We start from the raw sequence: 57,671 nt of genomic DNA, 5'->3' as shown, positions 1-57,671 counted from the left end.
GCATCGAGCAGGGCCTCGACCGCGGCACGGTCCTCTTGCTCGAGCACCCGCCGGTGTACACCGCCGGTCGCCGCGCCGAGCCGGATGAGTACCCGTCGGACGGCAGTCCCGTCGTCGCCGTCGACCGGGGCGGACGAGTCACCTGGCACGGTCCGGGCCAACTGGTGTGCTATCCGGTCGTCCGGCTGCGGTCCGGCGCCGGGGTCGTCGACTTCGTACGCGCCCTCGAGACGGCGATCATCGACACCGTGGCCGCATTCGGCGTATCGGGCACACGCGTGGAAGGCCGCTCGGGAGTATGGGTGACCCATCCTGATCATCCGCCGACGAAGCTCGCACAGATCGGCTTGCACGCCCGCGCCGGCATCATCACCCATGGAATTGCGATCAACTGCTGCAACGACCTCGAGCCGTTCTCCCGGATCGTGCCATGCGGGATTCCAGACGCCGGCGTGACCACGCTGAGCGCACTCGCCGGTCGGAGAATCCCGCCCGAGATCGTGGCACCCGACCTCCAGGTGCACCTCGCCCATGTGATCGCGGAGTTCACCGCATGAGCGCGCGTCGCCTGCCTTCGACCGGCACCCGCCCCGAGCCGGAGGGCCGACCGCTCCTCCGCGTCGAGGCCCGCAACGCCGAGACTCCGATCGAGCGGAAACCGGAGTGGATCAAGACGCGCGCCCGGCTCGGCCCGGAGTACCGCCAGGTGCGCGACCTGGTCGCAGGCGAAGGGCTCCACACGGTCTGCCAGGAGGCCGGCTGCCCCAACGTCTTCGAGTGTTGGGAGGATCGCGAAGCAACGTTTCTCATCGGAGGTTCGATCTGCACCCGGAGGTGCGACTTCTGCATGATCACGAGCGGAAAGCCGCTCCCGCTCGACCGCGACGAGCCGCGCCGGGTCGCAGAATCGGTGCGCACCATGGGCCTGAGGTACGCCACCATCACCGGCGTGACACGCGATGACCTGCCCGACACCGGCGCTTGGCTCTTCGCTGAGACCATTCGGCAGGTGCGCGCCATGAATCCCGGCGCCGGCGTCGAGGTGCTCGTCGACGATCTCGGCGGCCGACCTGAGGATCTCGAGCAGGTGTTCGAGGCGGCTCCGCAGGTGTTCGCCCACAATCTCGAAACCGTGCCCCGCATCTTCCGCCGCATTCGGCCCGGCTTCCGATACGAACGCTCACTGGGGGTCATCACGAGGGCGCACCATGCGGGAATGGTGACCAAATCGAACCTCATCCTCGGAATGGGCGAAACGCGTGCGGAGATCTCCGAGACGATGACCGAACTCAGAGCCGCAGGGTGCGAGATCCTCACCCTGACCCAGTACCTCCGCCCCTCGGCACGGCATCACCCGATCGCTCGTTGGGTGCCGCCAGAGGAATTCGTCGACCTGCACGACGAAGCGGAGTCGCTCGGCTTCTCCGGCGTGCTTGCCGGCCCGCTCGTGAGGTCCTCGTACCGCGCTGGTCGCCTCTGGGCGCGAACGATGCTGGCGTCCGGCAGAACCGTGCCCGCGGCACTGCTGCACCTCGCGGAGCGCACCGCGGGCTCGTATCCTCAAGCACTTGCGGGCCTGCCGCCCACCGAGACAGGGACTGGACCGGGCGGCGCTCGATCCGCGTGACGGTGAGGGCCTAGTCGACCGGGTTCGGAGTCAGCAGACCCAGCTCTCGGAGCACGGCGAGCACCTGCTCGTGCCGATTGAACGTGTAGAGATGCACGGACGGGGCCCCTCCCGCGAGCAGCTCTCGCGCCAAGGCGACGGTGTGCTCGACGCCGAGTTCGGGTGCGTAGCCGCCCTCTGCGTCCAGTTCACGCGCGAGTTCGATCGGGGCCGGCTGCCCGGCGAGCGATGCGACCTTGCGCAGCTGCGCACTCGTCGCGACGGGCATGAGGCCGGGAAGCACGGGAATGCGAAGTCCGGCCGCGCGTGCGTCCTCGACGAACGACAGGTAATCGTCTGCGCGGAAGAAGAGCTGCGTGATCGCGAGATCAGCACCGCTCTCCTGCTTCGCGACGAGCCAATCGATATCCTCTGCCCGTGAGCGGGAGAGCGGGTGGCCGTTCGGGTAGGCCGCGACCGCGGTACGACCGACGCTGGTCAGCGCCGGTCGCTCCGCTCGGGCCTCTGAGATCAACCGCACGAGTTCGAGCGAGCTCAACGACTCCGAGACCTCCGCGTCGCTCTCCGTCAACCCGCGCGGTGGATCCCCGCGCAGCGCCAGGAAGTCGTGCACTCCCGCATCCATGATCGCGTGTATCGCAGCGCTCACCGCCTCGCGCTGCTCCCCCACCGTCGTGAGGTGGGCGAGCGGCAGCGCACTCGTGTGATCGCGCAGGTAGGTCACGAGGTCGAGCGACGCATCACGGTTCGACCCGTTCGCCCCGTACGTCACCGAGATGAAATCGGGATCCGCGGCGGAGAGGTGCTGCACGGCGTGACCGAGCGCGAGCGCAGCCGCTCCTGAACGCGCGGGAAACACTTCGAACGAGAATCGCGCGCGAGCTGCGCCACGACTCGGAAGCAGGAACGAGTTCACCGGCGCCCCTCCTGCCGCTCCACGCCGGGTGCGGCGTCTGCGGAACGGTGCGCGGGACGCGCGGCCGCAACGCCGGTGCGACCGAATCCGGCATACGACGCCGGAGCAGGTTCGGCGCCGGAGAACTCCTGCTGCGCGAGCTCGGTGCCGCGCACTCGCGCCGCGATCTTGGCGAACGCGACCTCACGGGCGAAGTCAGGTGTGCCGTGCTTGGGCTTCTCATCGATGAGATACGGCGAGAACCCGCAGTCATCGGTCGAGCCGAGCAACTCGGCGGGAATGAAGCGGGACGCCCGCACCAGCTGGTCGCGCACCTCGGCTGCCGTCTCGAGTTTCGGATTCATCGGATCGGTGACGCCGATGAGAACCCGCGGCGCCGTCCCCGCCGCGCGCGAGCGCTGCCGCAGCTGACGGCCGACCAGGCGCGCCACACGATCAGGATCTTTCTCGCTCGCAGCCTGGATGAGGAAGTACCCCGCTTCGATCTGGAACAGTTCGGGAATGAGAGCGGCGTAGTCGACGTCGGCACTATGGGCGGAATCGTGATCGTTGCCCGGGCAGGTGTGCACGCCCACGGCCCCGCGTTGTTCGGGAGTGAGGTCGGCGAGCACTCGGTTGATGAGATCGATGAAGCCTCCGAGCGCTTCCGGTCCCGCCCACGGGGCACGAAGATCCCGTCGCAGGGCGAGTCTCCCCTCCGTGAAGTCGATGGTGATGCGCGACGCGCCCGCGGCGAAGCTCCGACGGATGTCTTCGACGCAGCCGCTGACCACGTCTTCGAGGAACTGTTCCCGCGAGTACTCGCCGAGACCGTCGGGCGGCACCATCAACGACAGCATCGACGGTGAGATCACCGCTTGCTTCAGCGGCAGGTGCGTCAGGGGCCGCGCCGCGGCGACGTCGTCCGCTGCCCAGGATCGGAACCGGAACGGGCCGCGCGCGAGACTGGGGATCACGCGATGATGCCCGTCGGCGAACACCGCGAACACCGGGCCTGCCCTGACGTCGCCGTCGTCGAACGACGTGCCGAGCGGGTAACTGGCGAAACTCTGACGGCGCTGCTCGCCGTCGCCCACGAGGGGCGAACCGGTCTCCGCGAAGCGGTCGAGGGTATCGCGCACCGCGCGGTCCTGTTCGCGCAGCAGTTCCTCGGAATCGATCAGCCCGGTTTCGGCGTCGAGCACCGCCCGCTGCAGGCTCGCCGGTCGCGGCAGGCTTCCCACCGCTTCCGTCGGAAGCTCGTCGGCGATCCAGCCAGAGGTGGGAGCGACGTGCCGCGCTGCCTCCGCCTCGATCCCGCCCGACGCGCTCACGCGCCCGCGCGCACCGCGCGAGCCGCGTGAACCAGGTTCGTCAGGCTCGCCACGGTCTCTTCGTAACCGCGCGTCTTCAGCCCGCAGTCCGGGTTCACCCAGAGCTGCTCGCCGGGAATGCGCGCGGCCGCGATACGGATCAGCTCCTGCTGCTCAGCGACGCTCGGCACCCGCGGCGAGTGGATGTCGTAGACGCCGGGCCCGATCCCGCGAGAGTACCCGTGCTCCCCCAGCGGCTCCACGACGTCCATCCGGCTGCGAGCCGCCTCGATGCTCGTGACGTCGGCGTCGAGCCCATCGACCGCGTCGATGATCTCCCCGAACTCCGAATAGCAGAGGTGAGTGTGGATCTGCACATCGGCCGCGGCTCCACTCGTCGCGAGACGGAACGCTCCCACCGACCAGTCGAGATACGCCGCCTGACGGTCCGCATCGAGCGGCAGCAGCTCGCGCAGTGCCGGCTCATCGACCTGCACGATGCGGATCCCGGCATCGACCAGATCGTCGATCTCGTCGCGCAGCGCGAGCGCCACCTGCGACGCCGTGTCCGCGAGGGGCTGATCATCGCGCACGAAGGACCATGCGAGGATCGTGACGGGACCCGTGAGCATGCCCTTGACCGGTCGGTCGGTGAGCGACTGCGCGTACGCCGACCAGGAGACCGTCATCGGCGCCGGCCGGGATACATCGCCCCACAGGATGGACGGGCGCGTGGCGCGGGTGCCGTACGACTGCACCCAGCCGTGCTCCGTGACTGCGAACCCGTCGAGCAGCTCCGCGAAGTACTGCACCATGTCATTGCGCTCGGCCTCGCCGTGCACGAGAACGTCGAGACCGATCTCCTCCTGCAAGCGGATCACGCGTGCGATCTCATCGCGCAGGAAGCCGTCGTACTCCTCCTGGCCGATCTCCCCCCTGCCGAACGCGGCTCGAGCCTTGCGGATCTCGACCGTCTGCGGGAACGACCCGATGGTGGTGGTCGCGAGCTCGGGAATGCCGAGCCCCTGCTGCGCAGCGCGGCGCTCACCCTCGTGATCGCGCTCGCGATCCGCGACGGTGACGGCATCGACGCGGCCCCGTACCCCATCGACCCGTACACCTGAGGCCTGCGCTCGCGCAGCGAGGATCGCGTCAACCGCTGCGAGCTCCGCTTCGATCGCCGCGCCCCCGTCGGCGAGCCCCCGAGCGAGAATGACGACCTGCTCGATCTTCTGGTCTGCGAAGGCGAGCCAGGAGGCGAGTTCGACGTCGAGCCGGGTCTCATCGCGCACGTCGTGCGGCACGTGCTGCAGGCTGTTCGACGTGCCGGCGACGACGTCGATGCCGGCTCGCTGGAGTCGCTCCAGTGCGCCGAATGCTGCGCGTAGATCCGTCTTCCAGATGTTGCGCCCATCGACGACACCCGCGACGAGCTGCGTCTCGGCGAACGCGGACGTGAGCGCACCCGATGCGAGGTCGGCTTCTGGCAGGCTGCCGCGCACGAGGTCTGCGTGCACGGCCTCGACCGGGAGCGACCCGAGTCGCGCGAGCGCGTCCGCCGCGTCGCCGTAGGGCGCCGTGAGCAGGATGCTCGGTCGTGCGGCGGCGCCGCCCAGGATCGAGTACGCCCGCTCCACGAGCGCGATCGTCTCGGATCGGGGCACCGGAAGAGAATCCGACACGAGCGCGGGTTCATCGAGCTGCACCCAGCCGGCGCCCGCCTCGTTCAGCGCCGCGAGCAGTTCGGCATAGACCCCGACGACCTCGTCGAGACGATCGATCGGGCGGAAGCCTTCGCCGGCGCCGTCCGAAGCCTTCGCGAGCAGCAGATAGGTGACGGGGCCGACGATCACCGGGCGCGACTCGATGCCCTGCTCCGCAGCCTCCGCCAGCTGCGCGACGAGCTGCGCCGGGTTCGCCGCGAGCGGGGTGGACTCATCGATCTCGGGAACGCTGTAGTGGTAGTTCGTGTCGAACCACTTCGTCATCTCGAGCGGCTGATGGTCTCGGTCACCCCGCGTGAGCGCGAAGTACGTGATGAGGTCGCTGCCCGCGATATCGGCGAATCGCTGAGGAATCGCGCCGAGGGCGAGGGTCGCGTCGAGCACCTGATCGTAGAAGCTGAAGCTCTCCGGTACTGCGCCGCCCTCGGCCGGGAGCCCCAGCTCGACGAGGCGTGCGCGCGTCGCGGCGCGCAGTTCGCCTGCCGTCTCCTGGAGCGCCGCTTCGTCGGTGTGCCCCTTCCAGAAGGACTCGATCGCCCGCTTCAGCTCGCGGCGGCGTCCGAGCCGGGGGTATCCGAGGATCGTCGCGGTGGGCAGGTGCGTCGTTGCGGTCATAGCCGTCCTTTTCGTGGGAACTCAAGGATCACAGCTGCTGCTGCTCCCCGTGGAACTCCCCCAAGGTATCCAGCTGACGCCCGAACGACGAGCGATGTTGCTCCCTGTTACCCGAACCCAAGGTGGGCTTATGGAACGTATTGCTCCAGCTTCGACGCCATTTCCGCGGTCACGTACGCGCGCACTCGCGTGCCCGTCTCGACGTACTCCGTCTCGAGCACCCGATTGCGCTCGTGCAATTCGGCCACGAGCTCCCCGCGATCGTAGGGAACCACGACGGTGATCTCGCGTTCCGGCACCGGCAGCGCAGCATCGATGCGCCGCTTGAGCTCTTCGATGCCCTCGCCGGTGCGCGCAGACACGAATACCGCATCGGGAACGAGGCCGTGCAGCACGAGCCGCTGCGATTCGTCGAGCAAGTCGGCCTTGTTGAAGGCGACGAGTTCGGTGATGTCTTGCGCGTCGACCTCGGAGATCACGTCTCGCACGGTGCGCAGCTGCGCCTCAGGGTCGGGGTGCGAACCGTCGACGACGTGCAGGATCACCGAGGCCTCGCCGACCTCCTCGAACGTGGAGCGGAACGCCTCGACGAGCTGGTGCGGCAAGTTGCGCACGAAGCCGACCGTGTCGGCGTACGTGAAGCGGCGGCCGTCATCCGTCTCGCCATGCCTGATGGCGGTGTCGAGCGTCGCGAACAGCTGGTTCTGCACGAGTTCCTGCGTGCCGGTCAACCGGTTCAGCAGACTCGATTTGCCCGCGTTCGTGTACCCGGCGATCGCGACCGACGGCACCTCGCCGCGCTTGCGATTCGCGCGCTTCGCCTCTCGCGCCGGAGCGAAGCCGGCGATCTGCTTGCGCAGCTTCGACATGCGGGTGTGGATCTTGCGTCGATCGAGCTCCATCTTGGTCTCGCCGGGGCCTCGCGATCCCATCCCAGCCCCTGCGGATCCCACCTGGCCGCCCGCCTGGCGCGACATCGACTCGCCCCACCCGCGCAATCGCGGCAGCAGGTACTGGAGCTGGGCGAGCTCGACCTGGGCCTTGCCCTCGCGGCTCTTCGCGTGCTGGCTGAAGATGTCGAGGATGACGGCCGTGCGGTCGATCACCTTCACCTTCACGACGTCCTCGAGCGCGCGGCGCTGACTCGGGGCCAGTTCGGTGTCGGCGATCACGGTATCGGCCCCCACGGCCGCCACCAGCTCGGCGAGCTCTTGCGCTTTGCCCTTGCCGAGGTATGTCGCAGGGTCGGGGTGCGCGCGGCGCTGGAGCAGCCCGTCGAGCACGCGGGCGCCCGCCGTCTCGGCGAGCGCCGAGAGTTCGCGGAGCGAGTTCTCCGCGTCTTCCGCAGTCCGCTGGGAGTACACGCCGATCAGCACGACGTTCTCGAGCCGCAGCTGACGGTATTCGACCTCGGTCACGTCCTCGAGCTCCGTGGAGAGCCCGACGACGCGCTTGAGGGACGCGCGGTCCTCGCGCTCCATCCGGATCGCGTCGAAGCCTCCCTCGAGACGATCGTGGTCGGCGTCGCCGAGCGCCTGCGCTCCGCTGGTGAGGTCGCGGATCACGGTGGCCGATCCGGCTCCGGCCGCGCGCGCGAGCACGCGGTCGAGGGGATCAGCGTGCGCAGCGGCTCCGGTCGCCGGGGCGTCGCTCACGACGGCGTTCTCGTCTGCGAGCACTGCATCATCTGCGTTACGTTTCATCATCTGGCTTCCAGTGTACGTGGGGTGCGCCCGGGCGCGTCGGCCGTTCGCCCTGGGCGCAGTGCGCGCTCGGAATCGCCGTCGGCGTCGGCCTGGGATACTGGGAGGCGTGACCCAGCACTACTTCTCCGAATCCCCCGACGGCGAACTGCGACCCCGCGAGATCGAGGTCGCGCTCGGGGGCGCACCTCGCACGGTCGTGACGGCCGGAGGGGTCTTCAGCCCGGAGCAGCTGGACCGCGGCACTGCGATCCTGCTGCGAGAGCTCCCCGAACGCGACGCGCTCGGCGCCGTTTCTTCCGGTCCGCTCCTCGACCTGGGGTGCGGCTGGGGCGCGATCGCGCTCGACGCCGCTCTCGACCAGCCGGAGCGCGAGGTCTGGGCCATCGATGTGAACGAGCGCTCGCGCGAGCTGACGCGCATGAATGCGGATCGCCTCGGCCTCCGCCATCTTCGGGTTGCCTCCCCCGATGAGGTGCCCGAGGACGTGCGTTTCGGGGAGATCCGCTCGAACCCCCCGATCCGCGTCGGGAAAGAGTCGCTGCACGGGATCCTGCGCCAATGGCTCCCGCGGTTGGCCGACGGGGGCGTCGCGCACCTGGTCGTGGCGAAGCACCTCGGCGCCGACTCCCTGCAACGCTGGATCGCGTCGGAGTTCACCGACCTCGACGTCGATCGCCCTGCGCGCGACAAGGGGTTCCACATCATCCGCGCGCGGCGCGCGTAGTCGCTCCTGCGCCGGATCAGGCGTCGGGGAGTTCGATCTCGCCCGAGTACACGAGCTCAGCGGGTCCGTTGAGCGAAACGTGCTCACCCTCCTCCGTCGGGAACATGCGCACCGCGAGGCGCCCGCCGGGAACATCGACTCTCCAGTGGTTCGGCATCCCCCCGCCGCCCCAGTGGCGGAAGGCGAGCGCGGCAGCAGCCGTGCCCGTGCCGCACGACAGCGTCTCCCCCGAACCGCGCTCGTGCACGCGCATGCGGATGCGAGCGACTCCGTCTTTGATGAGCGGGTCCTCCGGAACGACGAACTCGACGTTCGCCCCGCCCTCGGCGACCGGTTCGAGGGCGGGCTCCCGATGCAGGTCGAGCCCGTCGAGCTCCGCCGGATCCGCCAGAGCCGCCACGACGTGCGGATTGCCGAGGTCGATCCCGAGCCCCGGGCGCGCGACGTCGAGACCCTGCGCTGCGACGAGGCGCTCGCCGGCGAGTCGCCAGCGCCCCAGGTCGACCGTGTAGCCGGCGACGCCCGCGAGCACATCCTTCACCCCGGCGCGCGTGCCGATCGGCAGCGTGTCGCGCCGCTCGGGCGAGACGAGCCCCTGGGTGATCAGGTAGTGCGCGTATACGCGCGCGCCGTTGCCGCACATCTCGGCGGGGGTTCCGTCGGCGTTCCAGTAGTCCATGAACCACTCGGCGTCGGGCTCCTCCGCGAGGCACGCGGCCCCCTCTGGGATGGATCGCGAACGCACCGCACGGATCACCCCGTCGGCGCCGACGCCGAACCGGCGGTCGCAGAGGAAGCGGATCTGCTCGGGAGTCAGGGTGCGCTCACCGTCGGGGTCGGAGAACAGCACGAAGTCGTTGCCCGTGCCATGGCCCTTGGAGAACGCGAGCGTCGTCATACGCCCAGTTTACGCGGGCATCTCCCCGGGATTCAGCCATTCGACCTCGGCGTACCGTTTGAACCAGCTCACCTGTCGCCGAGCGTATCGACGGGTCAGCACCCGCGTCTCCTCGATCGCCTCGACCTGCGTGAGGCGACCGTCGAGATGCCCGAGCGCCTGCGCGTAGCCGATCGCGCGGGACGCTGTCGGGCCGTCGCCGATCCCCTCCGGTATCAGGGCGCGCACCTCGTCGAGGAGACCGGCGCTCCACATCTGCTCGACACGTCGATCGAGTCGCTGCACCAGAGTGGTGCGGTCGACCTGCACGCCGAGGATGCGGGTTCCGCCGGTCTCATCGCCCTGCCAGAGCCGGGGCTCCGTCGGCAGCGTCACCTGCGCGTCGCCCCCCAGAAGCGCCACCTCGAGTGCACGCACGACCCGCCGGGGATTGCGTGCGTCGACGGCCGCGGCGGTCTGGGCGTCCAGGGCGCGCAACCGTTCGAGCAGCGCGTCGACGCCGTCGCGTTCCGCTGCTGCTTCGAGCTCTGCGCGGAGCGCGTCGTCGCGCGGGGGGAATTGGAAGTCGAACAGCACGCTCGATACGTAGAGACCGGATCCCCCGACCAGGATCGCGTCGGCGTCTCGCACGTGAATCCGCCGGATCGCGGCTCGCGCCTCGGCCTGGTACCACGCGACGGTGGCCTCCTCCCTCGGGGCGAGCACGTCGAAGAGGTGGTGCGGTACTCCTCGGCGCTCGCGCTCCGGCACTTTGGCCGTGCCGATGTCCATGCCCCGGTACACCTGCATGGCGTCGGCGTTCACGATCTCAGCCGCGCGTCCGCTTTCGGCCAACCGCTGCGCGAGATCGAGCGACAGCTCTGATTTGCCGGTGCCCGTCGCTCCGACGACGGCCCAGAGCCTCGGGGGGCGCTGCTCGAGCGTTGACGTGCGTGCGCGGGCGGTCGCGCGCTCGCGCTGGGCCGGGGTTCCGCGGTCAGCGGTCATCGGGGCCGGATCGCCGGGAGTCCGAGACTCACGACGCGCGGGGCGGTGTCCGCTGCTGCTGGGGTTGCCGGCACGCCGCAGCTCTCAGCCTGCCTTCGGTCCCATGCGTCACCGGCTCTCGTGCGTCGCACTGCGAAGAGGGGCGCACGGTCGAGGGCGAGCGCCGAGTCGGCGATGAGGAAGTGCGGGGCGGCGGCGGTGACGGCGACCGTGACGACGTCGCCGGGCCGAGGCTCGGCACCGCCTTCTGGCACGGCGAAGTGCACCAGCCGATTGTCCTCGCTGCGTCCGGAGAACCGCCGCGTGGCGGCATCCTTCTTCCCCTCGCCCGCTGAGACGAGCACCTCGACCGTACGCCCGATCTGCGCGTGGTTCTCTTCCAGTGAGATGCGCTCCTGCAGCGCTTGGAGGCGCTCGTAGCGCTCTTGCACGACTGCCTTCGGCAGCTGACCATCCATCTCGGCCGCCGGCGTGCCGGGCCGGATGGAGTACTGGAATGTGAATGCGCTCGCGAATCTCGATTCCTCGACGACGCGAAGCGTGTCTTCGAAGTCTGCGTCGGTCTCACCCGGGAACCCGACGATGATGTCGGTCGTGATCGCGGCGTTCGGAATGCGCTCGCGCACGGCGTCGAGGATGCCGAGGAACTTCTTCGACCGGTACGAACGGCGCATCGCCTTCAGCACGGCGTCGGAACCGGACTGCAGCGGCATGTGCAGCACGGGCATGACGTTCGGCGTCTCTGCCATTGCAGCGATGACGTCTCCGGTGAACGCCGCCGGGTGCGGGCTCGTGAAGCGCACGCGCTCGAGCCCCTCCACTCCTCCCATGGCGCGCAGCAGTTTGCCGAACGCCTGCCGGTCGCCGAACTCGACGCCGTATGTGTTGACGTTCTGCCCGAGGAGCGTGACTTCGATCGCGCCGTCGTCGACGAGCGCCTGCACTTCGGCGAGGATGTCGCCCGGGCGACGGTCCTTCTCCTTGCCGCGGAGGGACGGCACGATGCAGAAGGTGCAGGTGTTGTTGCAGCCGACCGAAATGGAGACCCAGCCGCTGGAAGCGGAATCGCGTTTCGTGGGCAGGGTCGACGGGAAGACTTCGAGCGATTCGAGGATCTCGATCTGAGCTTCAGCGTTGTGTCTGGCCCGTTCGAGGAGGGCCGGGAGCGACCCCATGTTGTGCGTGCCGAACACGACGTCGACCCAGGGCGCCTTCTCGACGATGGCGCCCTGGTCCTTCTGCGCGAGGCAGCCGCCGACGGCGATCTGCATTCCGTCTCGCTCTCGTTTCACACCGGCGAGGTATCCGAGGTTGCCGTAGAGCTTGTTCGCGGCGTTCTCGCGCACGGCGCACGTGTTGATGACGATGACGTCAGCAGACTCCGGCGCCTCCGCTGCGATGTAGCCGGCGGCTTCCAATGAGCCGGAGAGCCGTTCCGAATCGTGCACGTTCATCTGGCATCCGAGTGTGCGGATGGAGTAGCTGCGCGGCGTCCCGTCGTGCCGCATCGCAGCGGGTGAGAGCGCGATCTCAGTGGGTTCGACAGCAGTGAGACTCATGAATTCAGTCTATCGATGAGCGCCGTGAGCAACGCGCGATGGTGCGCGGCGCCACCGCGTCTGCGCGTCACGCGCCGCGGCGGCCCTCGCGCTGCAACGCTTCCACTACTGGAATCGCACGCCGGAACCGCCGCGGGGCCCTCGGGGACCCTTGGCCGCCCCGTCGAGGGCGTCTTTCACTGCACGAGTGGCGGGCTCGCCCGACCAACCGCGGCGGGCGAGGAAGCCGAGCAGCCGGCGTTCCGCCACATGGCGTTCGAGCCCGCCGAGCTTCGCCGCGCGCTCCCGTGCGGTCTGCCGCAGCAGCTCGAACTCTTCATCGGAGTCGAGTTCGCCGAGGGCGGCTTCGATCACGTCGTCGGGGAGCTTGCGCGACCTCAGCTTCACTCGGATCTGCGACCGACTCGCCCGTTTCGACTCGCGGAGCTTCTCCGTCAGTGCACGCGCGAGACCGAGGTCGTCGAGGTACAGCCCGGCGGTGAACTCCTCGATGACGCCTTCGATGTCGTCGGCTCCGTGGTCGAGCCGCGCGAGCTCCTCTCGGAGTTCACCGCTCGAGCGGGCTCGACGCGCGAGCAGACGCACACCGTCTTCGTGCACCGAGCGCTCAGCCGCCGCCGCGTCGTCTTCGGTCGCAGCAGCGTCCTCCGCTGCAGCATCCGGTGCTCCGGTCTCGGCCTGCTCGACGACGTCGCTCCCAGCGCGGGAGCCGGAAGCGTGGTCGGCGAAGTTCGCATGCACGACCGGACGCACACGGCTATCGATCACTGAGGCGATGCCGGAGTCGATGAGCCTCGCCAACTCCTCGCGCGTCGCTTCACGCGGTTCGCCTTCGACAGGGTTCACGCCATCGCGATCGTTCGCTTCAGTGCGTTCGTCACTCCCTGAATCGGCGCCCGGACCGCGGCGACCCAATTGAGAGCGGAGCTGGATGACCTCGGCCAGGTCGCCCCGGTCCTCCGACCGCGACGCAGAACCTTCTTCGGGCGGAGGGAGGAACCGGACGGCCATATCAGGCGCTCGCGCGCTTCTCGGGCTCGACCGCAGTCGCTGTCTTGGTCACAGGCGCCGCAGCCTTCGCTGCCGCACCAGATTTCGCCGGTGCAGTCTCGGCGGCCCCTTCGGGCTCCGCTTCCTTCCGACCGTTGACGCCGAGCTTCGTCAGAATCTTCTCTTCGATCTCGAGCGCCACATCCGGATGATTGATCAGGAATCGGCGGGCATTCTCCATGCCCTGGCCGAGCTGGTCGCCGTCGTAGGTGAACCAGGCGCCGCTCTTCTTGATCAGTCCCTGCTCCACGCCGTAATCGATGAGCGACCCCTCGCGCGAGATGCCGATGCCGTAGAGGATGTCGAACTCCGCCTGCTTGAAGGGCGGCGCCATCTTGTTCTTGACGACCTTCACACGGGTCCGGTTTCCGACCGCGTCGGTGCCGTCCTTCAACGTCTGAATGCGACGGATGTCGAGTCGCACTGACGCGTAGAACTTCAACGCCTTTCCACCGGAGGTCGTCTCCGGGCTCCCGAAGAAGACCCCGATCTTCTCACGCAGCTGGTTGATGAAGATGGCGGTCGTCTTGGTGGAGTTCAGGCTCCCCGTGATCTTGCGCAACGCCTGAGACATGAGGCGCGCCTGGAGTCCGACGTGGCTGTCGCCCATCTCTCCTTCGATCTCCGCCTTCGGCACCAGCGCCGCAACGGAATCGATGACGACGAGATCGACGGAGCCGGAACGAATCAGCATGTCGGCGATCTCCAGAGCCTGCTCACCCGTGTCGGGCTGGGCGACGAGCAACGCGTCGATGTCGACACCCAGCTTCTGCGCATAATCGGGATCGAGCGCGTGCTCGGCGTCGACGAAGGCGGCGATACCGCCGGCGCGCTGCGCATTCGCGATCGCGTGCAGCGTGAGCGTCGTCTTCCCCGAGGATTCCGGGCCGTAGATCTCGATGATGCGACCACGGGGAAGGCCACCGATGCCCAGCGCGACGTCCAACGCGACGGAGCCGGTCGGAATCACTTCGACGGGAGCGCGCTCCTGGCTGCCCATGCGCATGATCGCGCCCTTGCCGAAGTTCCGGTCGATCTGCGCGAGTGCGGCTTCGAGTGCCTTTTCGCGGTCTTTCGGTGCTGCCATGGTCTTGCTCCTCATCACGTGCGCGGCGTGCCGCTGGGTGTGCTGCCTGCATACTGTCTCGACCCCGGTCGGGGCAGACAAGGCATCGGTGGTCGTGCACTGTTCACCCTAGAATCAGCCTCCGACATTCATGGCCGGAGGTACTGAACTGTGGATGGATCGAGCGCTGCACCACCTGTAGACGAAGATAACACCATTCGAACACAGTTTCGAATATCGCTGCGGCGTGTTCGCGCAGATCCCCTCGGGCGCGGCGCGGCCGAGAGGATCTGCTCCCGTCAGTCGCGCGGGTCGGGAAGACCGCGGCCGTGACGCCGAGCGACCGGCACCCCGAGATCGACGCAGAGCGCCTCCCAGACCTGGCGCGGCGCCACACCGCGCTCGATGGCGTCATTCGCCGTACCGGCCAGAGGCGCGAGCCAGTGATCGCGCAGGAGCACGGGCGCGTAATCCTCACCGAACTCCGAGACGCATGCGCGCCGAAACTCACTCAACCGCATCGCTCATACTCATTTCGTATCATCGCCGACAGAACGGCGAAGCGCCCGAACCGGAACCGGTCGGGCGCTGTCATGCCGATCAAACGGCGCAAGTCGGGAGACGCTTACGAGACCAGCTCGGGCGTGAACCCCGACACCAGTTCCGCCGGGACCGTGTCCGGAACCCGATGAGCCATCGGAAGCGACAGGCCTTCGACGACCGACAGACGCTCGCTCACCTCGCCCATGATGACCGAGAGCGGAGTGTCCAGTGCGTCAGCGACTGCTGCGAGGATCTCACTCGATGCTTCCTTCTGGCCGCGCTCGACCTCGCTCAGGTACCCGAGCGCAACGCTCGCCTCCCCGGCGACCTGCCGCAGCGTGCGACCCTTCTGCAACCGGAAGTCACGCAGTACATCGCCGATCTCTTGACGCATGAGCACCATGTGAACCCTCCTCCACGTGCACAACCCGAGTCGTGCTTTCCACCATACCCGCTCGTCGACAGGGTGTCGCTGCGGGAACGCCGACCGTTTTCCGATCGTCGTACTGGGAACAACTGAGAGCATAGCCGCTGTATTCCTGAAATCTCACTGAACTTGAGCCGGGCTGACTCAAGTTCAGCGAAGTTTCAGGATGTGCGCCGGAACGCCGTCACAAGACCTTCGACAGGAACTCCTGCGTACGGGCATGACTGGGGCTTCCGAAGACCTGATGCGGAGCACCCTCTTCGATGACGGTGCCCTCGTCCATGAAGACCACGCGATCGCACACCTCGCGAGCGAAACCCATTTCGTGGGTGACGAGCACCATGGTCATCCCCGACGCGGCCAGATCGCGGATCACCTGGAGCACCTCCCCCACCATCTCAGGGTCAAGCGCCGACGTCGCCTCGTCGAACAGCATGATCTTGGGCTCCATGGCGAGCGCACGAGCGATCGCAACGCGCTGCTTCTGCCCGCCCGACAGCGACGCGGGCCGCGCGTCCGCTTTCTCGGACAGACCCACGCGCTCCAGCAGCGCGAGGGCGGCCGCCCGAGCCTCGCTCTTCGACTTCTTCTTGAGGTCCACCGGCGCGAGCATGATGTTCTCGAGCACCGTCATGTTGGGGAACAGATTGAAGTGCTGGAACACCATGCCGATGTTCTGCCGGACGACATTGATATCGGCCTGCGCAGACGTCAGCTCCATGCCGCTGACGATGACGGATCCCCCGCTCGGCTCTTCCAGGCGGTTGAGGCAGCGCAGGAGCGTCGACTTGCCCGATCCCGACGGGCCGATCACGGAGACGACCTCGCCCTCCGCGACCACCAGGTCGATGCCGTTGAGCACCTCGTTGCTGCCGAAAGACTTGCGCAGGCCCGCGACCTCGATCGCGGGAGTGGCCGTCTGCGATGCCGTGTTCTCGGTCACTTGTTCACCTTCTTATCAACGATGTTCGCGAGCCAGGTCAGCAGCGTGATGACGATGAAGTACATCACACCGACGATGATGAGCATCTCGGTCGTACGGAAGTTGGCCGCGTAGATCTGCTGCGCCTGGTAGAGGAGCTCGGCGAAGCCAATGGTCAGCAGCAACGAGGAGTCCTTCAGCGTGATCACGAGCTGGTTGATGATGGACGGCATCGAGATCTTGACCGCCTGCGGCATCACGACGCGCTGCATCGACCGGCCCCACCCGAGACCCAATGATCGAGCGGCTTCCATCTGCCCCGGATCGACCGACTGGAGACCGCCGCGGACGATCTCGGTGAGATACGCCCCGGCGTTCAGCGCGAGTGTCGCGACGCCCGCGAGGAAGACGTTGCCGGGAGCGCCGGTGAGCTGCGGCAGACCGAAGTAGAAGAGGAATGCCCACACCAGGATCGGAGTGCCCCGGAAGATGGAGACGTACACCGTCGCGATTCCGCGCACGATGCGGGACGAGGAGATCTTCATGAACCCGAATACGAACCCGAGCACCAGGGCGATCACGAACGAGACCACGGTGATCGATACGGTGTTCCACAACCCCTTCGAGAGAGCAGGCCAGCTCTGGCCGACCAGCTCGAAGATGTTGCCGTTGGCGCTCTTCGCTTCCGAGTCTCCGAGATAGGTGTTGAGAATCTCGTCGTAGGTGCCGTCGGCCTTGAGCTTTGCCAGCCCATCGTTGAAGGCGGCGAGGAGCTCGGAGTTCTGCCCCTTCGCCACCGCGAAGCCGTATTCGCCGCCCGGAATCTTCTCCGTGACGACCTTCAATCCGTTGCCCTGATCGATGCCGTAGGCGAGCACGGGGTAGTCGTCGAAGACCGCCACCGCGGATTGGTTCTTCACCGACTCGTACATGGTCGCGGACTGGTCGAGCGCCTTGACCGTGAACCCGTACTCCTCTGCGAGCTTCTCGGCCTCCGCGAGTCCCTCCGAACCCGACTTCGCGACGACCGTCTCGCCCGCGAGGTCCTCGTATCCGGTGATCGAATCGTCGTTCGCGGCGACCGCCATCTGCACGCCGGACTCGAAGTACGGTTCTGAGAAGTCGAAGATCTCCTTGCGCTCGTCGGTGATCGACATGCCGGCGATGACCCCGTCGGCCTGACCCGACTGCACCGCGGAGAGCGCGGCCTGGAAGCCGAGCGACCGAATGTCGACGCTGAAGCCCTCCTCCTCCGCGATGGTATTCATCAGGTCCATGTCGATGCCGACGAGGTCGCCCGTGGAAGGATCACGGAACTCGAACGGGGCGAACGTCGTGTCCGTCGCGATGACGAATGACTCTCCCTCGGCCTGGGCGGGCACCACGGCCGCCGCCGCAGCAGTTCCCAGCAGCAACGTCGCTGCGAACCCTGCCGCGAGACCCGCGCGCACGCGGGTCCAACGTCTGTTCTTCTGCACTCTCTATTCCCCTTTGCGGAGCAAGATCGCCGCGATCTGCGATGATCGATCGGCCTCCAGCGTACCGAGGTCAGCGAGGCTCCGACGCACGCTCGCTTTCGAGGCACTCCCACAGCAGCTGGATCGCCGCGGCGACGGCATCCGCACGAATGCTCGAGCGGTCGCCGTCGAGGGAGAGCAGCCGCGACTGCGTGCGTTCGCCAGAGCTCACGGCGATCCAGACCGTTCCGGCCGGCTGACCGGTCTGCGCGTCGGGGTCCGGCCCAGCGACCCCCGTGGTCGCGACGCCGACATCAGCCGGGACAACGGGTCCACTCCCCCTCGGCGTCGCACAGGCCCGCCGCACGCCCTCCGCCATCTGGCGCACCACCTCGTCATCGACCGGGCCCCGTTCGCGCAGCAGCTCGGCGTCCACGCCGAGCAGTGCATGCTTGAGCGCGGTGTCATAGGCCACCACGCCGCCGCTGAACACGCGGGAGGCTCCTGGCACCGAGACCACGGCATCTGCGAGGAGCCCGCCGGTCAAGGACTCCGCCACGGCGAGCCGGAGTCCGCGCGACGCTGCGCGCTCGATGATGCGGGCGACGAGGTCGCGGTCAGCACCGGACTTCACCGCGCCGACCTCCGCGCGCGGAGGTACCCGACCACGTAATCGATGCCGCTGTACATCGTGAGCACGAAGGCGACCGCCATCGTGATGATGTTCACCCAGACGACGACGGGCGCTGCCGGTCCGACGACGGCGGCGAGCGGGAGCAGGGCGAGCGTGATGGCGACGGACTGCGCGACGGTCTTCAGTTTGCCGGCCCATGCGGCCGCGAGCACCACATCGTGCGCCACGAGCAGACGGTGCACGGTGATCCCGATCTCCCTGACCAGAATCAGGATCGTGACCCACCACGGCAGCTCCGCGAGGATCGAGAGACCGACCAGTGCGGCACCGGTGAGGAACTTGTCCGCGATCGGGTCGAGCAGTTTTCCGAGGTCCGTGATGAGGCCTCGCGATCGTGCGATGTGGCCATCCCAGGCATCGGTCGCGATCGCGAGCACGAAGAACACCGCCGACGCCCAGCGCCATGGCCCGTCTGCGCCGCCGTCGGCCAGCAGCATCCAGAGGAAGAAGGGGGTGGCAATGATGCGCGCGCCCGTGATGATGTTCGGAGCGTTCCAGTTGCTGGGCGCCGCGGAGGCGGGTGCGTTGCCGGTCATGCCAGCAGCCTACTTGAGTGGCCGTAGCGGGGTTCTAGTACGGGTAGATCGCCACGTCGAGCCCATCTGCTGTGGGGGTCACCTCGACGTCGGCCGAGGATGCCTGGAGATCGATCTTCTCGGTGATCTCATCACCACTGGCGTCTCGTCCGGTGTAGGTGGCCCGGAACGAGCCTCGATCTTCGATCTCCATCCACGTGGACAGCTCATCACGGGCGCTGACCGTCGGAGCTTCCGTCATCTCGACGGATACGTCTACCGCGGGGCTCGAAGAGAATTTGGCGCTCGGCTCCGCGGCGGCGATGCCGCAGGACTGCAATTCCCACACATCCGTCTGCTCGGCGCACTCCTCGTAGGCGATACCGACCTGCCGTCGCACCTCCGCCGCGTAGTCGGCACCGGGAACGATCCATTCGGACGCGAAGAGCGAGTCAGCGTTCGATGTCACGGCGACGCGCGCGTCATCCGTGGTTTCGAAGAACGGGTTGTGCGAGATGAGCGCGTACTCGCCCGCGTACACAGTGATCGACGGGGCGTCGGACGGGAGCGGATCGTCCGCGCCCCGGAGTCCGAGCGCACCTCCGCCCGACGCGTCGATCGCGACTTCGTACTTCAGGCCGGATGTGACGCGCCACTCGTCGTCAGCGGTGCGGCGCAGCTCGAGCTGATCGGAGTACGAGGAGCCGCCGAGTTCGTATGAGACTTGCCCGGAGGCGCGGCCGGCCTCGAAGTCGACGCGGATGCGCCCGAGCTCACTGTCGCTGATGTGCTCAGCTGACGCGAACGCAGCCGGATCCAGGGCTGCGTTCGGACGCGGCGATTCGGTGTCGCTGGAAAGCCGCTCCGCGCCGTTCGCGTCGCCAGCGGCGACGGCCTCCACGTACTCCGCTGCGACGGCGCGCACTGCTGCGCTGTTGTTCGATTGGGCGTCGACGGCGACCACTGCTCCAGCGGCCCCGAGCACGACCACCGCGAGAGCACCGGTCATTCCCCAGATCCAGGTCTGGCGCTGCGGACGACGGCCTGCCGTCTGCCCGTTCGCGTCATACGGAGAGGTTCCGTCCGGGTGCGTCATGCTCGTCTCCTCTGTCGTACGTCTCAGGGTTCACATCGTGTGGTGCGCACGCGCGGCACCTGGAGGGCTTTCGCGGCTCAGTCGCGCCCCGTGAGCCGCCACGCGTCTTCGTCGCCGTCGTCTTCGACTTCTTCGAGCGTCGACTGATGCTGCGCGATCGGATCGTCGTATCGCGAGTCGCCGAACCCCAGTGCCGGGTCGAGCGGGTCGATGACATCCGTCACGGCATCCTCGCGAGCGGAGGCGGACGGGGCGGCGCTCACTGCGGAGGCGCCGACCGCAGCAGCGGCGACGCCCGGTGTCGCAGCAGCCGGGGGCCGCGGCGGTTCGAACGCTGGAGCCGGGGCCGACGGGCCACCGGTCACACGCGCCAGCACCTCCGCGAGCTGCTCCGGGCTGACCAGCACGTCACGCGCTTTCGACCCCTCAGAGGGGCCGACGATGTCGCGCGACTCCATGAGGTCCATCAGTCGCCCGGCTTTCGCGAACCCGACGCGAAGCTTGCGCTGCAGCATCGACGTCGAACCGAACTGCGAGGAGACGACCAGCTCGATCGCGGCGACGAGCACTTCGAGGTCGTCGCCGATGTCCTCGTCGATCTCCTTCTTCTCGACCACCTGAGCGACGTCAGCGCGGTATTCGGGCTGCGCCTGCGCCTTCACGTGCGCGACGACCTGCGCGATCTCTGCCTCGCCGACCCACGCGCCCTGCACGCGGACCGGCGACGATTCGCCGTTGAGCAGGAGGAGGCCGTCTCCCTGACCGATGAGTCGCTCAGCGCCGACCTCGTCGAGGATGACGCGCGAATCGGTGCCGGAGGCGACGGCGAAGGCGTACCGGCTCGGCACGTTCGACTTGATGACGCCGGTGACGACGTTCACGGAGGGACGCTGCGTCGCCAGCACCAGGTGGATCCCGGCGGCGCGCGCCAGCTGCGTGATGCGCTGGATCGAGTCCTCGACGTCGCGCGGGGCGACGAGCATGAGGTCGGCGAGCTCGTCGACGACGACGAGCAGGTACGGGTACGGCTTGAGTACGCGCTGGCTTCCCTCGGGAAGCACGATGCCGCCCGAGCGCACGGCTTCGTTGAAGTCGTCGATGTGGCGGAAGCCGAAGCTCGCCAGATCGTCGTACCGCATGTCCATCTCCTTCACGACCCACTGCAGCGCTTCCGCCGCTTTCTTGGGGTTCGTGATGATGGGCGTGATGAGGTGCGGCACGCCCTGGTACACGGTGAGCTCGACGCGCTTCGGGTCCACGAGCACCATGCGGACGTCGGACGGCGTAGCGCGCATCAGAATGCTGGTGATCATCGAGTTGATGAAGCTCGACTTGCCGGAGCCGGTGGCTCCGGCGACGAGCAGGTGGGGCATCTTCGCGAGGTTGGCGACGACGAAGCCTCCCTTGACGTCCTTGCCGACGCCGATCGTCATCGGGTGCACGCTGCGCTGCGCCTTGCTCGATCGCAGCACGTCGCCGAGTGCGACGTTCTCGCGGTCCTGATTCGGGATCTCGATGCCGATCGCGCTGCGGCCGGGGATCGGAGACAGAATGCGCACCTCGTTCGACGCGACCGCGTACGACAGATTCTTCGAGAGCGCTGTGACCTTCTCCACTTTCACACCGGGGCCGAGCTCGACCTCGTACTGCGTGACCGTCGGCCCGCGCGAGAAGCCGGAGACCCGCGCATCGACCTTGAACTCCTCGAAGACCCGCGCGATGGCCGCGGTGATCAAGTCGTTGGCTTCCGTGTGGGTCTTGGGCGCGTCGCCAGTCGCGAGCGCATGCTGATCCGGAAGCTGGTAGGCCGCCTGATCGGCGGGACTGTGCGGGGGCGCGACGACGAACGGCTCGGATGCGGGCGCGGCTGCGGGCTGGTCAGCGGCCGTCTCCGGCGCTGACGGCGCGAAGTCGTCCCAGGAATCATCTCCGAGACCCGAGGCCGGAGTCGGCGCGGCAGCCTGCACCGCTGCTTCTGCCTGCTCGAGGTCGTCGAAGAGATCGGAGGGGAAGACGCCGGTCTCCGGTTCGGGTGCCAGCGCGGACTCGAAGGCGCCGCTCCGTTCGGGCTCGGGAGCGGGCCCGCCGAGGGCGGAGTCGAGCGCCGAACGATCGGCTGCGTACTCCGGGTCCTCCTCACGGCCCGACGCGTTGCGACGCCACCAGGGCATCGCGTCTCCGTCGCCTTCCTGCGCCTCGAGATCGAACAGCGCCTGCTCATCGGCGCGCGCCTGCTTGCGACTGCGCTTGGGGGCCGGCGGCTCCGCGGGCGCTTCGGGGTCGCCGCTGACGCCGAACAGGAACACGTAGGCCTCCCGCATGCGCTGCGCGATGCGGGATGGCGGCGTCTTGAGAACGATGAGCAGAGACATCAGAATCAGGATCGACAGCACCGGGACGGCGACCCACATCGTCAGATAGCCGAGTGTTCCCCCGACGAGCCAGCCGAAGACACCGCCTGCGGCGCTGAGGCGCTCCGGGTTCTCCCACGGGTTGGGCATGCCGCCGTACAGGTGGCAGATGCCGGCGATGGAGAGCACCGCGAGCGTGAGCCCGGTGGCGATGCGGCGGTTGTCGTGCACGCTCGAGGGATGGTTGAAGAGCCAGAGCGCGAACCCCGCCATGATGATCGGCAGGCCGAAGGCGACACGACCGAACAGGCCTCCGAACGACCACGCGTCGAGTGCGACCGCGAAGGTCTGACCGATGAAGAACCACTCGATCACCGCCCCGACGATCGCGAGCAGCACGAGCAGGAAGGGGACCCCGTCTCGGCGGTCCTCAGGAGCGAGCGGTTCGACCCGGAAGGCGCGCGCAGCGGCCCCGAAGGCGTGCGCCAAGCCGTTCCAGGCGCGGACGATCACGCCGTCGGTCGGCTCAGGCTCGGCGAGCACCTTCGTTTTCGCGGTCGCCCGGGTCTCCGCGGTACGGGCACCCCGTGTCGCGGTCTTGCCCGCGTTCTGGCGCGACGAAGCTTTACTGGCCATGGTACGAGGGTACGTTCGACCGCCGACATTGGCGAGTTGACGCTCCGGGCCCACCCGAATCACCCGGAGAGCGAAGCCCGCGCTCCCCGGCTGCGCCGGACCTCAGCGGCGCTTGAGCGCCCGCACCGCTCGCTTCGCGAGCGGCAGCCCCTTGGTCCACAGCGCATAGCCAGCGCCCGGGCGATCCCAGCTGCCCGCGAGCAGGTTCTCGTGCGACGCGAACCCGGTCTTGAACGTCGTCACTCCGTCGTTGATGAGCCCGCCGAAGTCGTAGCGCTCGATGCCGAGCGACTTCATGTGCCTGATGACGTGCCATTTGAGCGCGTAGTTCGCCCGCAGGCGCTGACCCGTCTCGTCCATCCCGCCGTAGAGCTCGAAGGCGGTGCGGCCCGATTTCGCCATGAACAGGAATGCGACCGGCCGATCCTCGACGTAAGCAGCCCAGACGGGTGCGTCGTCGCCCAGCATCGTGAACACGTCATGGTAGTAAGAATCTTCATGCAGGCCGAAGTCCGCGCGCTCGCTCGTCTCCCGGTAGACCTCCAGGCAGACGTCGAGCTGCTCGAGCGATTCGACGGGACGGATGTGGATCGCGTCTTCCCTGCCCGATTTCCGAATGTACTGACGATGCTTCTTCGACATGTCGGCCAGAAGCTCGTCTTCCGACCGCCGGAGATCGAGAATCAACGTACGGGCCGGGAGCACGGGCGTCTCGGCTGCACGCCACGATTTCGAGAGCGGGAATTCCCCCGCGTTCTCGTCCGGCTCGATGGAGAGCGCCACCGCCCGCCGTGATCCGTGCACGTAGTCGGCGATCGCGTCTGCCACGGCCGATGGCGCCGGCTCCTCGGCGGGGCGCTCGCCGTCCGCGGGGTCTCGCGCCAGCACGGGCCCGCGGGGCGCGTAGACGAAATCTCCGAGAGGACCTGGCAGGGTTCGCGTCAGGAGCTGGCAGGCGCCGACGACCACGGCCCCCTCCTGACGCCCGGAGCGCACCAGCACGCGCTCCGCCTTCCAGCGGTGGGCGGATTTCACGTCGCCCCAGCCCCAGAGCTGCAGCGGGTGGCCGCCGAGTTCTCTGACGGTGGCGTCCCACTCGGCACGATCGGTGCACGGGGTCACGAAGAGGGAGGTCACGAACGATTCCTTCCGAGAATACGAGAAACGGTGCCGACGATATCCGAAACTTCGGACGATCTGAGGAGTCGGAGCACCAGGAAATACACGATGCCGACGATCACTGCTTCGACGGCCGCGAACGGCAGGGCCTGCCAGACGCTGAACTCCGGGGCGATGATGCGCCCGACGTGCGTCGCGACGAGCCCGACGGCAATCGCCGGCACCGCCGCGATGGCGTACTTGGTCAAGCTCTGCGCGATCCTGCGCCCGTCGATCGAGCCGATCTTCCGCCGGAGCAACCAGGTCGCGATCACGGTTTCGACGATGGTGGCGAACGACCAGATCAATGCGAACGAGAATCCGATGTGGCGGGGCGCGACGAGCACGGGGAGCAGCAGGGAGAGCGCGATCACGATCACCATCTGGATCGTCGTGAACACGAAGGGCGTGCGCGTGTCGGAGAGGGCGTAGAACGCCCGCTGCACCACGAAGAGGAAGCTGTACGCAGCGAGGCTGACGGAGTAGGCCATCAGAGCCTCGCCGAACATCTCCACCTGCTCTGGCAGCGCCCCGAAATTGATGACGCGGCCGATGAACGGAGCGGCCGTTACGAGAATGACGGCCGCGTAGACCATGACGAGCGCGATCTGGCGCACCGAGGCCGAGAAGTCGCTCTTGAACTCCGCCATCCGGCCCGACTGCCCCCATTCGGCCAACCGCGTGAAATAGGCGGTCGCGAGGGATACGGCGATCACCGAGTGCGGCATCATGAAGATGAGCCACACGTTCTGCATCGCGCTCGTCGACGGCCCCTCCCCCGACCCGATCGCCACGATGCGGTTCGTCACGATGCCGCCGACCTGCATCACGACGACCATGGCGAGCGTCCACGTCGCGAGTCTCGCGGTGCGGCCGAGTCCGACGCCCCGCCAGGCGAAGTCGGGACGGAATCGGATACCGGCATTGCGCCATGAGACGAACAGGATCAATGCCTGCGCGACGATGCCGAGGGTCGCGCTGCCGCCGAGCACCGCGATCATATCGGCGCTCCAACCGGTGACCGCGAGACGGCCCTCCGGATCCGCTCCGAACATGGCGATGAAGACGAGGATGCCCGTGATCGCGATGAGGTTGTTGAGCACGGGCGCCCAGGTGAACGGGCCGAACCGGCTTCGCGCGTTCAGCACCTCGCCCATCACGGTGTAGATGCCGTAGAAGACGACCTGCGGCATGCACCAGTACGCGAAGGCGGTTGCGAGAGCCAGCTGGTCCTCGCCCCAGCCTTCGACCGTGATCCGCACGATCCACGGAGCGGCCGCCATCGCGAGACCCGTGATGATGACGAGCGCGGTCGTGACGAGCGTCAAGATCTTGTTGATGTACCCGGCGCCGCCGTCGCTGTTCTGCGCCGCCCTGACGATCTGCGGCACCAGCACCGCGTTCAGGACGCCGCCGATCAGGATCATGTAGACCGTGTTCGGCAGCAGGTTGCCGTTGGCGAACGCGTCGGCGGAACGGGCCCCGACCGAGCCGATCGCGTATGCGAGGAGCATGGCCTTGACCAGGCCGAGCACGCGCGAGACGATCGTGCCCGAGGCCATGACCGCGCTCGCGCGTATGAGTCCGGCAGCCATCAGTAGTAGGGATCCTTCCGAATGGCGAGCGAGGCGCGCCGCGCGAGCCGGTCGCCGAGCACGCCCCAGACGCGATACGCGAGCGGCCGCAGCGGGAGATCGAAGGCTCCCGCGTAGTCGATGATCTGGGGCGAGAACGATCGCTTGAACTGTCCGACGCCGAACAACGGGTGCTCCCGATCGTCCACCCGGTCGGAGGGGGGCGCACCGCAGAGGTCGTGGACGGTCGCGCCGCGCTCGTTGGCCCAGCGGATCACCTCCCACTGCAGCGCGTGAGACGCCCCGTACGCGGTCTTCGCGCGCACGGAGGCGCCGTCCTTGTAGGTGGTCTTCTCACCGAGCGCCATCGCGTACGCTCCGGCGACGAGCGCGCCGTCGCGGTGGGCGAGGAACATCTGCCCCGCTCCGGCACGCGCGAAGCTCTGCCAGAACTCGCGGTAGTACTGCTCGGATCGCAGCACGAACCGCCCCTCTGCGGTCTCCTGGAGCAGCCGGTACAGCGCAGCGCTGTGCTCCGCCGTCGGATCGACGCGCGTCACGACGATCCCGTCTCGCCCCGCACGATTGACGGCGTTGCGCGCCTTCTTGCCGAGACGCGCGAACACCTCCTCTTCCGTTCCGGAGACGTCCACGAGAATCGTCGACGGATTCGGGATGATGCGAACGGCATCCCGATACCCCGCGGCGCGGATCTCGGGAATCGCGTCTCGACCGAGACGCGGCTCGATCTTGAGGAGAAACGCTCCCGATGACCGGGCGAGTCTCGAGACGGCAGCCGCCACCTCGAGCACGTCAGCGGCGCTCTCGCCCGCGGGACCTGCGGGGAGATGCCACCACGAACCGAGGAGTGGCACCCGCTTCGCGAGCACGCCGACGGCGATCGTCGCCCGCCCGGCGCGCTCGACGATCACCCGAAGATCGCGGTAGCCGTTCTGAGTGCGCTTGACCTGCAGGTACTCCTCGCCGGCCCATACCTCGCCGCCCCCGGGGTTCGCGGCGATGCGCGCATCCCACTCGGAGCGCTCCGCGTCCGTGGCGAACCGGGCGACGGCCGAAGCCGAAGCGGTCGCCATGAGCTACACCACGACCACGACAGGAACGATCATCGACTTGCGACGGAGCTTGGTGCCCACCCACCTGCCGACGGTGCGACGCGTGATCTGCTGCAGCGCATGCGGGTCGGTCACGCCGTCCTTCATCGCCTGCTCGAGCGCGTCGGCGATCTGCGGCTTGATCTTGTCGAACACGCTGTCGTCCTCGGCCACGCCCTTGGCGTGGACCTCCGGCCCCGAGACGATCTGGCCGAGACTCGTCTCCACGACGGTGATGACGGAGATGAACCCCTCCTCCGCGAGCGTGCGGCGGTCTCGGAGGTCTTCGTCGGTGACACGGCCGACGCTCTTGCCGTCGACGTAGATGAAGTCGATCTCGAGCTGGCCCACCTTGCGGGCGACGCCGTCGACCAGGTCGACGACCGTGCCGTTCTCGCCGATGATGGTGCGATTCTGCGGCACGCCCGTCTGGATCGCGACGCCCGCGTTCGCGATGAGGTGGCGGTACTCCCCGTGAATCGGCATCACGTTCTTCGGGCGGACGATGTTGTAGCAGTACATGAGCTCGCCCGCGGAGGCGTGACCCGAGACGTGCACCTTGGCGTTGCCCTTGTGCACGACGTTCGCACCGAGCTTCATGAGCCCGTTGATGATGCGGTAGACGGAGTTCTCGTTGCCGGGGATCAGGCTCGAGGCGAGGATCACCGTGTCGTTCGCACCGATCTCCACCTGGTGCTCCTGATTCACCATGCGCGCGAGCACCGCCATCGGCTCACCCTGGGATCCGGTCGACATGTACACGATGCGCTCGTCGGGAATATCGCCGCTCTTCTTGAGGTCGACGAGCACGCCCTCCGGAACCGTGAGGTATCCGAGATCGGAGGCGATCTTCATGTTGCGCACCATCGACCGGCCGAGGAGCACCACGCGGCGGCCGTTCTTCTGAGCGGCGTCGAGCACCTGCTGCACACGGTGGACGTGGCTCGAGAAGCTGGCGACCACGACCTTGCCCGGCGCCTTCTCGATGACGCGTTCGAGCACCGGACCGATGTCCTTCTCGAGCGCGGTGAAGCCCGGCACCTCGGCGTTGGTCGAGTCGGTCATGAAGAGGTCGACGCCCTCTTCCCCGAGACGGGCGAACGCGCGCAGGTCCGTGATGCGGCCGTCGAGGGGCAGCTGATCCATCTTGAAATCGCCCGTGCCGATGACGAGCCCGGCATCGGTGCGGATCGCGACTGCGAGCGCGTCGGGGATCGAGTGGTTGACCGCGATGAACTCGAGGTCGAACGGACCCGTCGTGATCCGATCGCCCTCGGCGACGACGCGCGTCTCCGGGCGGATGCGGTGCTCCTTGAGCTTGGCCTCGACGAAGGCCAGGGTCAGTTTCGAGCCGATGAGGGGGATGTTCTCCCGCCGCTTCAGCAGATACGGAACCGCGCCGATGTGGTCTTCGTGGCCGTGCGTGAGCACCACTGCGACGATGTCGCCGAGGCGGTGCTCGATCTTCGAGATGTCGGGCAGGATCAGGTCCACGCCCGGCTGGTGCTCCTCTGGGAAGAGCACGCCGCAGTCGACGACGAGCAGCTTGCCGTTGATTTCGTAGACCGTCATGTTGCGGCCCACCTCGCCCAGGCCGCCGAGCGGCGTGATGCGAAGGGTGCCCGCTTCGAGAGCGGGCGGTGTGATTACGGGGTTGGGCACTGAGCCTCCTGTTATTAGCGGGTGGTGCCTGCGATCTGGGGCAGGGCACCGCCGGCAGCCGCATTGCGGTCCGGCCTGAAGTTCGAAAGGTCGATGCCTGGGGCATCGGTGATGAGAGCGAGCTCGTCCTCGATGAGGGCGGCCTCCCACTCTTCGGGACCGACGAGCGGCAATCGCACGCGCGGGCTGCTGATACGGCCGAGGCCGTGCAGAATGTACTTCGCGGCGACGGTGCCGGGAACGTGGGTCATGACCGCGCGAACGAGCGGCTCGAGCTGCTGATGGACCGCGCGCGCCGTATGCAGGTCGCCCGCGTTGACGGCGTCGACGATGGCGCGGTACGGCGCGGCGGCGATGTTCGCTGTGACGCCGATCAGGCCGGTGGCGCCGATCGAGAGGTGCGGCAGCGCATTCGCGTCGTCTCCCGAGAAGTACATCAGGTCGGTCTGGTTCAGCACCCGGCTGACCTCACTGAAATCGCCCTTGGCGTCTTTCACGGCGAGGATGTTCGGGTGCTTGGCGAGCCGCAGCAGCGTCTCGTACTTGATCGGCACCCCGGTCCGGCCCGGGATGTCGTACAGGATGACGGGGAGATCCGTCGCATCGGCGACCATGCGGAAGTGGGTGAGGAGGCCGGCCTGCGTCGGCTTGTTGTAGTACGGGGTGACGATCATCACACCGTCGGCTCCGGCCTTCTCACTGGCGCGGTAGAGCTCGATCGCGTGCGCGGTCTCGTTCGATCCGCCGCCGGTGATGATCTTGGCGCGGCCACCGGAAACCGACTTCGCGACCTCGACGAGCTTCAGCTTCTCAGGGTCGGTCAGCGTGCTCGTCTCGCCGGTCGTACCGGTGACGACGATGCCATCCGCGCCGCTCGAGATGCAGTCGTCGATGTGCTTCTCGGTCGCAGCCCAATCGACTTCACCATCAGCGTGGAACGGCGTGATGAGTGCGACGAGGACCTGACCGAAAGGATTCTCTGGGTGTGCCACGAGACTAGGCTACCGGACGTTCTCCCTGCGAAGCCCCCATGCGCCACCGCTCGAACCGATACTCGAGCCCGGTCCGCGACGTTTCCGGCGTCCCCGGGTCGACCAGCGTCCATTCAGGACCGATCTCGGGAGCGAAGGTATCGGCGTCCGGCACATCGAGTCCGATCCTCGTCACGACGAGTTCGTCGGCGAACGGCATGCCCGCCCGGTAGAGCTGGCCTCCGCCCATGATCCACACGCGATCGTGCGGCCCGCTGTCGCGGGCGAGCTCGTCGAGCACGCTCTCGAGCGACGGCACCACCGTCGCTCCGGGCGCGTCGTACGATGCCGTGCTGGTCACCACGAAGTTCTCACGGCCGGGGAGCGGCCTGAAGCGAGCGGGAAGGGACTCCCAGGTGCCGCGCCCCATGATGACGGGAGCGCCGAGGGTCTGCTCCTTGAAGAACGCCGCGTCCTCCGGCAGGCGCCAGGGCATCTCGCCGTCGCGGCCGATCGCCCCTCCACGGGCCTCCGCCCAGATCATGCCGAGAATCATGTCAGACCGCGACCGGTGCTTTGATGCCCGGGTGATGCTCGTAGCCGACGACCTCGAAATCGTCGAGCGTGTACGCGAAGATCGAGTCGGCCTTGCGGATCTCGATGCTCGGGTACGGGAACGGATCGCGCGCGAGCTGGCGCTCGACCTGCTCGACGTGATTGTCGTAGATGTGGCAATCCCCGCCCGTCCAGACGAACTCGCCCGGTTCGAGACCGGTCTGCTGCGCCACCATGAGTGTGAGCAGCGCGTACGAGGCGATGTTGAACGGCACCCCGAGGAACATGTCAGCCGAGCGCTGGTAGAGCTGGCACGAGAGCTTGCCATCCGCGACGTAGAACTGGAAGAACGCATGGCAGGGCGCCAGCGCCATGTCGCCCAGGTCGGCGACATTCCATGCCGAGACGATGATGCGCCGCGAGTCGGGGTTCGCGCGCAGCTGATCGATGACGTTCGCGATCTGATCGATGTGCTCGCCGCTCGGCGTCGGCCAGGAGCGCCACTGCACACCGTACACGGGGCCGAGGTCTCCGTTCGCGTCTGCCCATTCGTCCCAGATGCTGACGTCGTGCTCCTTCAGGAAGGCCGTGTTGCCCTCGCCGCGCAGGAACCACAGCAGTTCGACTGCCACCGATTTGAAGTGCACCCGCTTCGTCGTGATGAGCGGGAAGGACTCGGCGAGGTCGAAACGGATCTGCCGCCCGAAGAGGCTGCGCGTACCGGTGCCGGTGCGATCAGATTTGGCGGTGCCGTGCTCGTACACCTCTCGCAGCAGGTCTTCGTACGGGGTCGGGATCGCGTTCGCACTCACACGCGAGAGTCTACCGCGGCTCGTGCTCGGAGCTCCCGTGCGGCTCGGCATCGCCTTTCCGATTCCGTTTCGCCCCCAGCATTTCGAGGTCGGCTCGCGAGATGAAGGCATCGGGCGACTCCCCCGGCACCCACTCGGCGATGCCGTAGGACCACTTGACCGCGTCGAGCTCGCGATGCAGCCGCTCGGCAATCGACCGCGCGAGCGAGGCGTCGGCATCGATGAGGAGCAGTGCGAACTCGTCGCCGCCGAACCGCGCGAACACGTCTTGCGGGCGGCAGTTCTCACGCATGTGCTGCGAGAACTGCCGGAGCACGCGATCGCCCTCGAAATGGCCGTAGCGATCGTTCACCTGCTTGAAGTCGTCGAGATCGACGTACAGCATCGCGAGGGGCCGCCCCCCGCGGTAGGAGGCCGCGACCGCGCGATCGAGCAGCGCGCGGAACCCGGTCGCGTTCCACACGCCGCAGAGCGGATCGGTCACCGACGCCCGTTCGAGTCGTCGTTTGAACAGTCCGATCAACTCGCCGAGCACCAGACCCGTCACGGTCAACGTGACGAGCACCGAGAGCATCGACGGCCCGAACCTCATCAGGATGAACGCATCCACCAGGAGGATCCACGGGTACCCGAGCAGCCGCGCGAACCACATCGGCAGGAACCAGACGAGGTACAGGAAGAACGGGAGGAAGAGCAGTCCGGTATTGATCGACCGGATCGCATCGGGAGCGAGGAGCACCGAGGGAACCACGACGATGAAGACGAGGGCCATGAGGACCCCGGCTGCTCGCGTGGAGAACCGGCTGCCGGCCGCGAACACGCCGCCGGCGGCGGCGAGGCAGGCGATCGCGACCGCGACGAGATCGGGTCGCTCGTCCCCCGGAGGCAGGAACACGGTCGAGTTGGCGAGCGCGAAGAGCATGCCGGCGACGAAGAACGCCGCAGTGGCGAGCGAGCGGTCGTTCTGCCGCTCGAACAGCTCCCCGATTATCGCCCGCATCTCCACCCGATCTCAGAGACTTGAGCATACGCGACGGTCAGCGGGAGCGCAGCACAATGCTGGGCTCCCTTCGCCGACCGTCACGAACCGTGAGCTACGAGCCGAGCCCGTCGTCGAACACCGGCATCGCCGAAGTGTCCTCCGATGCGTCCACGCGCGCGAGCACGCGGCCGCGGAAGAACTCGGGTGACGCCTTCGCCTGCAGGAGCATGAGCACGACGCCGATGCCGAGCACCGCGACGCCGATGATGCCGACGAGGCCGACGCCGGCGATGTTGCTGCCCGATCCAGCGTCCGGGCTCATCGCATCGATCGTGGTCTTGACGAACACGATCAGCAGCAGCACGCCGCCGAGCCCCGGGAGCACGATCTTCGAGATGATCGAGCCGACGCCCTCGCGCACAGCAGTCTTGCGGAAGTACCAGGGACTCGCGAGCGCAGTGATGCCGTAGTAGAAGCACACCATCATGCCGAGCGCGGTGATCGTGTCCCACAGCACGTCCTCGCTGATGAAGCGCATCACCGCGTAGAAGACGGACGCCACGATCGACGAGAGCATGAGCGCGACGTGCGGCGACTTGTACTTCGGGTGCACCCGCTTGATCGCGGCGGGCAGTGCCCGGTAATGCGCCATGGCGAGCAGTGTGCGGGCGGGTGAGATAGCGGTCGAGTTGATCGACGCCATCGCGCTCACGAGAATGGCGAGCGAGAGCAGGATCGCGGCAGGACCCATCACCGGGTGCGCGAGCGCGGCGAAGACGTTCTCCACGATGGCCGAGTTGCCGAGGCCTGTGGGTCCGTCGCCGATGCCGGCGAATGCGACGGTGGCGGTGGCGGTGCCGACGTAGAGCACGACCAGGATCCCGACCAGGATCATCGCCGCCTTGCTCTCAGTGGACAGCCGGCCCTTCGACGGCTTCGTCTCCTCGCCCATCGTGAGCACCGTGTCCCAGCCCCAGTAGACGAAGATCGATACCGCGATGCCCGCGGCGAACGCACTGAAGCTGCTGACCTCGAAGGGGTTGAACCAGGAGAGCTGAGGTACCGTGCCCTCGGGGTTCGCGGGGTCGCCCGCTCCGACGAACATGGCGACGATGAACCACACCATGACCGCCATCTGGAAGACCACGGTGATGTACTGGAACACCTTCGTCGAGGTCATCCCGCGGTAGGAGATCAGCGTCGCCAGGGCCATGAACCCGAGGCAGACCGCGATATTGATGAACTTGTTGTCGGCGATGTCGGCGATCGACGGATCATCCATCGCGATGCTGATCGACTGGAACAGGAATTCGACCGCGATTCCCGCGAGGTTCGACAGCACCAGCACGGTGGCTGCGATGAGTCCCCATCCCGCCATCCATCCGATCCACGGGCCGAATGCGCGCGTCGCCCACGTGAACGAGGTTCCCGAATCGGGCATCGCCGAATTCAGTGCGCGGTATCCGAGAGCGACGAGCAGCATGGGGATGAAGCCCATCAAGAAGATGGCGGGCGTCTGATACCCGACCTCGCTCGCCGCCGGGCCCACCGCTGCGGTGAGCGTGTATGCGGGGGCGCACACCGACAAGCCGATTACGAGAGCGCCGAGCACGCCCACCGTGCCCGACGGCAGACCCTTCTTGCTGATGCCGCTGACGGAGTCGAGTGTCCGTGTCGCGGGCTCCGGAGCGTTGAGGTCGTACTTCGCCATGTCACCTTTCCAGACTGGGGCGTCGAAGCGACCCAGAAAGTTCCGGTCGTGGCGGCCCGGGCATTGATTCTATGCACGCGGCGAGGAAACCACGAATCGATGGGGGCTATGCCCGAAGATCCTGCCGTTCGCAGGCGATCGCTCGTCGAATTGCACCGCGAGCGCGCTTTCGGTCTCCGCACGCGTCGTAGACGATTCCGAGTCGCATCCACGCCCGCCACGAGTCTGGCTCCGCCTGGACCGCGTCGCGGTACTTCGGGAACGCCGCGTCGGCGTCCGCCCGATCCGGTCTGCCCGAAGGCGTCTCCGAGACCGGCTCCTCCGGCAGCGCATCCTCCGCCTCGAGACGATCGGCCAGGCGAGTCGCCTGACTGCCGAAGAGGATCTCGCGCAGCAGCGCCCAGGCACCGATGAGCGGCAGCACGAGCATCGCGACACCCATGATGATCGCGATCGCGTCGCCAGAACCGAGCAGCGCGACCGCTCGAATGCCGACGAACACGAAGTAGAGCACGAGCACGGCGCTCATGATCGAGACGCCGATGATGGCCCGCGTGCGCGCACTCACCGCGCATCACCGGCTGCTGCCGCACCGCTCAGACCGAGCAGGGCGTCGAGCCCGACCGTGAGGCCGCGAGCATCGGCGATGGCTTCGAGGGCGGCCTGCACCCCTGCGCGATACGCCTCGTTGGAGTGGGTGTCGTGCGTCACCGTGAGCACTTCTCCGGGCCCGCCGAAGCGCACCTCCTGCTTGGCCACCACTCCGGCGAGTCTCAGGCTGTGCACGGGGATGCCCGCAATGAGCTCCCCGCGGGCCGGCTGCTCCGCGAACGGCGCATCGACCGGTCGTCCGCGACGCGCTTCCGCCATCAGCTCGGCGGTGCGCACGGCCGTGCCGCTCGGCGAGTCGACTTTGCCGGGATGGTGCGCTTCGACCACCTCCACCGCGTCGAAATAGGGCGCGGCGATACGAGCGAGCGCGGTGCCCAATACGGATCCCAGCGAGAAATTCGGCACGACGATGACGCCGCGCTCCGGCGTCCCCGCGAGCCTCGACTCGAGCGCTTCGAGCAGATCGGCGGACCAGCCGCTGGTGCCGACGATCACCTGCTGGCCTCGCGAGATCGCAGCATCGACGATCGCCGGCGAGACGTCCGGTCGGCTGACGTCGACGAGGATATCCGCGTCTGCCCCGTCTTCGGGACGGGAAGTACTGCGCAACCGGGCGACCAGCTCGAAGTCCGGATGCTGCTCGACGACCTCGCACACGAGTCGTCCCAGCCGCCCGGTCGCACCGGAGACCGCTACACGATTCTTCATTCCTCCAGGGTAGCGTTCGCCGGAGGCACCGATCACTCGCGGGATTCGAGCGAGGATCGCGATGCGTCGCCGACGGCGACCACGGTGAGCGGGCGCGCGGCGAGCGTGGCGGCGACCTCCTGGATGTCCTCCGGAGTCACTGCGGCGAAGCGCTCGAGCGAGGCGTCGAGGTCGAAGAGCTCCCCGCTGCCGAGCTCGGCGCGCGCCAGGCGACCCATCCGGGTGTCGGAATCCTCGAGCGCGAGCGCCGTCGATCCTGCGATCTGACCGAGGGCCCGCTCGAGCTCCTCCCCCGAGATCTCGGCGTCGGCGAGCTTGCGCAGCTCCACCCGGCTGAGCTCGACGACGTCGGCCGCCTTCTCCGGAGCGGTACCGGCGTACATCGCGAAGAGGCCTGAATCCGAGTAGCTCGCACCGAAGGCGTACGCCGTGTACGCGAGCCCGCGCTTCTCGCGGATCTCTTGGAACAACCGACTCGACATGCCCCCGCCGAGCACCGAGTTCATGATCCCGTAGGCGAAGCGACGCGGGTCGTTGGCGCTGAAACCGTGCGTGCCGATGAGCAGGTTCAGCTGCTCGGACGGGCGCTCGGTGATCTGCACGCGAGGTTCGCGGGCCATCGCCGAGTCGAGGGTCGGCGCTTCCAGCGTCGGGAGATCGGGCTGGGCCGCCTCGATCACCTGGCGTCGGCGCACGGGCGTCGCGCTCCCGTCGGTGTGCCAGCGCCCTTCCGGTGACGCATTCAGCGCCGCGACCACCTGAGCGACGAGCCTGTCGTGATCGACGGCGCCCGCCGCCGTGACGACGAGGGTCGATGGATCGTACCGATCGCGGTAGTGGCGGTCGACGTCGACGCGTCGCGCCTCCTTGATCGTGTCGGGCCAGCCCCCGATGGGGCGGCCCAGCGGATGCTCGCCGAGCACCGCTTCGAAGAAGCGCTCGTTGGCGACATCGGCGAGATCATCGGCCGCCATCGCGAGCTCTTCGAGGATCACGCCGCGCTCGATCTCGAACTCATCGGCATCGAGCGTCGAATTCGCCACCATGTCGCTCAGCATGTCGACCGCGACATCGAGGTCGGCGTCGCGCACCTTCGCGTAGTAGCACGTGTACTCCTTCGCGGTGAGCGCGTTGTGCTCGGCTCCGATGCGGTCGAACTCGGTCGCGATGGAGAACGCGTCGCGAGTCGGCGTGCCTTTGAAGAGCAGATGCTCGAGGAAGTGGGTGGATCCCAGGCTGCCGGGCGCATCCGCGCGTTCAGCCTGCTCGTCGCGGGAGCCGACGCCGACCCAGAACCCGATCGAAGCGCTTCGCGCCCCTGGCATGCGCTCCGTCAGCACGCGGAGCCCGCTCGGATGCACGGTGCGGCGAACCAGCCCGCCTCCCAGATCCGCGGTCAGTTCGGCTTGATCGAGGGGCAGTTGGATCGGTTCGCGCATGCCCTCAGCCTAGGGCCTCGCCGCTCCGAGCTTCCCGCGCGGTGGGCCGCCCTCCTCCGCCGGCCCGCGTTCCCCGCGCCGCGCAACGCAGAACGCCCGCCGCCCCGCGCGATGCGGGACGACGGGCGTTGAGTGCGGCGGACCGCCGCACTGCCGGAACTACTCGGCTGCGGGAGCCTCGGCAGCGGCTTCGGCCGGAGCCTCAGCTGCCTGCTCCTCGAGCACGGGCTCGAGTGAGAGTTTGCCGCGATCGTCGGTCTTCGTGATCTTCACGAGGATCTTCTGACCGACCGAGAGCACGTCGTCCACGCTCTCGATGCGCTTCCCACCGGCGAGCTTGCGCACCTCGGAGATGTGCAGCAGGCCGTCCTTGCCCGGGAGCAGCGAGATGAACGCGCCGAACGCCGCGTTCTTCACGACCGTACCGAGGTACTGCTCGCCGACCTCGGGGTTCTGCGGGTTCGCGATGGCGTTGACCTGCGCGCGCGCAGCCTCCGCCGCCGGACCGTCGGTCGCGCCGATGTAGACGGTGCCGTCGTCATCGATCGAGATGTCGGCGCCGGTCTGATCCTGGATCCCGTTGATCGTCTTGCCCTTCGGCCCGATCAGTTCGCCGATCTTGTCGACCGGAATGTTCACCGTGATCACGCGAGGCGCGGTCGGCGCCATCTCGTCGGGCACGTCGATCGCCTGGTTCAGCACGCCGAGGATCGTGAGGCGGGCCTCATGAGCCTGAGTCAGCGCGCCCTTCAGCACCGATGCCGGCAGGCCGTCGAGCTTGGTGTCGAGCTGAATAGCGGTGATGAACTCAGAGGTACCGGCGACCTTGAAATCCATATCGCCGAGCGCATCCTCAGCGCCCAGGATGTCGGTGAGGGCTGCGTACCGCGTCTCGCCGTCGACATCGTCGGAGACGAGACCCATCGCGATGCCGGCGACGGGCGCGCGCAGCGGCACGCCGGCGTTCAGCAGCGACAGGGTCGACGCGCAGACCGAGCCCATCGACGTCGAACCGTTCGAGCTCAGCGCCTCTGAGACCTGTCGAATCGCGTAGGGGAACTCCTCGCGGCTCGGCAGCACCGGTACGAGCGCGCGCTCGGCGAGGAAGCCGTGCCCGATCTCGCGACGCTTCGGCGAACCGACGCGGCCGGTCTCACCGGTCGAGTACGGCGGGAAGTTGTAATGGTGCAGGTAGCGCTTGCTCGTGATCGGCGACAGCGAGTCGATCTGCTGCTCCATCTTGAGCATGTTCAGCGTGGTGACACCCAGGATCTGGGTCTCGCCGCGCTGGAAGATGGCGGAGCCGTGCACGCGAGGAATGACCTGGACCTCGGCGTCGAGCGCACGGATGTCGCTCGTTCCGCGGCCGTCCATGCGGACGCCCTCGGTGAGCACGCGGCTGCGCACGATGTCCTTCGTGACCGACTTGTACGCGGCGGAGACCTGCGCGTTGGCCGAATCGGGAAGGGTCCCGGCCTCAACCTGCGCTGCGATGCCCTCCTTGACGCGCGCCTTCAGCGCGTCGTCTGCGGCCTGGCGCTCCTGCTTGTCGGCGATCTGGTAGATCGGCGCGAGCTCGGTGCGTGCGAGCGCGTCGACGGCCGCGAGCACCTCATCGGTGTACGGCAGGAAGACCGGGTAGTCGGCGATCTCCTTCGCCGACTGCGCGGCGAGCTCGGACTGCGCCTTGCAGAGCTGCGCGATGAACGGCTTCGCGGCATCGAGGCCCTCGGCGACGACTGCCTCGTTCGGCTTCTTCGCGCCGCTGCGGATGAGCTCCCAGCTGTGCTCGGTGGCCTCTGCTTCGACCATCATGATCGCGACATCATCGTTGCCGTTGGCATCGGTCACGACACGGCCGGCCACGACGAGGTCGAAGACGGCGTCCTTCAGCTGCTCGGCAGTCGGGAATGCGACCCACTGATCGCCGATGAGTGCGAGACGCACGCCCGCGATGGGACCGGAGAACGGCAGACCGGAGATCTGCGTCGACGCGGAAGCTGCGTTGATCGCGAGCGCGTCGTAGAACTCGCCGGGCGCGATCGAGAGCACGGTGATGACGACCTGGACCTCGTTGCGCAGACCGCTCACGAAGGAGGGACGCAGGGGCCGGTCGATGAGACGGCAGACGAGGATCGCCTCGGTCGAGGGACGGCCTTCGCGACGGAAGAACGAACCGGGGATCTTGCCGGCGGCGTACGAGCGCTCTTCGACGTCGATGGTCAGCGGGAAGAAGTCGAAGTGATCCTTCGGCTGCTTCGATGCGCTGGTCGCCGAGAGGAGCATCGTCTCCTCGTCGAGGTACGCGGCGACCGCGCCCTGGGCCTGCTGCGCGAGCCGGCCTGTTTCGAATCGGATGGTGCGCTTGCCGAATGTGCCGTTGTCGAGCACAGCTTCGGCGAACTTGATTTCAGGACCCTCCACGGGTTCTCCTTACTCACGAGAGCACGCGACGGACAGTCCGGATCGCGCCGGCGTATGCTGCGGTCGATCGCGGATGCTGATGTTCAGTAGACGACCACCCTGCGCACCGCTCCGCGCGGAACCAGAGGGATCCACCACCGAAGACCAGCCCGCCAATCGGCGTGCTCGGTTCTTCGTTTTGACACGGGCAGACGCCCGCTCTCACAGGATAGCACCGAGGGCCTGGCAGCACGCAGGGTATCCGGGTCTGCGGCGCGCGCTCAGATGAGCTGTCAGACAGATTACCGAAGCGGACGAAAACTCCATATTCTGGTGCGAGTAGATCCGCACCGACGCCGACACTCGACCTGCGAGCCCGCGTTGCGCTCCCGAAAGGTCCCGCCCATGGATTCCCCCGTCAAGCGCGTCAGCGCGACCGAGGCCGCGTTCCGCGCGATCCGGGATCTCATCGACAACGATGCGGTCGTTCCCGGCGATCGTCTGCCCGGAGAGCTGACCCTCGCCAAGCAGTTCGGCGTGAGCCGATCCGTCGTGCGGGAGGCGCTCCACGCGTGCTCGACGCTGGGGCTCACCGAGACCCGCAGCGGCAGCGGCACCTACGTCGTCTCGAAGACTCCGTCCGGCGTGTCCGAGTTCGGCGGGTTCGACCCAGACCACCTCATGGAGGCGCGTATCCACGTCGAGGTGCCCACCGCGGGCCACGCGGCGCAGCGGCGCACTGAGATCGAGCTCGAAGAGATGCGCAGACTCCTCAGCCGCATGCTCGAGACGACGGCGCTGCACGAATGGGTGCGCCTCGACCGCGACTTCCACACCCTCATCGCTGAGGCGAGCCACAATTCGGTGCTCCTCAGCATCACCGCGTCGATGCGGCGCTCGCTCGATCTGCAATCCGAGTTCTTGAACATCACGCAGGCGCGTCAGCTCGATTCCGACGTCGAGCATGCGACCATCTTCGCCGCCATCGAGGCCGGCGACCGGGTTGCGGCTGAAGAAGCCGCGCTGCAGCACATCGACGCCGTCGCCTCGGCGATCCGAGCCGGGCGGTAGCGGCGGGGCGGATCCTGCACGCGCGAAGCCCCCTCCGCCGAGATCGCGGAAGGGGCTTCGTGGTTCGGCGCCTAGAGCGCGTCGATGTCGATCGTGTGCATGTGCTCGGCGCCGATCGCGCCGCGCAGTGCGCCGATGAGCGTCTCCTCGACCGGCGCGTCGACCGAGAGCACCGACAGGGCGGTGCCCCGCTTCTCATCGCGAGCGATCTGGAGACCGGCGATGTTCACGCCGGCCTCGCCGAGCACGCCGCCGTAGGTCGCGACGATGCCGGGACGGTCGACGTAGCTGAAGACGATGAGGTGCTCCGGGATCGGCAGCTCGACCTCGTATCCGTTGATCTCGACGATCTTCTCGACCTGCTTCGGGCCCGTCAGTGTGCCCGAAACCGAGATGGGGGTGCCGTCGGTGAGCGCGCCGCGGATGGTGATCACGTTGCGGTAGCTCTCCGAGAGCGAGTCGACGGTGAACCGAACGTCGATGTTGCGCTGCTCCGCGAGCAGTGGCGCGTTGACGTACGAGACGGGCTCGCTGACCACCTTCGAGAACAACCCCTTCAGGCCGGCGAGTCGCAGAGCCTGCACGTTGTGCTCGGCGAGCTCGCCGTGCACCTCGATGTCGACCGAGGCGATCGCGCCGTCCGCGAGACCGGCGAAGACCTGGCCGAGCTTCTCCGTCAGCGGCAGGCCGGGGCGCACGTACTCGTCGATGGCGCCGCCCGCGACGTTCACCGCGTCGGGAACGAGATCGCCGGCGAGGGCGAGGCGCACCGACTTCGCGACCGAGACGCCCGCCTTCTCCTGGGCCTCATCGGTCGACGCACCGAGGTGCGGCGTCACGTTGACGTTCGGAAGCCCGGTGAGACGCGTGTCTGCGGGCGGCTCCTGCACGAAGACGTCGAGCGCCGCGCCGGCGATCTCGCCCGACGCGAGCGCCTCGGCGAGCGCGTCCTCGTCGATCAGGCCGCCGCGAGCGACGTTGATGACGAACGCGGTGGGCTTCATGGCCCGCAACTGCTCGGCGCCGATCATGCCGAGCGTCTCCGGCGTGCGGGGCATGTGGATCGTCAGGAAGTCCGCGCGGCCGACGAGCTCGTCGAGCGAGACGAGCTGCACGCCCAGCTGCTGCGCGCGCGCCGCGGTGATGTACGGGTCGTATGCGATGAGCTCGACGCCGAAACCGCGCAGGCGGTCGGCGATGAGCGCACCGATGCGTCCCAGTCCGATGATGCCGACGGTCTTCTCGAACAGCTCGATCCCGGTGAACGACGAGCGCTTCCATTCGCCTGCTGACAGCGACGCGTGCGCGCGGGGCAGGTGTCGCGCGAGACCCAGGATGTGCGCGACCGTCAACTCGGCGGCGCTGATGATGTTGGACGTCGGCGCGTTGACGACCATCACACCGGCCTGGGTGGCCGACTTGATGTCGACGTTGTCGAGACCGACGCCGGCACGGGCCACGACCTTGAGCTTCGGCGCCCAGCCGAGCGCCTCCGCATCGATCTGCGTGGCGGAGCGGACCAATACCGCGTCAGCGGAACCGAGCGCCGAGCGCAGCGCATCGCGATCCGTTCCGTCGACGTGCACCACCTCGAAGTCGGGGCCGAGAGCGGCGATGGTTGCGGGCGAAAGTTGTTCGGCGATCAGCACGACCGGCGCAGACATCAAGCAGATCCTTCGGGTTGAAAACGAGGACAATACGCGCAGCGCACGCAGGGCACCAGTCTAGCCCCGCAGGGGTCGGCTGCTCCCGGCTACGCGAAATATGACGAGTCGGGCACGACGTGCATGATGTCGATCTGCCAGGCGGCGACCAGCGCCACGCCAGCGGCGAGCAGCAGGATCCTGGCGCCCGCTCCCCGTCGTCTTCCGAGCAGGAGCGCGAGCGCGAAGACGACCGCCGGCATCACCACGCCGACGACGAGCCAGAAGCGACCCGACCCGGTGAGGCCCGTGTCGAGCGCCGCGCTCATGCCCATGACCCCGACGAGGTTGCCGATGCCCGCGACGATCGCGTACAGGTAGAGCAGCCCGAGCAGCACCCCGGCCGACCATGCGGAAATGAGTTTCGCCATGCCTCAGACGCCTCTCTCGATGAGCATCGGCAGCGGTACGAGCACCACGGCGCCGATGAGCAGCAGGATCGTCAGGAGCTTGGTGCGGCCTCCGCGCCCGAAGACGAGCGCCGTGAAGAACCAGAGGGGCGAGGCGAACGGCGCAGCCCAGAAGACGACCTGCTGCAGCACGCCGCCGATGATGCCGCTCCCCGCTGCGGTGACCGAATTGTTCTCGGAGTAGGCCTGCGCCACGATGAACCAGCCCCAGGTGTAGAGCAGGTAGAGTCCGCCGAAGACTCCCAGCACGACGAGTGCGCCGTTCGAGATCTGGGATCGTTCAGGTGCATCGGCGTCGACGACGGCGTCGATCGCGTCGCTTTCGGACTGCGCCTGCGGTCGCGCTCCCTCGTCGCCGACGCGCGACGGCGCACGTTGCACATCCGTCGCATCCGCCCCGACACCAGGAGGCGGATCGGCGCGCACTGCATCCGGATCACCGGCTGCGGCCGGCTCCCCGGCGACGGTCCATCCGCTCGCGAGCGAGCTCTCCCGAGGTTCCCGCGACGCGCGGCCCGGCTTCTGCTTCATACGTCCAGGGTATCGCTCGACGACTCCACGTCTGCCGGGAGCGGCATCGCGCGGCACCCGAGGCGGCCGACCGCGAGCACGCACTGCGCCGGCACCGGCCGCGGCGCAGACCCGGGCACCGCACTTCTACACTGGAGGGATGCCCCATCGCTTCGATCTCGCCGCCATCGGCGCCGGGCTCGTCGTCGCGAACGAGGCTGAAGCGCTCGTGGCGGCTCTCGCCGGCGGCGTCGCGGTCGTGACGGCACCCCCTGGCACCGGGAAGACCACCTTCGTGCCTCCGCTCGTCGCAGACCTGCTGAGCGAGACGTCTCCGGGCGGCGATGCCCCATCGCGGTCGAGCGGCCGGGCCCCGACGGTCTTGCTCACGCAACCGCGACGGGTCGCGGTGCGCGCGGCAGCGGCCCGGATCGCCCAGCTCGACGGCTCCCCGCTCGGCCGCGCGATCGGGTTCACCGTTCGCGGCGAACGCGTGCTCGATCCCGCGCACCGCATCGAGGCGCTCACTCCCGGGGTGCTGCTGCGCCGCCTGCTCCGGGACCCGGACCTCCCCGGTGTCGGCGCGGTGATCCTCGACGAGGTGCATGAGCGCTCGCTCGACGGCGACCTGCTGCTCGGCATGCTGGCCGAGGTCCGCGCGCTTCGCGATGATCTCATCGTGGTCGCGATGTCGGCGACGCTCGATGCGCGTCGTGTCGCCGACCTCCTCGGCTCCGACGACGCAGCGGCTCCGATCGTGGACGTGCCATCGGCGCTGCACCCGCTGCGCGTCGACTACGCTCCGTTCGACCACCCGAGGCTCGACGATCGAGGGGTCAGCCGGGAGTTCCTCGCGCATCTCGCGGGAGTAGCAGCGGAAGCGCAGCGCTCAGAGGGGTGCGATGCACTCGTCTTCGTTCCCGGCGCCCGCGAGGTCGATGAGCTCGTCAGCCTGCTGCGCTCGCGAGTGCCGGGACACGGGACCTCGGCGGTCGATGTGCTGCCGCTGCACGGTCGATTGGAGCCTCGGGCGCAGGATCGCGCGGTGCGCGGGCGGCTTCACGGCGATCCGCCCCGCATCGTCGTGAGCACCTCGCTCGCCGAGAGCTCGCTCACCGTGCCGGGGGTGCGCCTCGTCGTGGACGCCGGTCTCTCGCGGGAGGTTCGACGGGACCGAGCTCGGAGCATGACGGGGCTCGTCACGGTGAGCGCATCCCGCTCGAGCGTCGTGCAGCGCGCCGGTCGCGCGGCGCGCCTCGGACCCGGTCGCGCGGTGCGCGCCTACTCCGAGGCCGACTTCGCGCGCATGCCGGCCGACGCCGCTCCTGAGATCGCGGCTGCCGACCTCACGGACGCCGCACTCCTGCTCGCCGCCTGGGGCACGCCTCGTGGTGAGGGCCTGGCCCTGCCGACGCGCCCGCCCGCTGCGGCGATGCGCGAGGCGGAGCACGTACTGCGCACGCTTGAGCTCGTCAACGACACGGGCAGCATCACGACATTCGGAGCGCGCGTCGCTCAACTCCCGATCGGCGCACGTGAAGCGCGAGCCCTGCTCTCCGGGAGCACCGCCCTCGAAGACCGGACTCGTGTGGCGGAGATCGTCGCCGCCATGACGGGAGATCACCGCGATGCGGGGGCCGACCTCGCACGGGTGCTGCGCGAGCTCCGCGCCGGGCGCTCCCCCGGTGCGGCGACGTGGCGCCGAGAGTCCCAACGGCTGCGCAGGATCGTCGATGCCGAGTTCGAGACGACCTCCGAGGCCGCAGCCGACACCCGCGCGCCCGGCACGACGGCGACGGCGACGGCGACGCAGCATTCCAGCGTCGGCGCCTCACCAGGGCCCGTCGTGGCGCTCGCCCGGCCCGAGTGGATCGCGCGGCGAGTCGCATCCGGCTCCCGAGCGTACGTGCTGGCGAGCGGGACGCGCGCGGCACTGCCCGAGGGGAGCCCCCTCCTCGGTTCGGAATGGATCGCCGTGCGAGAGGTGCAACGCGCCGACGGTCGCGCTGCCGACGGCACCGGCGCGGTGATCCGCCTCGCCGCTCCCCTCACGGATGCCGATGCACGGCACTTCGGCGCGTCCCTGCTCGCCGAGCAGCGATCGGCGCAGATCGTCGACGGCCGCGTCCAGGTGCGGGAGGAGCGGCGCCTCGGCGCGATCCTGCTCGCTTCGACTCCCGTCGCCGCGACACCGGCCGACACCGCGCCCGCGATCGCGCGCCTCGTGCGCGACGACGGGCTCGGAGCTCTGACCTGGTCGGACGCGGCGAAGGCGCTGCGCGGACGGATGGCGCTGGTGCATGCGCAGCTCGGGGCGCCCTGGCCCGCCATGCACGACGCCGCGCTGCTCGCCTCGATCGATGACTGGCTCGGCCCCGACCTCGCGCGGCTCTCAGGTCGCGCGGGCCTCCACTCCCTCGACCTCGCCGCCGCACTGCGTCGCCTCCTGCCCTGGCCCGAGGCCGCCCGCCTCGACGAGCTCGCCCCCGAGCGACTCCCCGTGCCGTCCGGCGGCAGCGCGCGCATTGCATACCCCGATGTCAGCGACGAAGGGGGCCGGCCGGTCGTCGCAGTGAAACTTCAAGAGCTATTCGGTCTCGCCGTCACGCCCCGGCTCGTCGACGGGCGGGTTCCGGTGCTCTTCCACCTGCTCTCCCCTGCCCGCAAGCCGCTCGCGGTGACCGACGATCTCGAGTCGTTCTGGAACGGGCCCTACCAGCAGGTGCGCAAGGAGATGCGCGGGCGGTACCCGAAGCACCCGTGGCCGGAGGATCCGTGGACGGCGCCCGCGACGGCGCGCACGAAGCGCGCTTCCGCCCGCCCCTGAGCCGCACCCGCCGGCGCCGATGCCGATGCCGGTGCCGCGAGCACGAGGGCTCACCCTGAACCTGAGCGCATTTCGGCGATCAAAGCCTCGGGTTCACGTTCACCCCTCCGGTTCGGCGCCGGCACGGCCGCCGAAACAGCAGAACGCCCACCGGGAGCGGATCCCGGTGGGCGTTCGGAACTGCGTCGGATCAGCGAGCCGCTGAGCCGTCGACGTAGTCCGAATCCTGCTGCTGCCATGCGAACAGCTTGCGCAGCTCGCCACCGGTCTTCTCGATCGGGTGCGATTCCTCCTTCTTGCGCAGCTCCTGGAACTCGGGGCCGCCCTTGTCCTGGTCCTCGATGAAGCGCTTCGCGAAGGCACCCGACTGGATGTCGGCGAGCACCTCCTGCATGTGCTCCTTGACCTCCGGGCCGATGACGCGCGGGCCCGAGACGTAGTCGCCGAACTCTGCCGTGTCGGAGATCGACCAGCGCTGCTTGGCGATGCCGCCCTCCCACATGAGGTCGACGATGAGCTTCAACTCGTGGAGCACCTCGAAGTACGCGATCTCGGGCTGGTACCCGGCCTCGGTCAGCACCTCGAAGCCGTACTGCACGAGGTGGCTCGTGCCGCCGCAGAGCACCGACTGCTCGCCGAAGAGATCGGTCTCGGTCTCTTCGGTGAACGTCGTCTTGATGACGCCGGCGCGGGTGCCGCCGATCGCTTTCGCGTACGACTTCGCGGTGTCCCATGCGGTGCCCGACGCGTCGACCTCGACGGCGATGATGTCGGGGATACCGCGTCCCGCCTCGAATTCGCGGCGCACCGTGTGGCCGGGAGCCTTCGGAGCGACGAGGATCACGTCGACGCCGGCGGGGGCCTCGATGTACCCGAAGCGGATGTTGAAGCCGTGGGCGAAGGCGAGCGTCTTGCCCTCGGTGAGCTGGTCCTTGATGGATTCGTTGAAGATGGTGCGCTGGTGCTGATCGGGAGCGAGAATCATGATGACATCAGCCCACGCCGCTGCGTCGGCCACGGTCTTGACCGTGAACCCCGCCTCTTCAGCCTTCTGAATCGACTTCGAGCCCTCCTTGAGGGCGATGACGACCTCGACACCCGAGTCGCGAAGGTTCATCGCGTGGGCATGGCCCTGCGAGCCGTAGCCGACGACGGCTACCTTCTTGCCCTGGATGATCGACAGATCGGCGTCGGCGTCGTAGTACATCTCTGCCACTTGGGACTCTCCTTAGTTGTGATGGTTCGTTACAGCTCGTGCGGAAATCGGGTGTTCCGCTAGTTCTTGAAGACGCGCTCGGTGATCGATTTCGATCCGCGACCCATTGCGATCAGTCCCGACTGCGCGATCTCCTTGATGCCGTAGGGCTCGAGCACCTTCAGGAAGGCGTCGATCTTTCCCCGGTCTCCGGTCACCTCGATCGTGAGGGCGTCGGGCACGACGTCCACGACTCGCGCCCGGAAGAGCGTGACTGCTTCGAGTACGTGGGATCGCGACTGGTTGTCGGCGCGCACTTTGATGAGCACGTGCTCGCGCTGCACCGAGGTGGCGCTCTCCAGTTCGACGATCTTGATGACGTTGACCAGCTTGTTGAGCTGCTTCGTCACCTGTTCGAGCAGCACCTCGTCCTGGTCGACGACCACGGTGATGCGCGACAGGCCCTGCATCTCGGTCGGTCCGACCGCGAGGGATTCGATGTTGAAGCTGCGACGGGCGAACAGCCCGGCGACTCGGGTCAGCAGACCCGGCTTGTCCTCGACGAGGAGGCTCAGCACGTGACGGCTCATGGTTACTCCACCTCCCACTCGGGACTGTGTTCGAGGGCGTATTGGATGTCGCTGTTCGAGGTGCCTTGACGCACCATCGGCCACACCATCGCATCCGCACTGACGACGAAATCGATGAGTACGGGGCGGTCGTTCGTCGCGAGGGCGAGCTGGATCGCCTCGTCGATCTGGTCCTCGCGCTCAACGCGGATCGCCAGGCAGCCGTAGGCCTCGCCGAGCTTGACGAAGTCGGGCACGCGCTGGGAGCCGTGACCCGTGTTCAGTTCCGTGTTCGAGTACCGGCCGTCGTAGATCAGCGTCTGCCACTGACGCACCATGCCCAGCGAGGAGTTGTTGATGACGGCGACCTTGATCGGAATGTTGTTCACGACGCAGGTCGCGAGCTCCTGGTTGGTCATCTGAAAGCAGCCGTCGCCGTCGATCGCCCATACGATGCGGTCGGGCTCCGCCACCTTGGCACCCATGGCGGCCGGAACTGCGTACCCCATCGTGCCGGCGCCGCCGGAGTTGAGCCATGCGCCGGGTCGTTCGTACTTGATGAACTGCGCGGCCCACATCTGGTGCTGGCCGACGCCCGCGGCGTAGACCGCCTCGGGTCCGGTGAGCTCTCCGATACGCTCGATCACCAGCTGCGGCGACAGCAGCCCGTCGCTCGTCGGGTGGTGCCCCAACGGGAACTTCTGCTGCAGCCCGCGGAGACGCTCCCACCACGGGCTGATGTTCTCGCACTCGCGGCTCACCTGGGCGGTCGACATCGCGGCGATGAGATCTGCGATCACGTCGGCGGCATCACCGACGATCGGCACATCCGCCGCGCGGATCTTGCCGATCTCCGCGGGATCGATATCCGCGTGGATCACCTTCGCGTCTGGCGCGAAGAGCGCCGCCTTGCCGGTGACCCGGTCATCGAAGCGCGCGCCGAGCGTGATGAGCAGATCGGCTTCCTGCAGTGCGAGCACGGCCGGGACCGTGCCGTGCATGCCGGGCATGCCGAGGTGCTGCGTGTGCGAGTCGGGGAAGGCTCCGCGAGCGGTCAGCGTCGTGACCACCGGAGCGCCCACGAGCTCGACGAGTTGCAGCAGCTCCTCTGAGGCTCCTGCGCGCACGACTCCGCCGCCGACGTAGAACACCGGTCGCTTCGCGTCTGCGATGAGGTCGGCGGCGGCCTGAATCTGCTTGCTGTTGGCCTTGGTGATCGGGCGGTACCCGGGGAGGTCCGCGCGCTCGCCCCAGACGAAGTCGAGCTCGCCCTCCTGCGCATCCTTCGTGATGTCGACGAGCACCGGGCCGGGGCGACCAGTGGATGCCAGGTAATAGGCGGCCGCAATCGCCTCGGGTACGTCTTCGGCGCGCTTCACGAGGAACGAGTGCTTCGTGATCGGCATCGTGATCCCCACGATGTCAGCCTCCTGGAACGCGTCGGTTCCCATGAGGTGCGAGTAGACCTGCCCGGTGATCGCGAGGAGCGGCACCGAGTCCATGTAGGCGTCGGCGATCGCCGTGACGAGGTTCGTCGCACCGGGGCCCGAGGTGGCGATGCAGACGCCGACGGTGTTGCTCGCCGTGGCGTAGCCCTCGGCCGCGTGGCCGCCGCCCTGCTCGTGCCGCACCAGGATGTGGCGAAGCTTCTCCGCGTCCATCAGGGCGTCGTACAGCGGAAGCACCGCGCCACCCGGAAGGCCGAAGACGTCGGAGACGCCGAGCGCTTCCAGGCTGCGGACGACGGCCTGCGCGCCGGTCATCCGTTCGCCGCGTTGAGCCGCATGGGGTGATGGGAGTGCACTCGATTCCGAGTTCATGTCCAGCTTTCGTGATCGGAGGTGATATCGCGGGACGCGGCCGGTATGGCCGACGGCGTGCCGAACTCGTCTACCGGATCAACCGGTGACGGCGCCGTGGGACGCCGACTTGACGAGCTTCGCGTACTTCGCCAGCACACCGCGCGTATACCGCGGGGGAAGCGGGGCCCAGTTTTCTCGTCGGGCCTCAAGCTCTGAGGGATCTACCAGCAGATCGAGCGTTCGTGCGGCGATATCGACCCGAATCAGGTCTCCGTCGCGGACCAGAGCGACCGGACCGCCGTCCGTTGCTTCTGGTGCAATATGGCCGATGCACAGGCCGGTTGTGCCGCCTGAGAATCGTCCGTCCGTCAATAGTAGTACATCTTTGCCGAGGCCCGCGCCCTTGATGGCGGCGGTGATCGCGAGCATCTCGCGCATGCCCGGCCCGCCCTTCGGGCCCTCGTATCGGATGACGACGATGTCGCCCTTGCCGATACGCCCCTCGGTGAGGGCATCCATCGCGGCGCGCTCGCGATCGAAGACCCGCGCCGGCCCCTCGAAGAGCTCGGCGTCGAAACCGGCCGTCTTGACGACGGCGCCTTCCGGGGCCAAGGTGCCGTGGAGGATCGACAGGCCGCCCGTCGCGTGGATCGGATCGTCGAGGTGATGAATCACGGTGCCGTCGACCGGGTCCGGATTCAATTCGGCGAGGTTCTCCGCCATCGTCTTTCCGGTGACGGTGAGCGCGTCACCGTGCAGCAGCCCAGCGTCCAGCAGCGCCTTCAGCACGACGGGCACGCCGCCCTGACGGTCGATGTCCGCCATGACGAACTTGCCGAACGGCTTCATGTCGGCGAGGTGCGGAACCTTCGAGCCGATGCGGTCGAAGTCCTCGAGCGTCAGGTCGACTTCGGCTTCGCGCGCGATCGCGAGGAGGTGGAGCACCGCGTTCGTCGATCCCCCGTACGCCATGAGCAGCGTGATGGCGTTCTCGAACGCGTGCTTCGTCAGAATGTCTCGCGCTGTGATCCCCAAGCGCAGCATGTTGACGACCGCCTCACCCGACCGGTGGGCGAAGTAGTCCCGTCGTCGATCCGCGCTGGGCGGAGCCGCAGAGCCGGGAAGGCTCATGCCGAGCGCCTCCGCGATCGATGCCATCGTGTTGGCCGTGTACATACCGCCGCACGCGCCCTCGCCCGGAGCGATGGCGCACTCGATGCGCTTCAGATCCTCTTCGCTCATCGTGCCGGCCTTGCAAGCGCCGACCGCTTCGAAGGCGTCGATGATCGTGACTTCCTTCTCCGTGCCGTCGGTGAGCTTCACCCAACCGGGAGCGATCGATCCGGCGTAGAGGAACACCGAGGCCAGGTCGAGACGGGCCGCCGCCATCAGCATGCCGGGCAGCGACTTATCGCACCCCGCGAGCAGCACGGATCCGTCGAGCCGCTCCGCCATCATCACGGTCTCGACCGAGTCGGCGATGACCTCGCGTGAGACGAGCGAGAAATGCATGCCTTCGTGGCCCATCGAGATCCCGTCCGAGACCGAGATCGTGCCGAACTGCAGCGGGTACCCACCACCCGAGTGGACGCCCTCTTTGGCGCCCTGAGCGAGGCGATCGAGGCTCAGATTGCAGGGGGTGATCTCGTTCCACGAGCTCGCAATGCCGATCTGGGGCTTGTCCCAGTCCGCATCACCCATGCCCACCGCACGGAGCATTCCCCGGGCCGCGGCCTTCTCGATTCCATCGGTGACGTCGCGGCTCCGCGGCTTCATGTCAATCTCTGCCATAACGCCATTCTAAGGGCTGACGCATGCGCGAACCGGCGCGTTGGCGGGCGGGCTCCGCGGGAACGCGAAAGCGGGGCCGGAGGAGCGCCCTCCGACCCCGCCCGCGGAGCGCGTTACTTGCCGCTGATGGGCAGCAGCGAGAACGGGAGCGCGAAGCCCAGGCTGGCCGCAGCGAGGCCGCCCGCGAACGTCCACAGCTCGGCCGCGCCGAGTTCCGGGTTCACGCCGTAGCTCATGATGACGAACCCGCCCAGCACCAGCACGATCGAGATGACGAATACGATCGCCGTCACAGCGCTCACGGCTCCCTGCGAGCTCTCCTCGAACAGCGCGCCCGTCTCCTGCTTCGCCATACCGGCTTCTCCTTCATCGATCAGTGGTGACCCCGCACGCGCGAAGCCTGTCTCAGCCAGGCTACCGCAACCCCCTCCGCTCCGCGCACCCTCCCACTAGGCTGAAACCGTCATCATCACCGACCGCAGGGAGGCACCGTGTCTATCGGCAAGTACGTCACCAATCCCGGAGTGATCGGCGCCGCGTTCGGCGCCATGAGCACCGCACGCCGCACCGGCTCCATGCGCAAGGACTGGCGCCGCTATCTCGTGTGGGGCGCCTGGCTCGCGGGCCTCGCGCTCGCCATCGCCACCGTTTCCATGCAGGAGCAGGATGCGGAGGAGCAGGCGGGCCGCAAGCATCGCTGAGCCGAACCGGCGCGATCGGGCGGCGACGCGCGCGGGATCCCGCCGTCGATTTGAACGGCCTCTCTCGATCGTGCTAGAGTTTCATCCGTTGCTCAGCGAGGCAAGACCTCGGAACAGCGATATGCGCCTTTAGCTCAGTTGGTAGAGCAGCTGACTCTTAATCAGCGGGTCCACGGTTCGAGCCCGTGAGGGCGCACAGATGGAAAGCCCGGTATCTCATACCGGGCTTTTCGCGTATCTGCCCGGTGGTTCCCGCTCATGGAAGGTGTGTCAATGACCCGAGCGCTCCCCTCTCCCGACCTCGCGTTCGCCCTCGATCTGGCGGACATCGCGGACGGGATATCGCTCCCCCGCTTCCGTGCCGCTGACCTCGCGGTCGACACGAAGCCCGATCGCACATTCGTGACGGATGCGGACACGGCGGTCGAGCGCGCGCTGCGCGCCCGTATCTCCGCCGAACGTCCGGGTGACGGATTTCTCGGCGAGGAATCCGGGCGGGAGGATCGGGGCGAGCGGCGATGGATCATCGACCCCATCGACGGCACATCCAACTTCCTCCGCGGCGTGCCCAACTGGGCCACCCTCATCGCACTCGAGATCGACGGTTCGCCCTCCGTCGGCGTGGTCTCGGCGCCCGCATTCGGCGCTCGATGGTGGGCGGAGACCGGGCACGGAGCCTGGGGCCGGCAGCAGGATGCCGATCCCCGTCGACTGCAGGTGTCAGCCGTCGCAGAGCTCGAGCACGCGTCCCTCAGCTTTCAGAGCATCGAGCAGTGGGATCTCGCCGGGTACCTGGATCCGCTCATCGCGCTCAGTCGAGCGGTCTGGCGGGACCGGGCGTACGGCGATATGTGGTCGTACATGCTGCTGGCCGAAGGCCTCGTCGACATCGTCGCCGAGTTCGACGTGAAGCCCTACGATCTTGCTGCGCTCGTGCCCATCGTGCGCGAGGCCGGTGGGCGATTCACCGACATCGAGGGCGCTGAGAGCGCCTGGAACGGCAGCTCGCTCGCCACGAACGGTCGCCTGCACGGCGCGGTGCTGGATCTCCTCGAGCGCTCGCGAACGGAGTCGCAGTCATGAGCTCGTCGGCCCGAGAGCCAACCGAGCGCTCCGCTTCGAAGCCACTCCGCTCAGCCGCCCTGGCGCTCGGAATCGATCTCGCGCTCGTTCTGCTCTTCGCCGGAATCGGCCGGAGCAGTCACGAGCGGGCGGCGACCGTGCTCGGACTCCTCGATACGGCGTGGCCCTTCATCATCGGTCTCGGCGTCTCGTGGCTCGCCGCACGAGTCGCTCGGCACCCGATGGCGATCATCAGGGCCGGCCTTCCGATCTGGGTCGGCTCCGTCGTCATCGGCATGCTGGTGCGAGCGGCCACCGGTGCGGGCACCGCCGTCCCGTTCGTCATCGTCGCCACCATCACTCTCGGCGTCTTCCTCATCGGCTGGCGCGCGATCGCAGCGCTCGTGATGCGCCTCCGCACTCGCACAGCGGCGTGAGCACGGCACTGGCCCCTCTTGAATGAACGGGAGGGGCCAGTGCGAGTGCTCTTCGACTCAGTCGGCGAGCGTCGCGAGCACCTGAGCGGCGCGGTTCGAGAATCCCCACTCGTTGTCGTACCAGGCGGTCACCTTGACGTGCTTCCCGTCGGCGTACGTGAGCTCGGAATCGAAGATGGAGCTGTGCGGGTTCCCGACGATATCGGAGGAGACCAGCGGCTCCTCCGAGTATTCGAGCACCCCGGCCAGTGGTCCGTCGGCCGCGGCGCGGTATGCGGCGAGAACTTCATCCCGCGTCACCTCCCGAGACACCACCGCGGTGAGCTCGACGATCGAGCCGACCGGAACGGGTACGCGGAGCGAGCCTCCGACGAGCTTGCCGTCGAGCTGGGGCAGCACCTGGCCGATCGCGGTCGCGGCCCCGGTCGAGGTCGGCACGATGTTCAGGGCGGCGGCGCGGGCGCGGCGCAGATCGGAGTGCGGCGCATCCTGCAGACGCTGGTCGGCGGTGTAGGCGTGCACGGTCATCATCGTGCCCCACTCGATGCCGGCGAGCTCGTCGAGCACCTTCGCGAGCGGTGCGAGCGCGTTCGTGGTGCACGATGCGTTCGAGACGATGTGGTGCTGCTCGGGATCGTAGAGGTCGTCGTTGACGCCGACGACGAGTGTCAGGTCGGCGCCCTTCGCGGGAGCGCTCACGAGCACGCGCTTCGCTCCGGCCTCGATGTGCTTCCTCGCATCGGCCGCCTTCGTGAAGAAACCGGTCGATTCGAGCACGACGTCGACCTGCAGCTCGGCCCACGGCAGTTTCGCGGGGTCGCGCTCGCCCAGAATCTCGATGCGGCGGTCGCCGACCACGAGCGTCGTGCCGTCGACCGACACCGGCTGCTCGAGCTTGCCGTAGAGCGAATCGCGGGAGAGCAGATGCGCCAGGGTCGGAGCGTCTGTGAGGTCGTTGATGGCGACGACCTCGAGGTCGTTCTGCTGCTGCAGCAGAGCGCGCAGGACGCCCCGGCCGATTCGTCCGAATCCGTTGATGACTACCCGACGGGTCATGGGTTCTTCGATCTCCTTCGCAATGATGTGCATGGTGGTCTGATTCCAGACTGGTACGTGAGCGGCGCTCACGCCAGTGGCCGCATTGCCATCATTCGAACGAATCCTGCCAGGATCTCGCAGCCGCGGAACACGGGCGCGAGCCGCATCATCCCGACTGCGAGAACGTGCGCCGATACGCGGTCGGAGCCGTGCCGAGCACCTGTCGGAAGTGCCGGCGCAGGTTCGTCGCGGAGCCCAGTCCGACGGCGGCCGAGATCGCGTCGACGCCGAGTTCCGTCTCCTCGAGGAGCTCCCGCGCGCGATCCACCCGGGCGCGCATCACCCACTGCATCGGCGTATAGCCGGTCTCATCGAGGAACCGTCGGGAGAAGGTGCGCTCCGACACGCGTGCGTGCTGGGAGAGACGGGCGATCGTCAACGGCTCGTCGAGGTGACGGAGCGCCCACTCCCGCGTCTGCGTGAACCGCTCGCCGATCGACTCCGGCACGCTGTGCGGGAGGTACTGCGCCTGACCACCGCTGCGGTAGGGAGCGGCGACGAGTCGCCGAGCCGCATGATTCGCGACCGCCATGCCGGATTCGCGGCGCAGCAGGTGGAGACAGAGATCGATTCCAGAAGCGGCCCCCGCTGAGGTCAGCACCGAGCCCTCGTCGACGAACAGCACCCGGTCGTCGACGCGCACCTTCGGGAACTGCTCGGCGAGGCGCCGCGCGTAGTGCCAGTGCGTCGTCGCCCGCCGACCGTCGAGCAACCCCGTGGCGGCGAGCGCGAACGCTCCGGTGGAGATCGCTGCGAGAATGGCGCCGCGATCATGTGCGGCGCCGAGCGCCGTGATGAGCGCCGCCGGCGGCGGCTCACGGTCGGGAAACCGGTATCCCGGCACGAAGATCAGATCGGCGGTCGCAAGCGACTCCAAGCCGTGCTCGACGTGATAGGAGAGACCGTCTCCCCCGGTGATCAACCCCGGCCTGACGCCGCATACATCAACCGTGAACGGCATGCTGGCACGGTGCGTGAAGACTTGCGCGGGGATTCCGACGTCCATCGGCTTGGCGCCCCCGAGCACGACGACCGCGACCCGCTTCATGGGTGCCAGCCTACCGGGAGGCCGCATCGCGCCGCTCTCACTCCGAGACGTCGCACGGCCGGCAGCAATAGCCTCTGGCGCGGTCAGTGCTGGGCCAGGTGACGCGCCCACGCTTCCGGAAACGCGTCGTTGAGGGTCGAGAAGAACGCCATGCTCGTACCGACTGCGCAACGGAGGTGCTGTGCGAGTTGCTCGTCGGTGACGCCGGGATCGTGATCGACCGTGTGCTCGGCGTTCAGCCGGAGCGACCCGTCGTCGTCGCGCCCGACGAACGTCTTCGGCCAGAGCCTGTCGGCATTCCACAGGTTGCAGAGCTCGAGCGCGCGGGCGTACTCCGACGCTCCGAGGCGTCCGCGCCAGTAGCCTCGCACGCAGAGCAGTGCGTCGGCTTCATCGTCGACGAGGAAGAAGAAGGACCCGTACTCCCAGCCCCCGCGGATGTCGCCCTCGTCGTCGACGGTGTACCGCCACCCGATGGATTCGAGGACTGCTGCGACCCGCTCCTTCGTCAGCCGTGCCAGCACCGCGTCGTCACCTGCGACTGCAGCGGTCCCCTCACCGGAGTACTCCATCTCGAGCGCTCCTTTCCGGTCGTTCGTCCAGATTATCCGGCGCGAGCGGCTCCCGAAAGCGCAATGCCGAGCACGCGATCCTGTTTCTTCTCCGACGCACGCGTTCGCTCGCGGGAGAACCCCGGTCAGGGCGCCGCTGCTACCATCGGGAGCGTCCACCGAACTCTGGAGCCGCATCGTGACCACCATCCGCACTCGGCGTACCGCGCAGGGCACCGCGGTGCGTACGGCGCTCGAATCCATGGCCGGGTTCATCTCGGCGCAGGAGCTGCACCGGCGGCTCGCCGACGGGGGCTCGAAGATCGGCATCGCTACCGTGTACCGGCAGCTCAACACCCTGGTCGAGAATCAGGAGGCCGACGCGATCTCGACCCCCGATGGGCAGTTGTATCGGGCCTGCGAGGATCCGCAGACGCACCATCACCACATGGTCTGCACGAGCTGCGGCACGACGATCGAGATCGAGCCGCCTGACGAAGCATGGTTCACCTCCGTGGCCCGTACCCACGATTTCGAGATCCACTCCCACACGCTCGAGGTGTTCGGCATCTGCGCTGCATGCCGCGCCGCGTCCTCGCAGTGAGACCGGATCGGGTCGGTGTCCGACGATGACCCCGCAGGGGACGGAGCTGCCCCGACACGCGAGCACCGGTCAGGACCGCGCAGAGCCCCGCTTCTATACTGAGAACGATTATCGGCCCGGCGCTTCGAGATTCCCCCTCGTCTCCTGCGGCCGCATCGGCTCGGATCGGATCGGAGACAGTATGGAGGCGGTGAGGCACCGCTCGCGCGCCTTCGCACTCGCCGGTCTCGCAGCACTCACACTGCTCGCAGTCGTCGCACTGCGCGCAGCCACGCATCACGCGGGCGAGGCCCTCGCGCTGCCCGCCGCCCTCGCCGATTTCGTCGCGCTGTCGCTCAGCGTCTTCATCGAGTCCCTCCCGTTCGTCTTCCTCGGAATCCTGCTCTCCACCGTCGTGCAGGTGTGCGTGCCCCAATCGGTCATCGACCGGGTGCTCCCGCGGCGACCGGCCCTGAGACGCGCGGTGCTCTCGGTCACCGGGGTACTCCTCCCGGTCTGCGAATGCGGCAATGTTCCCCTCGCACGCGGGCTCATGATGCGCGGCTTCACGGTGTCGGAGGCGGCGACCTTCTTGCTCGCTGCTCCGATCCTGAACCCGGTCACCATCATCACGACCTACCACGCCTTCGGGTGGAGCGACGGAATTCTGGCGGCACGCGTGATCGGCGGGTTCGCGATCGCGAACCTCGCCGGATGGCTGCTCAGCCGCTCGGCGAGTCAAGCAGCACTGCTCACCGACGATTTTCGCACGCACTGCGAGCACGCGCACGAACGCCGACCCGGCGACCGGGTGCAGCGCAGCCTCGTCGGCGTCGCTGAGGAGACGAGTGCCCTGATGCCCGCGCTCATCATCGGATCGGCGCTGGCGGGAGCGATCCAGGTCGGCGCCCCTCGCGATCTGCTGGTCGCGCTCGGGGCCCACCCGCTCTGGTCGGTACTCGCCCTGGTGCTGCTCGCTTTCATCATCTCGATCTGCTCGAGTGTCGATGCGTTCTTCATCCTGTCGCTCAGCGCCACGTTCCTCCCCGGCAGTATCGTCGCCTTCCTCCTCTTCGGAGCGATGATGGATGTGAAGATGCTCGCGCTGCTGCGCACCACGTTCACCGTCCGCGCGCTCGCACTGCTCACGAGCCTCGTGGCACTCTGCTGCCTGGTCATCGGTTGGGGTCTGAACCTTGTCGCGTGAGCAGTTCGATCGGCACTGGCGGGGTCTCGTGCTCAGCGGCCTGGGAATCGCGGCGATCATGTGGCTCGCATCAACCGGACGCCTGGGCTGGTACGTGCATCCACGGTACTTCTGGTTCACCGTCACCATCTGCGGGATCGCGGCGATCGCACTGTGCGCAGCCGTGCCCGTGCTGCATCGCGCCTCTCGTGCGGCGCGCACGAAAGAGCGCGAGCACGAGCACCACCACGACCACGAGCACGACCACGGACCCGATGCGCCCCCAGCCCGAGCGCGTCGCTCTCCCGTGCAGCGTGCGCTCCCGACGATCGGTGCCGCACTGCTCATCGCGTCGACCGCAGCGGCGCTGCTCATCGCACCCCCGACGACGCTCTCCGTCGCAGCTGCCCAGCAACGCCAGGTCAACTCCGGGAGCGGCCCGGCCGACGGCTCCCCGGTCACCGGAGAGGACGCGGATCGCGACGCGCGAGACTGGGCGATGCTGCTGCGCCAGGGCGGTGGAGCAGAGGCCCAGGGACGCACGGCGAACTTCATCGGATTCGTGCTTCCCGGCGCCGACGAGCCGGGCGACGTGTTCTTCGCAGCGCGCTTCGTGGTGTCGT

General features: G+C 67.9%; 52 protein-coding genes and 1 tRNA gene (2 of these 53 only partly in view). 12 read left to right on the top strand and 41 right to left on the bottom strand.

All coding sequences use genetic code 11. From position 1 onward, the window contains the following. Positions 1-557: the 3' portion of a lipoyl(octanoyl) transferase LipB gene (gene lipB / locus ABFX18_RS05060; protein ID WP_346057619.1), read on the top strand. The gene continues 124 nt to the left of window position 1, outside the view; only the last 557 of its 681 coding nucleotides appear in the window; its start codon lies beyond the left edge, outside the window; its stop codon occupies positions 555-557. Next, the gene (gene lipA / locus ABFX18_RS05055) at positions 554-1,627 is read left to right on the top strand and encodes a lipoyl synthase (protein ID WP_346057618.1); all 1,074 of its coding nucleotides are present in this window, start codon (positions 554-556) and stop codon (positions 1,625-1,627) included. The genes lipB and lipA overlap by 4 nt, the downstream gene beginning before the upstream one ends. A 10-nt stretch (positions 1,628-1,637) precedes the next feature. Here the strand turns inward: lipA and ABFX18_RS05050 are convergent, their stop codons facing one another. The 4 genes from ABFX18_RS05050 to hflX all read right to left on the bottom strand — a co-directional run bounded on the left by ABFX18_RS05050 (position 1,638) and on the right by hflX (position 7,880). Further along, on the bottom strand, positions 1,638-2,543 hold the full coding sequence (locus tag ABFX18_RS05050) for a methylenetetrahydrofolate reductase (protein WP_200329465.1): 906 nt from the start codon (positions 2,541-2,543) through the stop codon (positions 1,638-1,640). Then, a complete protein-coding gene (locus tag ABFX18_RS05045; RefSeq protein WP_346057617.1) occupies positions 2,540-3,856 on the bottom strand; it encodes a uroporphyrinogen decarboxylase/cobalamine-independent methonine synthase family protein in 1,317 nt (438 codons plus the stop codon). Before ABFX18_RS05045 ends, ABFX18_RS05050 begins: the two co-directional genes overlap by 4 nt. Beyond that, the gene (gene metE, locus ABFX18_RS05040; protein ID WP_346057616.1) at positions 3,853-6,174 is read right to left on the bottom strand and encodes a 5-methyltetrahydropteroyltriglutamate--homocysteine S-methyltransferase; all 2,322 of its coding nucleotides are present in this window, start codon (positions 6,172-6,174) and stop codon (positions 3,853-3,855) included. The genes ABFX18_RS05045 and metE overlap by 4 nt, the downstream gene beginning before the upstream one ends. Before the next feature lie 128 nt (positions 6,175-6,302). Next, positions 6,303-7,880: a GTPase HflX gene (gene hflX, locus ABFX18_RS05035; protein ID WP_176698305.1), complete on the bottom strand. Its 1,578-nt coding sequence runs from the start codon at positions 7,878-7,880 to the stop codon at positions 6,303-6,305. 106 nt (positions 7,881-7,986) lie between these two features. On the opposite strand from hflX, the gene ABFX18_RS05030 reads away from it, so the two are divergent. Continuing rightward, positions 7,987-8,604 (top strand): methyltransferase, encoded by a 618-nt coding sequence (locus ABFX18_RS05030; protein WP_200329467.1) that lies wholly within the window; start codon positions 7,987-7,989, stop codon positions 8,602-8,604. A gap of 16 nt (positions 8,605-8,620) precedes the next feature. Here ABFX18_RS05030 and dapF read toward each other — a convergent pair whose 3' ends face one another. The 26 genes from dapF to ABFX18_RS04900 all read right to left on the bottom strand — a co-directional run bounded on the left by dapF (position 8,621) and on the right by ABFX18_RS04900 (position 38,525). Continuing rightward, on the bottom strand, positions 8,621-9,502 hold the full coding sequence (gene dapF / locus ABFX18_RS05025) for a diaminopimelate epimerase (protein WP_346057615.1): 882 nt from the start codon (positions 9,500-9,502) through the stop codon (positions 8,621-8,623). A gap of 9 nt (positions 9,503-9,511) precedes the next feature. Continuing rightward, a complete protein-coding gene (miaA, locus tag ABFX18_RS05020) occupies positions 9,512-10,489 on the bottom strand; it encodes a tRNA (adenosine(37)-N6)-dimethylallyltransferase MiaA (RefSeq protein WP_346057614.1) in 978 nt (325 codons plus the stop codon). Continuing rightward, on the bottom strand, positions 10,486-12,048 hold the full coding sequence (gene miaB, locus ABFX18_RS05015) for a tRNA (N6-isopentenyl adenosine(37)-C2)-methylthiotransferase MiaB (protein ID WP_346057613.1): 1,563 nt from the start codon (positions 12,046-12,048) through the stop codon (positions 10,486-10,488). The genes miaA and miaB overlap by 4 nt, the downstream gene beginning before the upstream one ends. A 105-nt stretch (positions 12,049-12,153) precedes the next feature. Continuing rightward, on the bottom strand, positions 12,154-12,894 hold the full coding sequence (locus ABFX18_RS05010; protein ID WP_346057612.1) for a regulatory protein RecX: 741 nt from the start codon (positions 12,892-12,894) through the stop codon (positions 12,154-12,156). A gap of 166 nt (positions 12,895-13,060) precedes the next feature. After that, the gene (gene recA, locus ABFX18_RS05005; RefSeq protein ID WP_346057611.1) at positions 13,061-14,185 is read right to left on the bottom strand and encodes a recombinase RecA; all 1,125 of its coding nucleotides are present in this window, start codon (positions 14,183-14,185) and stop codon (positions 13,061-13,063) included. Positions 14,186-14,463: 278 nt separating this feature from the next. Further along, positions 14,464-14,685, bottom strand: coding sequence for a DUF3046 domain-containing protein (locus ABFX18_RS05000; RefSeq protein WP_090147858.1), 222 nt, complete (start codon positions 14,683-14,685; stop codon positions 14,464-14,466). Positions 14,686-14,789: 104 nt separating this feature from the next. Further along, a complete protein-coding gene (locus ABFX18_RS04995) occupies positions 14,790-15,110 on the bottom strand; it encodes a helix-turn-helix domain-containing protein (protein ID WP_010156636.1) in 321 nt (106 codons plus the stop codon). Positions 15,111-15,318: 208 nt separating this feature from the next. Further along, on the bottom strand, positions 15,319-16,077 hold the full coding sequence (locus ABFX18_RS04990) for an amino acid ABC transporter ATP-binding protein (RefSeq protein WP_346057610.1): 759 nt from the start codon (positions 16,075-16,077) through the stop codon (positions 15,319-15,321). Beyond that, entirely contained in the window at positions 16,074-17,534 is a 1,461-nt protein-coding gene (locus tag ABFX18_RS04985; RefSeq protein WP_336661486.1) for an amino acid ABC transporter substrate-binding protein/permease, read from the bottom strand. The genes ABFX18_RS04990 and ABFX18_RS04985 overlap by 4 nt, the downstream gene beginning before the upstream one ends. A 70-nt stretch (positions 17,535-17,604) precedes the next feature. Then, a complete protein-coding gene (locus tag ABFX18_RS04980; protein ID WP_346057609.1) occupies positions 17,605-18,147 on the bottom strand; it encodes a CinA family protein in 543 nt (180 codons plus the stop codon). Continuing rightward, positions 18,144-18,743 carry a CDP-diacylglycerol--glycerol-3-phosphate 3-phosphatidyltransferase gene (pgsA, locus tag ABFX18_RS04975; RefSeq protein WP_346057608.1) on the bottom strand — a complete coding sequence of 200 codons (600 nt, stop codon included), beginning with the start codon at positions 18,741-18,743 and terminating at the stop codon, positions 18,144-18,146. The genes ABFX18_RS04980 and pgsA overlap by 4 nt, the downstream gene beginning before the upstream one ends. 34 nt (positions 18,744-18,777) lie before the next feature. Next, the gene (locus tag ABFX18_RS04970; RefSeq protein ID WP_346057607.1) at positions 18,778-19,818 is read right to left on the bottom strand and encodes a hypothetical protein; all 1,041 of its coding nucleotides are present in this window, start codon (positions 19,816-19,818) and stop codon (positions 18,778-18,780) included. Between the two features lie 77 nt (positions 19,819-19,895). Beyond that, entirely contained in the window at positions 19,896-22,805 is a 2,910-nt protein-coding gene (locus ABFX18_RS04965) for an FtsK/SpoIIIE family DNA translocase (RefSeq protein WP_346057606.1), read from the bottom strand. A gap of 102 nt (positions 22,806-22,907) precedes the next feature. Then, the gene (locus tag ABFX18_RS04960) at positions 22,908-23,942 is read right to left on the bottom strand and encodes a lipid II:glycine glycyltransferase FemX (protein WP_346057605.1); all 1,035 of its coding nucleotides are present in this window, start codon (positions 23,940-23,942) and stop codon (positions 22,908-22,910) included. Next, entirely contained in the window at positions 23,939-25,558 is a 1,620-nt protein-coding gene (gene murJ, locus ABFX18_RS04955; protein ID WP_346057604.1) for a murein biosynthesis integral membrane protein MurJ, read from the bottom strand. The genes ABFX18_RS04960 and murJ overlap by 4 nt, the downstream gene beginning before the upstream one ends. Then, positions 25,558-26,631, bottom strand: a complete 1,074-nt coding sequence (locus ABFX18_RS04950) for a lipid II:glycine glycyltransferase FemX (RefSeq protein ID WP_346057603.1) — start codon at positions 26,629-26,631, stop codon at positions 25,558-25,560. Before ABFX18_RS04950 ends, murJ begins: the two co-directional genes overlap by 1 nt. Positions 26,632-26,634: 3 nt before the next feature. Then, a complete protein-coding gene (locus ABFX18_RS04945; RefSeq protein WP_090147838.1) occupies positions 26,635-28,311 on the bottom strand; it encodes an RNase J family beta-CASP ribonuclease in 1,677 nt (558 codons plus the stop codon). A gap of 14 nt (positions 28,312-28,325) precedes the next feature. After that, positions 28,326-29,303, bottom strand: a complete 978-nt coding sequence (gene dapA / locus ABFX18_RS04940) for a 4-hydroxy-tetrahydrodipicolinate synthase (protein ID WP_090147837.1) — start codon at positions 29,301-29,303, stop codon at positions 28,326-28,328. Positions 29,304-29,307: 4 nt separating this feature from the next. Next, entirely contained in the window at positions 29,308-29,826 is a 519-nt protein-coding gene (locus tag ABFX18_RS04935) for a dihydrofolate reductase (protein WP_090149571.1), read from the bottom strand. Positions 29,827-29,839: 13 nt separating this feature from the next. Beyond that, entirely contained in the window at positions 29,840-30,649 is an 810-nt protein-coding gene (locus ABFX18_RS04930; protein ID WP_346057602.1) for a thymidylate synthase, read from the bottom strand. Positions 30,650-30,659: 10 nt separating this feature from the next. Then, on the bottom strand, positions 30,660-31,649 hold the full coding sequence (locus ABFX18_RS04925; RefSeq protein WP_141653216.1) for a diguanylate cyclase: 990 nt from the start codon (positions 31,647-31,649) through the stop codon (positions 30,660-30,662). Positions 31,650-31,743: 94 nt separating this feature from the next. After that, positions 31,744-33,342, bottom strand: coding sequence for an APC family permease (locus ABFX18_RS04920; protein WP_090147831.1), 1,599 nt, complete (start codon positions 33,340-33,342; stop codon positions 31,744-31,746). 106 nt (positions 33,343-33,448) lie between these two features. Then, positions 33,449-33,910, bottom strand: a complete 462-nt coding sequence (locus ABFX18_RS04915) for a tetratricopeptide repeat protein (protein WP_176698303.1) — start codon at positions 33,908-33,910, stop codon at positions 33,449-33,451. Next, positions 33,907-34,662, bottom strand: coding sequence for a 4-hydroxy-tetrahydrodipicolinate reductase (gene dapB, locus ABFX18_RS04910; RefSeq protein ID WP_211647948.1), 756 nt, complete (start codon positions 34,660-34,662; stop codon positions 33,907-33,909). The genes ABFX18_RS04915 and dapB overlap by 4 nt, the downstream gene beginning before the upstream one ends. A gap of 32 nt (positions 34,663-34,694) precedes the next feature. Beyond that, on the bottom strand, positions 34,695-36,101 hold the full coding sequence (locus ABFX18_RS04905) for a M16 family metallopeptidase (RefSeq protein ID WP_346057601.1): 1,407 nt from the start codon (positions 36,099-36,101) through the stop codon (positions 34,695-34,697). A 159-nt stretch (positions 36,102-36,260) separates the two neighbouring features. Further along, positions 36,261-38,525, bottom strand: a complete 2,265-nt coding sequence (locus ABFX18_RS04900) for a polyribonucleotide nucleotidyltransferase (protein WP_346057600.1) — start codon at positions 38,523-38,525, stop codon at positions 36,261-36,263. A 384-nt stretch (positions 38,526-38,909) separates the two neighbouring features. Here ABFX18_RS04900 and ABFX18_RS04895 point away from each other — a divergent pair, with 384 nt between their 5' ends. Next, positions 38,910-39,575 (top strand): FadR/GntR family transcriptional regulator, encoded by a 666-nt coding sequence (locus tag ABFX18_RS04895; protein ID WP_346057599.1) that lies wholly within the window; start codon positions 38,910-38,912, stop codon positions 39,573-39,575. A gap of 71 nt (positions 39,576-39,646) precedes the next feature. Here the strand turns inward: ABFX18_RS04895 and serA are convergent, their stop codons facing one another. The 3 genes from serA to ABFX18_RS04880 form a co-directional block, all read right to left on the bottom strand. Continuing rightward, entirely contained in the window at positions 39,647-41,239 is a 1,593-nt protein-coding gene (gene serA / locus ABFX18_RS04890) for a phosphoglycerate dehydrogenase (RefSeq protein ID WP_346057598.1), read from the bottom strand. A gap of 89 nt (positions 41,240-41,328) precedes the next feature. Then, on the bottom strand, positions 41,329-41,649 hold the full coding sequence (locus tag ABFX18_RS04885) for a hypothetical protein (RefSeq protein ID WP_346057597.1): 321 nt from the start codon (positions 41,647-41,649) through the stop codon (positions 41,329-41,331). Between the two features lie 3 nt (positions 41,650-41,652). Continuing rightward, positions 41,653-42,219: a hypothetical protein gene (locus ABFX18_RS04880; protein WP_346057596.1), complete on the bottom strand. Its 567-nt coding sequence runs from the start codon at positions 42,217-42,219 to the stop codon at positions 41,653-41,655. A 139-nt stretch (positions 42,220-42,358) separates the two neighbouring features. On the opposite strand from ABFX18_RS04880, the gene hrpB reads away from it, so the two are divergent. Continuing rightward, on the top strand, positions 42,359-45,025 hold the full coding sequence (gene hrpB, locus ABFX18_RS04875; RefSeq protein ID WP_346057595.1) for an ATP-dependent helicase HrpB: 2,667 nt from the start codon (positions 42,359-42,361) through the stop codon (positions 45,023-45,025). Positions 45,026-45,215: 190 nt separating this feature from the next. Here hrpB and ilvC read toward each other — a convergent pair whose 3' ends face one another. From ilvC to ABFX18_RS04850, 5 genes are all read right to left on the bottom strand, one after another. Continuing rightward, a complete protein-coding gene (gene ilvC, locus ABFX18_RS04870) occupies positions 45,216-46,232 on the bottom strand; it encodes a ketol-acid reductoisomerase (RefSeq protein WP_234037261.1) in 1,017 nt (338 codons plus the stop codon). 68 nt (positions 46,233-46,300) lie between these two features. After that, positions 46,301-46,810 carry an acetolactate synthase small subunit gene (ilvN, locus tag ABFX18_RS04865; RefSeq protein ID WP_090147814.1) on the bottom strand — a complete coding sequence of 170 codons (510 nt, stop codon included), beginning with the start codon at positions 46,808-46,810 and terminating at the stop codon, positions 46,301-46,303. Between the two features lie 2 nt (positions 46,811-46,812). After that, complete coding sequence (locus ABFX18_RS04860; RefSeq protein WP_090147812.1) at positions 46,813-48,609, bottom strand: acetolactate synthase large subunit; 1,797 nt, start codon at positions 48,607-48,609, stop codon at positions 46,813-46,815. 78 nt (positions 48,610-48,687) lie between these two features. Then, entirely contained in the window at positions 48,688-50,382 is a 1,695-nt protein-coding gene (gene ilvD / locus ABFX18_RS04855) for a dihydroxy-acid dehydratase (protein ID WP_090147809.1), read from the bottom strand. Between the two features lie 113 nt (positions 50,383-50,495). Beyond that, on the bottom strand, positions 50,496-50,735 hold the full coding sequence (locus ABFX18_RS04850) for a hypothetical protein (protein ID WP_090147806.1): 240 nt from the start codon (positions 50,733-50,735) through the stop codon (positions 50,496-50,498). A gap of 138 nt (positions 50,736-50,873) precedes the next feature. Here ABFX18_RS04850 and ABFX18_RS04845 point away from each other — a divergent pair, with 138 nt between their 5' ends. The 4 genes from ABFX18_RS04845 to ABFX18_RS04830 all read left to right on the top strand — a co-directional run bounded on the left by ABFX18_RS04845 (position 50,874) and on the right by ABFX18_RS04830 (position 52,582). Beyond that, a complete protein-coding gene (locus ABFX18_RS04845; protein WP_211647936.1) occupies positions 50,874-51,083 on the top strand; it encodes a hypothetical protein in 210 nt (69 codons plus the stop codon). 123 nt (positions 51,084-51,206) lie between these two features. Beyond that, a tRNA-Lys gene (locus ABFX18_RS04840) sits at positions 51,207-51,279 on the top strand. 77 nt (positions 51,280-51,356) lie between these two features. Beyond that, positions 51,357-52,166 (top strand): inositol monophosphatase family protein, encoded by an 810-nt coding sequence (locus ABFX18_RS04835; RefSeq protein ID WP_346057594.1) that lies wholly within the window; start codon positions 51,357-51,359, stop codon positions 52,164-52,166. Beyond that, positions 52,163-52,582, top strand: coding sequence for a DUF3054 domain-containing protein (locus ABFX18_RS04830; RefSeq protein WP_346057593.1), 420 nt, complete (start codon positions 52,163-52,165; stop codon positions 52,580-52,582). The genes ABFX18_RS04835 and ABFX18_RS04830 overlap by 4 nt, the downstream gene beginning before the upstream one ends. 57 nt (positions 52,583-52,639) lie before the next feature. On the opposite strand, the gene gap is transcribed toward ABFX18_RS04830, so the two are convergent. The 3 genes from gap to ABFX18_RS04815 form a co-directional block, all read right to left on the bottom strand. Beyond that, on the bottom strand, positions 52,640-53,638 hold the full coding sequence (gene gap / locus ABFX18_RS04825) for a type I glyceraldehyde-3-phosphate dehydrogenase (RefSeq protein WP_346057592.1): 999 nt from the start codon (positions 53,636-53,638) through the stop codon (positions 52,640-52,642). A gap of 148 nt (positions 53,639-53,786) precedes the next feature. Next, positions 53,787-54,728: a GlxA family transcriptional regulator gene (locus tag ABFX18_RS04820; RefSeq protein ID WP_346057591.1), complete on the bottom strand. Its 942-nt coding sequence runs from the start codon at positions 54,726-54,728 to the stop codon at positions 53,787-53,789. 83 nt (positions 54,729-54,811) lie between these two features. Continuing rightward, positions 54,812-55,300, bottom strand: coding sequence for a type III secretion system chaperone family protein (locus tag ABFX18_RS04815; RefSeq protein WP_346057590.1), 489 nt, complete (start codon positions 55,298-55,300; stop codon positions 54,812-54,814). Between the two features lie 178 nt (positions 55,301-55,478). Between ABFX18_RS04815 and ABFX18_RS04810 the strand changes: the two genes are divergently transcribed. The 3 genes from ABFX18_RS04810 to ABFX18_RS04800 all read left to right on the top strand — a co-directional run. Further along, positions 55,479-55,883 carry a transcriptional repressor gene (locus ABFX18_RS04810; RefSeq protein ID WP_090147790.1) on the top strand — a complete coding sequence of 135 codons (405 nt, stop codon included), beginning with the start codon at positions 55,479-55,481 and terminating at the stop codon, positions 55,881-55,883. A 181-nt stretch (positions 55,884-56,064) separates the two neighbouring features. Next, the gene (locus tag ABFX18_RS04805; protein WP_346057589.1) at positions 56,065-57,069 is read left to right on the top strand and encodes a permease; all 1,005 of its coding nucleotides are present in this window, start codon (positions 56,065-56,067) and stop codon (positions 57,067-57,069) included. After that, a protein-coding gene (locus ABFX18_RS04800; RefSeq protein ID WP_346057588.1) for a TIGR03943 family putative permease subunit crosses the window boundary here: on the top strand, positions 57,059-57,671 show its 5' portion. Its footprint extends 197 nt past the window's final position; only the first 613 of its 810 coding nucleotides appear in the window; the start codon lies at positions 57,059-57,061; its stop codon lies beyond the right edge, outside the window. The genes ABFX18_RS04805 and ABFX18_RS04800 overlap by 11 nt, the downstream gene beginning before the upstream one ends.

Source organism: Leucobacter alluvii, from assembly GCF_039530485.1.
Lineage (GTDB): Bacteria > Actinomycetota > Actinomycetes > Actinomycetales > Microbacteriaceae > Leucobacter > Leucobacter alluvii.
The sequence above is the reverse complement of the archived record's forward strand: the minus strand, read 5'-3'. Positions and strand labels throughout refer to the sequence as shown.

What these genes read in the sequence shown, in the direction of transcription:
- ABFX18_RS04820 (WP_346057591.1), bottom strand. Translation starts at nt 54,728, where the DNA reads ATGAAGCGGGTCGCGGTCGTCGTGCTCGGGGGCGCCAAGCCGATGGAC.
- serA (WP_346057598.1), bottom strand. Translation starts at nt 41,239, where the DNA reads ATGTCTGCGCCGGTCGTGCTGATCGCCGAACAACTTTCGCCCGCAACC.
- ABFX18_RS05000 (WP_090147858.1), bottom strand. Translation starts at nt 14,685, where the DNA reads ATGCGGTTGAGTGAGTTTCGGCGCGCATGCGTCTCGGAGTTCGGTGAG.
- miaB (WP_346057613.1), bottom strand. Translation starts at nt 12,048, where the DNA reads ATGAGTCTCACTGCTGTCGAACCCACTGAGATCGCGCTCTCACCCGCT.
- ABFX18_RS04880 (WP_346057596.1), bottom strand. Translation starts at nt 42,219, where the DNA reads ATGAAGCAGAAGCCGGGCCGCGCGTCGCGGGAACCTCGGGAGAGCTCG.
- dapB (WP_211647948.1), bottom strand. Translation starts at nt 34,662, where the DNA reads ATGAAGAATCGTGTAGCGGTCTCCGGTGCGACCGGGCGGCTGGGACGA.
- ilvN (WP_090147814.1), bottom strand. Translation starts at nt 46,810, where the DNA reads ATGAGCCGTCACGTGCTGAGCCTCCTCGTCGAGGACAAGCCGGGTCTG.
- ABFX18_RS04815 (WP_346057590.1), bottom strand. Translation starts at nt 55,300, where the DNA reads ATGGAGTACTCCGGTGAGGGGACCGCTGCAGTCGCAGGTGACGACGCG.
- ABFX18_RS04850 (WP_090147806.1), bottom strand. Translation starts at nt 50,735, where the DNA reads ATGGCGAAGCAGGAGACGGGCGCGCTGTTCGAGGAGAGCTCGCAGGGA.
- ABFX18_RS04830 (WP_346057593.1), top strand. Translation starts at nt 52,163, where the DNA reads ATGAGCTCGTCGGCCCGAGAGCCAACCGAGCGCTCCGCTTCGAAGCCA.
- ABFX18_RS04885 (WP_346057597.1), bottom strand. Translation starts at nt 41,649, where the DNA reads ATGGCGAAACTCATTTCCGCATGGTCGGCCGGGGTGCTGCTCGGGCTG.
- lipA (WP_346057618.1), top strand. Translation starts at nt 554, where the DNA reads ATGAGCGCGCGTCGCCTGCCTTCGACCGGCACCCGCCCCGAGCCGGAG.
- pgsA (WP_346057608.1), bottom strand. Translation starts at nt 18,743, where the DNA reads ATGACCGGCAACGCACCCGCCTCCGCGGCGCCCAGCAACTGGAACGCT.
- recA (WP_346057611.1), bottom strand. Translation starts at nt 14,185, where the DNA reads ATGGCAGCACCGAAAGACCGCGAAAAGGCACTCGAAGCCGCACTCGCG.
- ABFX18_RS04950 (WP_346057603.1), bottom strand. Translation starts at nt 26,631, where the DNA reads ATGGCGACCGCTTCGGCTTCGGCCGTCGCCCGGTTCGCCACGGACGCG.
- hflX (WP_176698305.1), bottom strand. Translation starts at nt 7,880, where the DNA reads ATGATGAAACGTAACGCAGATGATGCAGTGCTCGCAGACGAGAACGCC.
- ABFX18_RS04920 (WP_090147831.1), bottom strand. Translation starts at nt 33,342, where the DNA reads ATGGCGAAGTACGACCTCAACGCTCCGGAGCCCGCGACACGGACACTC.
- metE (WP_346057616.1), bottom strand. Translation starts at nt 6,174, where the DNA reads ATGACCGCAACGACGCACCTGCCCACCGCGACGATCCTCGGATACCCC.
- ilvD (WP_090147809.1), bottom strand. Translation starts at nt 50,382, where the DNA reads ATGGCAGAGATTGACATGAAGCCGCGGAGCCGCGACGTCACCGATGGA.
- ABFX18_RS04805 (WP_346057589.1), top strand. Translation starts at nt 56,065, where the DNA reads ATGGAGGCGGTGAGGCACCGCTCGCGCGCCTTCGCACTCGCCGGTCTC.
- ABFX18_RS04995 (WP_010156636.1), bottom strand. Translation starts at nt 15,110, where the DNA reads ATGGTGCTCATGCGTCAAGAGATCGGCGATGTACTGCGTGACTTCCGG.
- ABFX18_RS04925 (WP_141653216.1), bottom strand. Translation starts at nt 31,649, where the DNA reads ATGCGGGCGATAATCGGGGAGCTGTTCGAGCGGCAGAACGACCGCTCG.
- ABFX18_RS04970 (WP_346057607.1), bottom strand. Translation starts at nt 19,818, where the DNA reads ATGACGCACCCGGACGGAACCTCTCCGTATGACGCGAACGGGCAGACG.
- ilvC (WP_234037261.1), bottom strand. Translation starts at nt 46,232, where the DNA reads ATGTACTACGACGCCGACGCCGATCTGTCGATCATCCAGGGCAAGAAG.
- ABFX18_RS04965 (WP_346057606.1), bottom strand. Translation starts at nt 22,805, where the DNA reads ATGGCCAGTAAAGCTTCGTCGCGCCAGAACGCGGGCAAGACCGCGACA.
- murJ (WP_346057604.1), bottom strand. Translation starts at nt 25,558, where the DNA reads ATGGCTGCCGGACTCATACGCGCGAGCGCGGTCATGGCCTCGGGCACG.
- gap (WP_346057592.1), bottom strand. Translation starts at nt 53,638, where the DNA reads ATGACCCGTCGGGTAGTCATCAACGGATTCGGACGAATCGGCCGGGGC.
- hrpB (WP_346057595.1), top strand. Translation starts at nt 42,359, where the DNA reads ATGCCCCATCGCTTCGATCTCGCCGCCATCGGCGCCGGGCTCGTCGTC.
- ABFX18_RS04895 (WP_346057599.1), top strand. Translation starts at nt 38,910, where the DNA reads ATGGATTCCCCCGTCAAGCGCGTCAGCGCGACCGAGGCCGCGTTCCGC.
- dapF (WP_346057615.1), bottom strand. Translation starts at nt 9,502, where the DNA reads ATGACGACGCTCGCGTTCTCCAAGGGCCATGGCACGGGCAACGACTTC.
- ABFX18_RS04935 (WP_090149571.1), bottom strand. Translation starts at nt 29,826, where the DNA reads ATGATCTGGGCGGAGGCCCGTGGAGGGGCGATCGGCCGCGACGGCGAG.
- ABFX18_RS04905 (WP_346057601.1), bottom strand. Translation starts at nt 36,101, where the DNA reads ATGCGCGAACCGATCCAACTGCCCCTCGATCAAGCCGAACTGACCGCG.
- ABFX18_RS04860 (WP_090147812.1), bottom strand. Translation starts at nt 48,609, where the DNA reads ATGAACTCGGAATCGAGTGCACTCCCATCACCCCATGCGGCTCAACGC.
- ABFX18_RS04835 (WP_346057594.1), top strand. Translation starts at nt 51,357, where the DNA reads ATGACCCGAGCGCTCCCCTCTCCCGACCTCGCGTTCGCCCTCGATCTG.
- miaA (WP_346057614.1), bottom strand. Translation starts at nt 10,489, where the DNA reads ATGACCGCTGACCGCGGAACCCCGGCCCAGCGCGAGCGCGCGACCGCC.